This window comes from Paraburkholderia sp. WC7.3g, assembly GCF_050436345.1.
Classification (GTDB): domain Bacteria; phylum Pseudomonadota; class Gammaproteobacteria; order Burkholderiales; family Burkholderiaceae; genus Paraburkholderia; species Paraburkholderia podalyriae.
Window position 1 is genome coordinate 1,888,723 of record NZ_JBNDMA010000002.1, and the last position, 57,671, is coordinate 1,946,393.

Sequence of the window (57,671 nt, forward strand, 5' to 3'; positions counted from 1 at the left end):
GCCACTGCACCTGGCGCGGTTGCGTCACGTCCTGCGGATCGAACTCGCCCATGCCCGAGCGGATCGTGTCGGGCAGGCGCCAGCGCACCGCGGCTTCGGCGCCGATTTCATCGAACGTGACGCCGAGCACGAGCGCGCACGCATCGGCTTCGGGCGCGCCGCCGTCGATATGGCGGCGAATCTGGTCCCATTCCGCGTCGAGATAGAACACGACGAGCAGCTTGCCGATTTGCCGCATCAGCGTGCAGACCACCGCTTCCTCGCCGGCGCGCAGGTCGCCGCGCTCGGTCAGCTTGCGCGCGACGCAGCCCGACAGCAGCGTGCGGTTCAGTTCGAGTTTCGCGTCGATGCGGCGCGGCGCGCTGTGATGAAAGTGATCGACGATCTTCAGACCGACGACCAGGTGACCGACCGCATCCATGCCGAGCACCATCAGCGCGCGTGACACGGTCGTGATGTTGCCGCCGAACGCCATGTACATCGCCGAGTTCGCGAGCCGCAGCACTTTCTGCGTGAGCGCGAAGTCCGACAGCACCACCTGCACGAGGCCGGTGAAGTCGAGGTCGTCGTTGGTCACTGCCGCCATGGTGGTGCGCAGCGATTGCGACAGCATAGGGAAATCGCCGCGCTCGCTCATTCGCGACCAGAGCCGGTCGAGCACTGCCGCCTTTACCATGTGAGTCCCGCAAAAGCCATACGTGTTCCAGTGAATGCGATGCCGGTCGAGAGCCGGTTTGTTCCGCTGCCTGGGCGTCGCGTGTACATCGCCCGTTACGCGCTGTGCAGCTGAAGCTCGCGCGCTTCGAAGCGCTGCGCGAGTTCCTCGGACGGCAGCGCCTTGCAGACGAGCCAGCCCTGAATGTGATCGCAGCCCATCTCGGTGAGCAGCGCGCGTTGCGCTTCTGTTTCGACGCCCTCGGCAACCAGTTCGAGGTCGAGCGTCTGCGCCAGGCCAACGACAGCGCTAACGATTGCCTGATCGTTTCGCGAGGTTAGCAGATTCTCGACGAAACTCCGGTCGATCTTCAGCTTCGCGAGCGGAAAACGCTGCAGGTACGCGAGGCTCGAATAGCCGGTGCCGAAGTCGTCGACGGCGAAGCGGATGCCCATCGCGGTCAGGTCTTCGAGCAAGACCTTCGCATGCGCCGGATCGTGCATCAGCAGACTTTCGGTGATTTCGAAGACGACGCGGCGCGGATCGATGCCGGTCAGCTCGAGCGCTTCGCGCACCGAGTCCTTGAAGCGCGGATCGCGAAACTGCTGCGGCGATACGTTGACGGCCACGTATTGCAGCGGGATGCCCTTCGCGTCCCACTGGATCAGCTGCATGCACGCGACCTTCAGCACCCAGTTGCCGAGGAAGTTGATGAGCCCGATCGACTCGGCAAGCGGAATGAACATCGACGGCGGCACGAGGCCATGCACCGGATGCGCCCAGCGGATCAACGCCTCGACACCGACCACGCCTCGCGTGCGGCTGCTCGTGATCGGCTGGAAGTGCAGCGAAAACTCGCCGTTGCGTACGCCGTCGTAGAGGTCGGCCTCGAGCTTCAGGCGCTCGGCGTCGGCCGGGTTGTCGTCGGGCACGTAGAACGCGAGCGTGTTGCCGCCCGCGGCCTTCGCCTGCAACAGCGCGTGGTCGGCCCAGCGCAGCAGGTGCGTGTCGTGGCCGCCGGTGTCGTTGGCATGGCGCACGTCGGGGTAAAGCGCGATGCCGATGCTAGCCGACAGGTGCACCTGCTGACCCTTGAACACGTACGGCTGCTGGATCGCGGTCAGCAGACGCCGCGCCAGCGCTTCGGCGGCCGCCGCCGCGTCGGTGCGGCTCGCGGCCGGCTTCACGAGGATCGCGAACTCGTCGCTCGCGACGCGCGCGATCGTTTCGTTCGGGCTCGTCATGTTCAACAGGCGCCGCGACGTGTCGCGCAGCATCTCGTCGCCGGCGTCATAGCCGAGCGCGCGGTTCACGCGCTGATAGTCGTCGAGATCGAGCAACAGTAACGCGACCGGCGTGCCGTGCGCGTCGGCCTTCTGTTGCGCGTCGAGCAACGCGTGCAACAGACCCGACTGGTTCGGCAGGCTGGTCAGCCGGTCCAGATGCAACGCCTGGGTCAGGCGCTCTTCGGCGGCGCGCCACGACGACACGTCGAAGCCGGCGATCGCGTAGCCGTCGACGCCCTCGTGGCTGCTGCGCACGACGCGCAGCTCGACCGTGATCGGATAGGTCAGCGACTTGACGAGCCCGAGCGTCGCTTTCTCGACGTTGCCCGAGGCCGCCGCTTGCTTGAGCAGCGCGTCGAGGCGCGGCGCGTCGGCGGGCGCGACCAGATCGTGCAGCGTCGCGGTTTTCAGGTACTCGCGGTGATAGCCGATGAAGCGCAGGCTCGCGTCGGACACGTAGATGAAGCGCAACGCATCGTCGACGTGCGCGAGCAGGTCGACCGCGCCGACCACCTGTTCCAGTGGGAGCGGGCGGTTCGTGCTGCTCGGCTGGGCGTCGTCCTCGCGCCGGCCGAACGCTCGCAGCCGGTCGATGACCGTGCGCAAGGAGCCCCGGCGGGGCGCGGTGATCGTGTTCGCTTCCATGTTTGTCGCTGGCAACCTGGGTTCGTCCGCGGGCGCGGCTGCTGGTCCGCCGGTCCCTGGGGGGGCGGCAGATAGCAGGCCACCCTATCAGAACGAGATAACGACGCGTGCGGGGAAATCTTTAGCGGCGCGCGGAGAAAAACATCTGGTAAGGCGAAGCCCGCTGCCGTCGCCGGGACGATTCGGTTAAAGTGACGCCGCTTCGCGGCCGTTAATATGGCGAATCTCCCTTGGTCCGCGACCCATGACGTCGCGCAGCATAGACTTTCCGAACCTTGTACCGATGATCCATCTCCGAACGCCCTGTCGTCAGGTCCGCCAGACCCCCACGGCCCGTCCCGCGGGACGCCGAGGTGCGTAATGCATTCGCCGGCTCGTCGGCCGGCTATCCTGAGCACGGGTACCCGGACGCGGCCGCGCAGTATGTCTATGTCGGCCGCCAGCCGATTCTCGATCGCGACGGCGCGCTGCATGCGTACGAGCTACTGTTCCGTGCCGGCACGTACAACTACGCCGAGATCAACGACGACGCGCAGGCCACCGCGCAGGTGGTCGCGCGCACGATCGGCGGAATCGGCGTGCCGGCCGTGCTGGGCCAGCATCGCGGCTTCGTCAATATCGATCGTGCGCTGCTCTTTAGCGACATCGTCCATCTGATGCCGCCCGAGCGCTTCGTGCTCGAAATCCTCGAAACCGTGCGCTACGACGCGTCGCTCGCGCGTCGTCTGGGAGAGCTGCGCGGCGCCGGCTTCCAGGTCGCGCTCGACGACGTGCACGATCTGTCGGACGAGCTGAGCGCGATGCTGCCTTTCGCCGACATCGTCAAGATCGACTTCCTGCAGACGCCGCGCCGCACGGTCGCGAAGCTCGCGTCGACGCTGCGCGGCCACGGCAAGACGCTGCTCGCCGAGAAGGTCGAGACACGCGAGGACTTTGCGCTCGCCCACGACCTCGGCTTCGATCTGTTCCAGGGCTACTTCTTCGCGCGGCCGCAGGTGCTGGCCGCGCCGCGCAACCGCTCGTTGCGCCCGGGCCTGTTGCGGCTGCTCGCGCTGCTGTCGCGCGACGCCGGCATCGTCGAGCTGGAGGCGGAGCTGAAGTTGAATCCAGGCGTGGTCGTGCAACTGCTGCGGCTCGTCAATTCGAGCGCGTTCGGTCTTGGGCGCAACATCGCGTCGCTGCGCGAGGCGATCATCGCGACCGGCACGCGGCAGATCGCGCGCTGGGCGCAACTGCTGCTGTACGCGGATACGGGCGACCTGCCGTGGCGCGCCGATCCGCTCGTGCAATTGGCCGCGACGCGCTCGCGTTTCATGGAGCTGGCCGCGAACTGGCTGCGTCCTGCCGACGGCGAATTCGCCGACGCCGCGTTCATGACCGGGATTTTTTCGCTCGTGCATATCGTGCTCGACAGCACGCCGGATACGGTGCTCGAAAAGCTCGGCCTCGCGCCGCAGATCCGCGACGCGATCGTCGCGCGCAAGGGTGAACTGGGCGCTCTGCTGCTGATCGCCGAGGTCGCGGGCGAGGGCGGCGACGCCGCGCCGGTCGCGACGGCGGCGGGCCTCCCCGCGCTGACGCCCGACGTGGTGTCGGAGCTGAACCTGTCGGCGGCGGCGTGGTTCGGCGCGCACGTGGCCGAGTTGGGTCTTTGATGTGCTGAGCTCGCGCGCCGCATGCTTTCGATTCGCTTGTAGTCCTGGCGGTGACTGACGCCGCGTGCGCATCCGTGGTCCAATGGACAGTTCAGCGACGGCCCGTGACGGCGGCCGAAGCTGTCTTCGATTGACCGGATCAACCGCGTGCGCTCACGCATGGAGAAGCAGATGAAGAAACAACACCTACCGGCGGCACTGGCAGCCGTCATGGCGTTCGGATTCGCCATGCATGCGCCGCTCGCTTCGGCAACCCTGAAGCCCGGCGACACGGCGCCGACGTTTACCGCCGAGGCCTCGCTCGGCGGCAAGACCTACACGTATTCGCTTGCCGACGAACTGAAGAAGGGGCCGGTCGTGCTGTACTTCTATCCGGCCGCGTTCACGACGGGCTGCACGATCGAGGCGCACGAGTTCGCCGATGCGGTCGACGAGTACAAGCAATACGGCGCGTCGGTGATCGGCGTGTCGCACGACAACATCGATACGCTAACGAAGTTTTCGGTCAGCGAATGCCGCAGCAAATTCCCGGTCGCGGCCGACGCCGACGCGAAGGTGATCAGCGCATACGACGCGGGCATGCCGATGAAGGCCGGCATGGCGAATCGCGTGTCGTACGTGATCTCGCCCGACGGCAAGATCATCTACGAGTACACGAGCCTGTCGCCCGAGAAGCATGTCGAGAACACGCTGAACGCGCTCAAGGAGTGGGCGGCCGCGCATAAGGGTCAATGAAGGGCCGCGTGTGCCTCGTGTGGCATCGCGTATCGCCTGTGCCAGGCTAAAACCTTTTACCGGAAGAGCTTGCGATGCCGATTGTCGTTGCGTTGATTGCGCTGATCGCGCTGGGATACGGCGCGGTGCGCGCCTTTTATGCGCTGCAGGCCGCTTTCGGGCTGGTGGTGGCCGAGGGCGTCGCCGTGCTGGTTGCGTTGCTGATCGCCGGTGCGCTCGCGTACTGGCGGCAGCGGCGCCGCGAAGTCGCGCCGAACGTGCGCGACGGCGACTGGACGCACGAGCTGAAGGGCAGTTGGGGGTCGGTGCGGCTCGCGGCGGCCAAGCGGCTCTGCGAGATTCGCGTCGGCGATCAGCAGGGCGCGTATATCTTCGCCGACCTGCTCGGCGCCGAAGCACAGGGCCGCGACGCGCAGGCGCGACTCGCGCTGAAGGTCAAGGACTCACGGCATGGCGAGTGGCTCGTGCCGATGCCGAACGAACGGATGGCGCGCCGATGGCAGCGGATTTTCTCGCTGGCCATCGCGCAGAAGCTGTGAGCGCCACCGCTGTGCGCGCCACCGCCACTGCATCATGACGACGTCGGCGCCGCGCCACCCGCGCGGCGCGCCTTTCTCGCCTCCCAGCGCACGCGGATGCGATCCATATACAGATAGACGACCGGCGTCGTATAGAGCGTCAGCATCTGGCTGACGATCAGCCCGCCGACGATCGATATGCCGAGCGGCGCGCGCATCTCCGCGCCTTCGCCGCTGCCGAACGCGAGCGGCAATGCGCCGAGCAGCGCGGCGAAGGTCGTCATCATGATCGGCCGGAAGCGCAGCAGACAGGCCTGATAGATCGCGTCGCGCGACGACAGCCCCTGGCGCGACGCCTCGATCGCGAAGTCCACCATCATGATCGCGTTCTTCTTCACGATGCCGATCAGAAGGATCACGCCGATCAGCGCGATGATGCTGAACTCGGTCTTGAACAGCAGCAGCGCGAGCAGCGCGCCGACGCCCGCGGACGGCAGCGTCGACAGGATCGTCAGCGGGTGGATGTAGCTCTCGTAGAGGATGCCGAGCACGATATACACCGCCGCGAGCGCGGCGAGGATCAGGATCGGCTGATCGGACATCGACTGCTGGAACGCCTGCGCGGTGCCCTGGAAGCTGCCGTGAATCGTGGCGGGCATGCCGATCTCGGCCATCGTGTCGTAGATCGCCTGGGTGGCGGTGGACAACGACACGCCCGGCGGCAGGTTGAACGAGATCGTCGATGCGACGAACTGGCTCTGGTGATTGACCGACAGCGGCGTGGTGCCCGGCCCGAAGCTCGCGATCGCCGACAGCGGTACCATCGTTTCCTTCGCGGTCGATACCGCCGCGCCAGACGATGCGCTCGACTTGCCGCTCGCCGCGATCGAATTGATCGCCTGATTGCGCGCGGAGTCGGCCGCGATGCTGGCCGCGCTCGTCGCGGTGGTGGCCGCGGTGCCGCCGGTTGCTGCGCTCGTCGTGGTCGCCGTGCTGGTCGCTTTGGACGTCACGGTGCCGGCCGGCGCATTGGTGGTCTGCGCGCCGCTCGCGCTGCCGCCCGATGTGCTGACGAAAATCTGCGTCAGCATCTCCGGGCTCTGCCAGTAGCGCGGCGCGACTTCCATCACGACGTGATACTGGTTCAGCGGGTTGTAGATCGTCGACACCTGGCGCTGGCCGAACGCGTCGTACAGCGTGTTGTCGATCTGCGCGGGCTTGATGCCGAGGCGCGATGCCGTTGCGCGGTCGATCGTCACCATCGCTTCGAGGCCGCCTTGCTGCTGGTCGGAGTTCACGTCCGCGAGCTCCTTACGCGCCTGCAGCGCCTCGGTGAGCTTCGGCCCCCACTTGTACAGATCGGGCGTCGAGTCTGCGAGCAGCGTGAACTGATACTGCGCGTTCGATTGCCGTCCGCCGACGCGGATGTCCTGCACCGCCTGCAGGAACGTGCGCGCGCCGGCCACGTCGCCGAGCGGCACGCGCAGTTGCTGGATCACCTGGTCGGCGGAGAGCTTGCGTTCGCTTTTCGGCTTCAGCGACACGAACATGAAGCCCGAGTTGGTCTGCCGGCCGCCGGTGAAGCCGACCACGCTGTCGACCGCCGGGTTCTTGCTGACGATCGCCATCATCTCCGAGAACTTGCCCTTCATCGCCTGGAAAGACGTGCTCTGGTCGGCCTGGATGCCGCCGACGAGGCGCCCCGTGTCCTGCTGCGGGAAGAAGCCCTTCGGCACGATGATATAAAGCGCGACGTTCAGCGCGATGGTCAGCAGCAGAACCATGACGATCAGGAGCGGATGCAGCAGCGCCCAGCCGAGCGTGCTCTCGTAGCCGCGCTGCATCGACGTGAAGCCGCGTTCGAGCCAGCGGCCGAGGCGGGTTTCCTGCCGCTTTTCGTGCGGCTCGCGCAGCAGGCGCGAGCACATCATCGGCGTGAGCGTCAGCGATACGACAAGGGACACCGCGATCGCGAGCGACAGCGTCAGCGCGAACTCGCGGAACAGCCGCCCGACGATGCCGCCCATCAGCAGGATCGGCAGGAACACGGCGACCAGCGAGATGCTGATCGACATCACCGTGAAGCCGACCTCGCGTGCGCCGATGAACGCGGCCTTCATGCGCGGCACGCCGTCTTCGATGTGGCGCGAGATGTTTTCGAGCACGACGATCGCGTCGTCGACGACGAAGCCGGTCGCGATCGTCAACGCCATCAGCGACAGATTGTCGATCGAGAAGCCCATCAGGTACATCGCGCCGAAGGTGCCGATGATCGAGATCGGCACGGCCACGCTCGGAATCAGCGTCGCGCGCCAGTTGCGCAGGAACAGGAACACCACCATCACGACGAGCGTGACCGCGATCACGAGCGTGCGCTCGGTGTCGCGCAGCGACGCGCGGATAGTAATGGAACGGTCCGAGGTCGGTGAAATGTCGACGTCGGCGGGCAGCGACGCATGCAGTTGCGGCAGCATCGCCTTTACGCGGTCGACGGTCTCGATGATGTTCGCACCGGGCTGCCGGTAAAGGATCACCAGCACCGAGCGCTTGCCGTTGAAGAGGCCGAGATTGCGCAGATCCTCGACCGAATCGACGACTTCGCCCATGTCGGAGAGTTTGACCGGCGCGCCATTGCGATACGCGATCACGAGGTCCTTGTACTGCGACGCCTTGCTCGCCTGGTCGTTCGTGTACAACTGCACGCGGTTCTCGCCGAACTCGATCGAGCCCTTCGGGCTATTCGCGTTGGCCGCGGCGAGCGCCGCGCGCACGTCTTCGAGGCCGATGCCGTAATGCGACAGCGCATGCGGCAGCAGCTCGACGCGCACGGCCGGATTCGCCGAGCCGCTGACATCCACTTCGCCGACCCCTTGCACCTGCGACAGCGACTGCTGCAGCACGGTTGCGGCCGAATCGTAGAGCTGGCCCGCCGTCAGCGTGGTGGACGTCAGTGCGAGAATCAGAATCGGCGCGTCGGCCGGGTTGACCTTGTGGTAGGTCGGGTTGCTGCGCAGGCTCGCGGGCAGGTCGGCGCGCGACGCGTTGATCGCCGCCTGCACGTCGCGCGCGGCGCCGTCGATGTTGCGGTTCAGGCCGAACTGCAGCGTAATGCGCGTCGAGCCGACCGAGCTTTGCGACGTCATCTCGGTGACGTCGGCGATCGAGCCGAGATGCCGCTCGAGCGGACTCGCGACACTCGTCGCGACGGTCTCCGGGCTCGCGCCCGGCAGCGTTGCCTGCACCGAGATGGTCGGGAAGTCGACCTGCGGCAGCGGCGCGACCGGCAGCTTCGTGAACGCGAACACGCCCGACAGCGCGATGCCGATCGCCAGCAGCGTGGTGGCGACCGGTCGGGAGATAAACGGACGCGACAGGTTCATCGCTCAGTTCCCTGCATCGGTGGCGGGCGGCGCGGCGCTACCGGACGAATCGCCGCGGTGGAAGCGCTCGCGCAGCCGGCGGCCGAGCGAATCGAACGCGAGATAGATCACCGGCGTCGTGAACAGTGTCAGCAGCTGGCTCACGATCAGGCCGCCGGCGATCGCGATACCGAGCGGACGGCGCAGCTCCGAGCCCGCGCCGGTGCCGAGCATCAGCGGCAGCGCGCCGAGCAGCGCGGCGAGCGTGGTCATCAGGATCGGCCGGAAGCGCAGCAGGCACGCCTGGTAGATCGCCTCGCGCGGCGGCTTGCCTTCCTCGCGCTCGGCGTAGAGCGCGAAGTCGATCATCATGATCGCGTTCTTCTTCACGATACCGATCAGCAGCACGATGCCGATGATCCCAATGATGTCGAGATCGTGGCCGGTGATCAGTAGCGCGAGCAGCGCGCCGACGCCGGCCGACGGCAGCGTCGACAGAATCGTGATCGGATGGATGAAGCTCTCGTACAGCACGCCGAGCACGATGTACATCGTGACGATCGCCGCGAGGATCAGGAACAGCTCGTTGGCGAGCGACGCCTGGAACGCGAGCGCCGCGCCCTGGAAGCGCGTCTGGAACGACGCGGGCAGGCCGACGTCTTTTTCGGCCTGCTCGATCGCCTTCACGGCCGCGCCGAGCGACGAACCCGGCGCGAGGTTGAAGGACACGGTGGTGGCGGGGAACTGGCTCAGGTGCGTGACCAGCAGCGGCGCGGGCCGCTCGATGAACTTCGCGATCGACGACAGCGGCACCTGGCCGCCCGTCGACGTGGAAGACGGCAGATAGATCGAGTTCAGCGACGTGGTGTAGTGCTGCATCGTCGGCTGCGCTTCGAGAATCACGCGGTACTGGTTCGACTGCGTGAAGATCGTTGAAATGATGCGCTGGCCGAACGCGTCGTACAACGCGCTGTCGATGGTGGCCGGCGTGATGCCGAAGCGCGCGGCGGTCTCGCGGTCGATCTCGATGAACACCGAGCGGCCGTTGTCCTGCAGATTGGTTGCGACGTCCGCGAGTTCGGGCGACTGCTTGAGCCGGTCGACCAGCTTCGGCACCCACGTCGTGAATTCGCCGATGTTCGGATCGGTCAGCATGAACTGATACTGCGTCGGGCTCACGGTCGAGTCGATCGTCAGGTCCTGCACCGGCTGCATGTACAGCGACGCGCCCGGAATATGCGCGACGTCCTTCTGCAACTGGCGGATCACGTCGCTCGCGGTGTTGCTGCGGTCGTCGCGCGGCTTCAGGTTGATCAGCATGCGGCCGCTGTTCAGCGTGATGTTGCTGCCATCCACGCCGATGAACGAGGTCAGGCTTTCGACGTCTGGGTTCTTCAGGATCTGGTCGGCGAGCGCCTGCTGACGCTCGGCCATCGATGCGAACGACACCGACTGCGGCATCTGCGTGATCGCCTGGATCATGCCGGTGTCCTGCACCGGGAAGAAGCCTTTCGGCACGAACACGTACAGCAGGCCGGTCAGCACCAGCGTGAGCAGCGCGACGACCAGCGTGGAGCGTTGACGGTTCAGCACCCACGTGAGCGCGACCGCGTAGCGCGCGATCACCCAGTCGATCGCGCGGTGCGCCTTCGCCTCGAAGCGGTGACTGTCGTGCGGCGGCGTGTGGCGCAACAGCTTCGCGCACATCATCGGCACCAGCGTCAGCGACACGACCGCCGAAATGACGATCGTCACCGCCAGCGTGATCGCGAATTCATGGAACAGGCGCCCGACCACGTCGCCCATGAAGAGCAGCGGAATCAGCACCGCGATCAGCGAGACCGTCAGCGAAATGATCGTGAAGCCGATCTGCTTCGAGCCCTTCAGCGCGGCTTCGAGCGCCGTGTCGCCTTCCTCCACATATCGCGCGATGTTCTCGATCATCACGATCGCGTCGTCGACGACGAAGCCGGTGGCGATGGTCAGCGCCATCAGCGACAGGTTGTCGAGCGAGAAGCCGCACAGGTACATCACGGCGAGCGTGCCGATCAGCGACAGCGGCACCGACAGACTCGGAATGATCGTCGCGTAGACGTTGGCGAGGAACAGGTACATCACGAGCACGACCAGCACGACCGACATCGCCAGTTCGAACTGCACGTCGCGCACCGACGCGCGGATCGTCGTGGTGCGGTCGGTGACGACCTGCACGTCGAGCGAGGCGGGCAGCGACTGCTGTAGCCGCGGCAGCAGCGCCTTGATGCTGTCGACCACCTGGATCACGTTCGCGCCCGGCTGGCGCTGCACGTTCAGGATGATCGCGGGCGTTGTGTCGACCCACGCGCCGAGCTTCGTATTCTCCGGTCCCGCGACGATGCTCGCGACGTCGGTCAGCATCACCGGACGCCCGCTCTTGTATGCGACCACGGCGCTCTTGTACTGGTCGGCGTCGGTCAGCTGGTCGTTCGAATTGATCGTGTAGTTGCGCGTCGGGCCGTCGAAATTGCCCTTCGGGGTGTTGACGTTCAGGTTCGAGATCGTGGTGCGCAGGTCGTCGAGATTCAGGCCATACGCGGCGAGCGCGCGCGGGTTCGCCTGAATGCGGATCGCCGGGCGCTGGCCGCCCGAAAGGCTCACGAGACCCACCCCCGCGACCTGCGAAATCTTCTGCGCGAGACGCGTGTCGGCGAGATCCTGCACCTGCGTGAGCGGCAGCGTCTTCGACGTGATCGCGAGCGTGATGATCGGCGCGTCGGCCGGGTTGACCTTCGCGTAGATCGGCGGCGCGGGCAGGTCGGACGGCAGCAGGTTGCCCGCCGCGTTGATCGCCGCTTGGACCTCCTGCTCGGCAATGTCGAGCGGCAGGTCGAGGCTGAACTGCAGCGTGATGATCGACGAGCCGGCCGAGCTTTGCGACGACATCTGATTCAGCGACGGCATCTGCCCGAACTGCCGCTCGAGCGGCGCCGTCACCGAGGACGTCATCACGTCCGGGCTCGCGCCCGGATAGAAGGTCTGCACCTGGATCGTCGGATAGTCGACCTCGGGCAACGCGGAGAGCGGCAGAAAGCGCAGCGCGACGAGGCCGACCAGCATGATCGCCGCCATCAGCAGCGCGGTGCCGACGGGACGCAGAATAAAAGCGCGGGATGGATTCATGCGGTAAGTGTCGTGCCTTTACTTTATTGCGAGGCTTGCGACGCGTGCCGGCCGCGATGTGCGTGCGCGCCCGAGGCGCTCGCCGGAGCGCTCGCGCCGTGCGCGCCGGATGCGGCCGATGCGCCGGATGCGCCGGATGCGCCACGCGGCCGCTCGGCCGGGATCGTGATCTTCGAGCCTTCGCGCAGCCGGTCCGAACCGTCGATCACGACGCGCTCGCCGAGCGCGAGACCCGACTGGATGCTGGTGCGCTCGCCGTCGACCGGGCCGACCTTGACCGGGCGCACAGTGACCGTGTTGTCGGACTTCACGACGTACACGAAGGGACCCATCGAGCCGTTGAGCACCGCCGAGGTCGGCACGATCACCGCGTTCCGGATCGTATCGACGAGCAGGCGCGTGTTGACGAACTGATTCGGGAACAAGCCGTTGTCCTTGTTCTCGAAGATCGCGCGCAGCTTGATCGTGCCGGTGGTCGTGTCGATCTGGTTGTCCATCGTTTTCAGCGAGCCGACTTCGAGCGAGTGCGTGTTGCTACGGTCGTACGCGGTGGCCGACAGCTGCTCGCCGTTCTGCGTGTGCTGGATGATCTGCTGCAGGTTGTCCTCGGAGGTCGTGAAGACCACGCTGATCGGATCGAGCTGCGTGATCACGACGATGCCGTTCGTCAGGCCCGAGGTCACGTAGTTGCCCGGGTCGACCTGGCGCAGACCGACGCGCCCCGACACCGGCGCGGTGATGCGCGCGTAGACGAGGTCGAGCTTGAAGCTGTCGACGTTCGCCTGGTCGGACTTCACCGTGCCCTCGTATTGCCGCACCAGCGACGCCTGGGTGTCGACCTGCTGGCTCGCGATCGAGTCCTGCGCGAGCAGCGTCTGATAGCGCTTCAGATCGAGGCGCGCGGTGGCGAGCAGCGCCTGGTCGCGCACCAGCGTACCTTCGGCGTTGCGCAGCGAAATCTCATAGGGGCGCGGGTCGATCTGGGCCAGCACGTCGCCCTTCTTGACCATCTGGCCTTCCTTGAAATAGACGTCCTGCAGCACGCCGCTCAGCTGCGGCAGCACGGTGACGGTGGCGAGCGGCGTGACCGTGCCGAGCGCGGTCAGCACGACCGGCATCTCGCCCTGCGTCGCGGCGGCGACGTGCACCGGCTGCGGCATGTTGGCCATCGCGTTCGGACCGCCGCGGCCGAAGCGGCCGCCGCGCGCGCCGCTCGCGGCAGCCGGTGCGCTGGCGCCGCTGCCCGGGCCGCCCCACGGATGCCAGCGCCACAGCACGGCGCCGAGCACGACCAGCACCGCGACGATCAGCGCGATGGTGCGGCCACGGCGGCGTTTCACCGCGCCGGGCGCGCTCGCTTGCGCTCCGTTCGCGGATGGCTGGGAAGCGGCAGGGCGTTGGGTTTCCGGGTGCTTTGGTTGTTCGTCCATCGGTTCGGTCAGGTGGCTGGCTTTATGATGTGAGCCGCTCAGGCGGTCGCCGCCATTCGAAGGGCGGCGGGCCGGCACATGGGCGGCATATCAGGCGGTTGTAGCGGCGGGCGCCGCGCAATGTTCAGCGCGATGCTACTCGAGGCGCGGGACAGAGATGTTAACGCAATGCGAAATCATCACGGATGGGCGAAATCATCACGGATGGGCGAGGCCGTTTCGACGGCGCTCGCGGCTCGCCGAGGGCGTTCCCGCGACGGGATGCGTGATCGTACGTTGCGGCCTCCGTAACAGTCCAGCTGCGTATTTTTCGTTTGATTACGAAGGTTACAGGATGTTGGCGAAGCGTCGGGCGAAGGCGGGCTACCGTCGCCATTGCGCGGATCGAAGGCGGCTGGCGCCGCCCAGGCCGCCAGCGCGTGGCGCCATTTGGCGCCCGTTGCGGCCGACGGGCCTATTCGTCGAGCCGGCGCCCCGGGGCGCCGCCAATCTCGAGCACGATCTTGTCGATGCATTCGAGCAGCGCGGGCGCGGCGCGCGAAATCAGCCAGTCGCGCGGACACTGGTCGGCGGAGCCGCCGCAGTTGACCGCGTATCGCTCGCCTGACGGCCCGACAAAGCCAAGGGCGATCGCGTTCAAACCGTCGTGCCACTCGCCGGTGGCGATCGCGAAGCCGCGTTCCAGCGTGTCCCGGAGCGCGCTTTCGAGACGGCTGCCGATGTGGCCCCAGTCGTCACCTTCGGCCGTTTGCAGGCCGGCGAGCAGGCGGTCGCGGTCCGGCTGCGCGAGCGACGCGAGGTATGCCCGGCCGACTGCGGTGCGCGTCAGGCTCATGCGCGCGCCGACTTCGAGCCGCGACACGAGCACCGCCGAGCGCGGTCGGATGGTGTCGATCACGACCATGTCGTAGCGGTCGCGCACCGCGAGATGGACCGATAACGCGGTGCATTCCGCGAGTTCGATCAGGAATGGCCGCGCGCGAGAGCGGATGTCGAAATTGCGCAGAAAGCCGTTGCTTAGTTCCAGCACTGACGAGGTCAGCACGAAGCGCTCGCTGTCGGGCAGTCGCAGTAGAAAACCGGTGCCCACGAGGGTCGCGGTGATGCGCGACACCGTGGGCTTCGGAATGCCGGTCAACTCGGCGAGTTCGCGATTGCTAAGTGGAGCATGCGCGGCCGCGACGGCGCGCAATACGGTCAGGCCGCGCGCGAGCGCGGTGACTTCATCGCCCGGGCCGTCCCGGTCTTTGCCGGCGGGGACCTTGGCGGCGACGGTTTGGCTACGTGTGGAGCGGTTCATGCGTTTTTTGGAACAGTATTTCAAATTGTTCGTTCGACAACCTGGTGATGGCCGCTCGCAGCGGGCGCGGGCATCTCCAAACCGGGGCGTTCATTCGATTATTTTTAGGAAATTCATTGTATCGGAAGAAATTTCCGATTGGCGGGGGCGACTACATCTTTTTGCTTGACTTAGTCAGCATAACCATAAAAAATGGAACCTCATTTCGAAAGTCGCTCCGTCGGTTGCATCTGATGCATGCGAGCGCAAAATCCCGGAATCCAGGATCGATCACCCATTATATGGGCTTGCGGTTTTCGAATACCTTCTCTCAGGTTCTAGCACGGCCCTCGGAATGGCTAGAACTTTTAAGGCGTCGCGGCAACGTGACGCCTTTTTTTTATTGTCGGGGCATTAACGAAGTCCGCAGCAAAACGAATGCCCCAATGGCATCTGCACAGCGGGTTGACGACTCGGGAAGGTGACTTTAAAACCGCGTTTTTGAACTGATTTCGCGGGCGTTGCTTCAGCGCGCCAGCAAAGAAACCGTCGCGATGCCGAGAATCGTCATGATCAGCGACGTGCTCACGTGAATCGCCACTTCGCCGGCCGCCCAGCCGAGCCGGCCGTCCTGCAGGCGCTGTACGACCTCGGCGGAGAACGTCGAGAACGTCGACAGGCCACCCATCAGACCGGTGATGACGAACAGTCGCCATTCCGGCGCGAGTTGGGGCACGCGCGCGAAGCCCGCGACCGCCACGCCGATGATGTAGCCGGCGATCATGTTGGCGGCGAGCGTGCCAAGCGGCAGATCGCTAAAGACCGCGTTCAGTCGAAAGCCGAGAAACCAGCGAAACAGCGAGCCGAGAGCGCCGCCAATCGCGACAGCGAGAAAAGACCAATACATGGAAGAGGATCGAACCGGAATGTCGACAAACCGGTTGATGCGGGCGAGTTGATGCCGCGTCCGCATAACCGGGCGTAGCAGGCATCATCAGCCACAAGGGCGGTTAATGGAGAATGCCATCTCCAGGCGCGAAGTCTAACATCGGCGCGGGGCATTTGGGGACAGGCTCGTGGCCCGCGCCTGTCCCACTTCCCGCGAGCGCCGCCAGGTTCACTCCGGCGTCGCCGAAATCTTGTGAATCGACAGATCGGCGCCGTTGTACTCCTCTTCCTGGTCGAGCCGCAGACCGACCGTCATGCGGATCACGCCATACACGACCGTGCCGCCGAGCCCCGACACGACGATGCCGCCGAGCGTGCCGATGACCTGCGAGGCGAACGACACACCGCCCAGCCCGCCGAGCGCGTGGGTGCCGAAGATCCCCGCCGCGATGCCGCCCCATGCGCCGCACAAGCCGTGCAGCGGCCACACACCGAGCACGTCGTCGATGCGCCAGCGGTTCTGCACGCAGGTGAACATGTAGACGAACAGCATGCCGGCGATGCCGCCCGTGACCAGCGCGCCGAGCGGATGCATCAGATCCGAGCCCGCGCACACGGCCACGAGTCCCGCGAGCGGGCCGTTGTACGTGAAGCCCGGGTCGTTGCGGCCCGCGAACCACGCGGTCAGCGTGCCGCCGACCATGGCCATCAGCGAGTTGACGGCAACGAGGCCGCTGATCTTGTCGAGCGTCTGCGAGCTCATCACGTTGAAGCCGAACCAGCCGACCGTCAGCACCCATGCGCCGAGCGCGAGAAACGGAATGTTCGACGGCGGATGAGCGGCGATGCCGCCGTCGCGGTGATAGCGACCGTGGCGCGCGCCGAGCAGCAGCACGGCCGGCAGCGCGACCCAGCCGCCGAACGCGTGAACCACCACGGAGCCCGCGAAGTCATGGAACGGCGCGCCGAAAGCCCGGGTGAGCCAGCCCTGGATGCCGAAGCGGTCATTCCACGCGATGCCTTCGAAGAACGGATAAACGAAGCCGACCAGCACGAACGTCGCGAACAGCTGCGGGTTGAATTTGGAGCCCGTATTTCAGACTTTCCATCGATATGTCCCGCTTATGCCAAAAAAGTGCGCTATGCGAGCAAGAAGTGGGCCAAAATCGTGCGGATTGCTTCGATGCGGTGCAAACGGGCACCGGGATGGCAATCCGACCGTTTTGCGCAATCCGCTGCGGGGCGCGCCATGCACCTCTATAGATATAAAAAGCACCAATGAAGTGCGCGAGGCGACATCGATGGGCGGGGTGACCCAGACGGGGGCGAAATATTCGATTTAAATTACATCCTCATTCGGAATCCTGACGCGTCGCGTTGCTATGGTCGCCCGGTTCGTTTCCTCTTTGTCGTCGCGCGCAAACGCCGACATAATGTGCCGACTCCGTGTATGAGCCGCCGGCCAACCCGTCCAATGGGACCGCATGAGACTGACCACTAAAGGCCTGTTGCTGATCGCGATCCCGGCCGTCTTCGAACTCGCGCTGCTCTCCAGCCTGGTGAAGGCGCAGGCCGACGCGACCTTGGCCGAGCGCTGGGCAATGCATAGCGAGGAGGTGCTGCGCCAGACCACGGCGATTCTCGATCCGGTACTGTCCGAATCGGTCGCGCTGCGTGGGGCGGTGCTTGCCAGCGACGCGCACTTCACGACCCCGCTCGCGGTGTGGGTGGACGTCGACCGGCGCATCGACGAGCTCGCCGAACTCGTCGCCGACGATCCCGCCCAGGTCGAGCGCGTGGCCGAGGTGCGTCAGGCGGCGCAGGCCTATCGCCAGTGGTCGGACCGGATCCAGGACGTGCTGCACGCCGGACGGCGCGGCGAGATTCTCGAGCGCTTCCACGATCTGGCGCGGGCCGACGTGCTCGATCGTTTCCGTTTGCAGGTGACCGCGTTCCAGACCGAGGAGCGACGCCTCGATACCTCGCGCTCGAGTTCCGTCGCCGCGGTGCGCGAGCGGGAACAGACGTTGATCGTCGCGGCCGCGTTGGGTTCGCTGGTGTTCGTCGCGCTCGCCGTCTGGATGTTCACGCGCGGCGTGCGCGGCCGGCTCGCGCTGCTGTCCGACAACGCGGGCCGGCTCGCCGGCAATGAGCCGCTCGCGCCGGTCGGCGCGGGCAGCGATGAAATCGCGCGGCTCGATCTGACCTTGCACGAGACGAGCCGGCGTCTGCTCGAAGCCGAGCGCATCGAGGCGCGCTTTCACGCGGACCTCGAGCGCCGTGCCGCCGAACTCGCGCGCATCAACGAGACGCTGCGCCAGCAGACCCAGGACAACGAAATGTTCGTCTACAGCGTGTCGCACGATCTGCGCGCGCCGCTCGTGAACCTGCAGGGCTTTTCGAAGGAACTGATCCGCGCCTGCGACGAGTTGCGCGATGCGGTGCGCGGCTCGTCGCTGGCGATGAACACGCGCGAGCGTATCGAGTGGGTCATCGACGAAGACATCGGCGAGGCGTTGCATTATCTGCAGAGCGCCGTGCTGCGCGCGTCGCACATCATCGACGCGTTGTTGCGGCTGTCGCGCGTGGGGCGTGTCGAGTACCGGCGCCAGAAGGTCGACGTGCGCGACATCGTGCAACGCGTCGTCGACGCGATGCAGGGCTCGATTCGCGCGCGGCGCGCGCGCGTGACCGTCGGCAACCTGCCAACGGTATGGGGCGATCAGACCGCGCTCGAACAGATCTTCGCGAATCTGGTCGGCAATGCGGTCAACTATCTGGACCCCGCGCGCGAGGGCCGCATCGAAATCGGCACGACGCCCGCGCCGCCGGGCGTGCATTCGCTGCGGATCTTCTACGTGCGCGACAACGGCGTCGGCATTCCGGCGATCGCGCTGCCGCGCCTGTTCACCGCGTTTCAGCGTCTGCATGGCAATGCGGCGGCCGGCGAGGGCATTGGCCTCGCCCTCGTGCGACGGATGGTCGAGCGGCACGGCGGGCGCGTATGGGCGGAATCGAAGGAGGGGGTGGGCACGACGTTCTATCTGTCGCTGCCAGAGCCGGGTGCCGCAGGCGCCGAACCGGCGGGGGCGGCGGCTGGCGCGCCTGCGCTCGCGGCGGCGGGTCCGGCTCAGGCGGCGTGCGCTGCGCGCGACGGCGGGCAACGCGCTGCGGGGTCCGGCCTGGGCTCAGGCAGCGGGTTGCCCGCGCGCTCGATCGACGCGATGAGAGGAATCAGTACACGGTAGGCGATCGCTCGATCGTGCGGCGCGGGTTGCCTCTGCTCGCTCAGCAACCGGCGAAAATTTGCCGCGGCCTGAGCAGTCTGCTGTCGCGCACCGACCAGTAGCGGCTGCATGCGAGCAGCACGGCGATGCCGGCGAACGATTCGATCGGCGTCGGGCGAACGCCGGCAAGACACTCGACGGCTAGCAGGCCGTTCGTGACGATCAGCAGCGCCGCCACAGTGCGCACGCGGCCTGCATCAGCAGACGGGTGCCTGCGATGTGCCGGGCGCGGTGGTTGTGCGGCCAGGTTGGCGGCCGGCGCGCGCAGAAAAACACGATCGCCATCAGCAGGATGACGAGCGTGACGGTCCAGTCGATCAGTTTCATGGAAACAGCACTCCCCAAAGGGCCGCGACTATAGGGAGGCGTCCCGCCTGCAACTATCAGAGGATTCCGAATTGCCGGGCGCCGTTGAGCGGGGTTGCGGCGAGCGCCGTTGCATGTCCACGCTCGTCGGTGGCCGGCCGTCGCTGGCGCTGCTTCTTCTGAATCAAGCCGCCAGACAAGGAATCGCGTCACATTTGTCACTCCCACCATTCGCTGTCTGGCGACCTAAACTATCCCATCACCAGCAGCGAGCGATGGCCGGTGAGCGAATCGCGTTTCCACCCGAACACACAGGACATCGCTCTAACCCGGAGGTTGCAATGACGACGAATCAGTCACCTGAGAAGGACGGCAAAGACGGACAGCCTGCCATGAAAACACCACCGATTGTGTCGCGGCCAGAGTGGGAGGCTGCGCGCGAGCAGCTTCTCGTCAAGGAAAAAGCCTTGACGCGTGCCCGCGACGCGCTGGCCGCCGAGCGACGGCGGATGCCATGGCTTGCGGTGGAAAAAGCGTATGCGTTCGACGGGCCCGAGGGCAGAGTAAGCCTGCTCGACCTGTTCGAGGGCCGCCGCCAGCTGATCATCTATCGCGCCTTTTTCGAGCCTGGCGTGCACGGGTGGCCAGAGCACGCGTGCATTGGCTGTTCCCTGGGCGCCGACCAGGTTTCCCACCTCGCCCATTTGCATGCTCGCGACACCACCCTCGTGTACGCCTCGCGCGCGCCGCAAGCCGATATCGCGCGGCTGAAAACCCGGATGGGCTGGGAGATGATCCCCTGGTACACCATCACCGGCAGTTTCGACGCCGACTTCGACGTGGCCGAATGGCACGGCCACAACGCGTTCATCCGTGAAGGTGAGCGTGTGTTCCGCACGTACCTGATTAACGGGCGTGGTGACGAGGCGATGGGCACCCTCTGGAGCTACCTCGACATGACGGCGCTCGGGCGGCAGGAGAATTGGGAGGATTCGCCGGAGGGCTACCCGCAGAGCCGACCGTACAAGTGGTGGAACTGGAACGACACTTACGTCCCCGGCGCCGCTCCCGATCCGAAGTGGGTCGAGGTGTCAGATGCCGGAGAGGCCGCGTTTCGGAAACGCGACGGCTAGAGTGTGACGAATCATGCCGCCGCGTTTGCTTGCGGAAAAGGCCGCCGCAGGCAATATCGAGCATCTCACGCAGGACAGCGCGGCTCTTGCGGCTGCCGATCCGCACGGCGTGATCGTTCATGCGGCGCTCGTGCATGGCTTTGGCCTGGTGACGTTGTAGAACCGCGACCGCCTCGCCGGGGCGAGTTGAAGCGGCCGAGCGGCGCAACGGCGGTATCATGGGCACCTCTTCGCATGCGCGAGCCGCCTGGCGCGGCTCCTTCCTGATCCATGATTTCATCCCTTTCCTCATCGTTATTGCGCCGCGCGGCGGTCGTGGTCCTCGTGTTCGGCGCGCTGGCCGCGTGTCAGAAGAACGACGCGTCGGCCGGCCAGGTCGCGGGCAAGCTCAATGACGCCGCGCAGGTTGCCGGTCAGAAGCTCGATCAGGCCGCGAGCTACGTCGGCCAGCAGGTCGACGCGACCAAGGACGCCGCACAGCAGAACCTCGAATCGGCCTCCGCGCCGTCGATCAGGATCGATCCGGCCGCGCTCGCGTCGAGCGCGCAGGCCAACCTGCAGAACGCGGCGAGCGCGGCCGACGCGCAGCTCGGCAAGGCCGCGTCGATCACGGGCCAGGGCCTCGAAACGGCGGGGCGCAAGCTGCAGGCGTGGTCGGCGCAGAATGCGGGCTCGTCGGCTTCGTCGTCCGATTCCGCCGACGCGCAGAAGCAGATGGACAAATGAGCCACGCGCCGTTAGATCCGGTTTTCACGGTTTGACTTCAGGAATAAATGTAATTACGATGGTTACACATTGTCGTTGCGGGACGGATCTGCTGTGAACACGAGTAGCCGGTTTGCCTTTGCCGTGCATGTGCTCGCGCTGTTGTCGCTGCAGGGCGGCGTGCCGCTGTCGTCGGAGATGATTGCGGGCAGCGTGAACACGAATCCCGCGCTCATTCGCCGGCTTCTGGCCATGCTGTCCGACGCCGGCCTCACCACGTCGCAGATGGGCGCCGGTGGCGGCGCGCTGCTCGCGCGGCCGCCGGAACAGATCACGCTGCTCGACGTCTATCGCGCGGTGGAAGACGCGCAATTGCTCGCGTTGCATCGCGAGGAGCCGAATCCCGCCTGCATGGTGGGGCGCAATATCCAGAGCGTGCTGCGCGACATCATCGACGAAGCGCAGCAGGCGATGGAGGCGACGCTGGCCGCGCGCACGCTCGCCGATGCGACCGCCGACGTCGTGCGCTCCGAGAAGCAGCGCGAGCGCAAGCGCAAGCGTCGTGCTTGAGAGCGTGCGTTCGCGCGCCAGACGCGACGGTAGTGAACGATAGAAGCGCAGTGTCGCGGTGCGCGTGTCGCATGATCCCGGCACGCGTGCCTGACAAACCAACGGGGTGAACGCCCCGCTTTTTTTCTCGTTATATGTAACTGTTCGGGTTACATATAGGACAACCTGAGGAGTACGCTGATATGAGCAAGCAACTGAAGATCGCCTTGTTTGGCGCGACCGGCATGATCGGTTCGCGGATTGCCGCGGAAGCGGCGCGGCGCGGACATCAGGTGACGGCACTCGTGCGCGATCCGGCGCGCGTGCCGGCCGGTGTCGCGAACCTGCATGCGTCGCGGGCCGATCTGCTCGACGCCGCGAGTGTCGGCGCGGCGGTGCGCGGTCACGACGTCGTCGCAAGCGCGTATTCGCCGCCGCAAGGCGATCTCGCCCCGCTGACGCAAGCCACGCGCGCGCTGGTCGAAGGTGTGCGCGCGGCCGGGCTGAAGCGCGTCGTCGTGGTGGGCGGCGCAGGCTCGCTCGAAGTCGCGCCGGGCAAGCAACTGGTCGAAACCGACGGATTTCCGGACGCGTACAAGGGCATCGCGCTCGCGCACCGCGACGCGTTCGACTATTACCGCGGCGTGACCGATCTCGACTGGACGTTCTTTGCGCCGGCCGCGCTGATCGCGCCGGGCGAGCGCACCGGCAAGTTCCGCACGGGCGCGAACACGCTGATCGCGGACGCGGACGGCAATAGCCGCATTTCGGCCGAAGACTACGCGATCGCATTCGTCGACGAACTGGAGCAGGGCCGCTTCATCCGCCAGATCGCGACGGTCGCGTACTGACGGCTGGCGTACGAATTCGCCGGACGCGCAAGCGTACTAACATTCGGTTACGCATGTTCGGCGGCGCTGGGCAAAACTGCGGCTACACTGGCGTCTGCCGTTTTCTTACGGATTGCCATGCAGTCATGCCCGTCATGGTGTGAGTCCGAGGCTGCGCCGTCTGGCGGCGCGCAGCAGCCGGCGATTCTCACCGCCCCCCGTCTGTCCTCCGAACCCACCGCTCGCGACACTTCCAGCGGGGACGCCCGCCCACGCGCGAGCGCATGCGCCGGTGGCTGGTTCACCGCGCTGCTGTGCGCCGCGCTGATTCTTTGCCTCGGCGCGCTGCCGCGCATCGCGCAAGCAGCGGGTCCCGCGGTCGGCGGCGGCACGCCGGTGATCCCGGCGTTGCAGAGCCTGATCAACAGTGCGACGGTGAACACGACGCCCGCGTCCGCGGCATCGGGTGCCTCGGCGGCCGAGGCGGCGTCGGCGCCGTCGCCCGCAAGCCAGGCGGAACTCGCGCACTCGCTCGACAGCGTGATCGCCACGCTCGACAACGACCGCCAGCGCAGCGCGCTAGTCACCCAGCTGAAAAGGCTGCGCGACGTGTCGCGAAACGCCGCGCAAACCGTTGGCCCGGCCGCGCCCGCGCAGCCTAGCCCGGGCCTGCTCGGCGCAATCGCGTCGGGCATCGCGTCGTTCGAATCCGACGTGCATCAGGGGCGCACGCCGGTGCGCTACTGGAGCGGACGCGTGACCGCGGCCGGCAACGAGCTGTACACGATCGTCTCGGGCCAGGGACGCGAGGGCTTCGGCACGATTCTGTTGGCGATGCTGGCGATGCTAGCCGGCTGGGGCGCCTGTGCCGGCGCGCTGATCTACCTGCAGCAGCGGCTGTACCGGCGCTTCGGCATCGAGCTGGTGCTGCGGCCCAATCCCACCACGCTCGAGCTGGTGATCTTCGCGCTGCGCCGCGTCGGTCCGTGGATCATCGCGTTCATCGCGGCGCTGCTGTTCATGCGCGCGATGCCCGATGCGCTCGGCCGCACTCTCGGCATGGTGGTCGCGTATGCGATCGTCGCGGGCGCGGTGTTTTCCGCGATCTGTCTGATCATGTTTTCGCTGTTCGGCTCCGGCCACCGGCGCATCGCGGTGCGCCTGCTGATCGATCACGCGCGCCGCGTGCTGTTCGTGATCGGCGTGTGCGGCGCGCTCGGCGACGCGGCCGTCAATTACGACGTCGAGCATCAGCTTGGCACGAACCTCGCCGCGCTGCTTTCGACCGCGGCCAACATGACGGCCGCCGTGCTGACCGGTTATTTCGCGCTCGCGTTCCGCCGCCCGGTCGCGCACCTGATCCGCAACCGGCCATACGAGCAGCGCAACGACCACAAGGCCGCGACCGATGCGTTCGACGTGCTCGCCGCGCTGTGGCACGTGCCGGTGCTGGTGCTCGCGACCGCGTCGGTGGTCGCGACGTTCGGCGGCTCCGGCTCCAGCGAAAACGTGCTGCAGATCTCGATCGTCACCGCGTTGTTGCTGGTGCTGGCGTTCTTCCTGTCGGCGATCGTGCTACGCATGACGCGGCCGCGCAGCGCCCGCGCGCGGCGCCGCTCGCCGTACCTGACGCGGCTGCTGCGCTTTTGCGGCACGCTGCTGACGCTGTTCATCTGGCTGTTTTTCTTCGAATTCGCGGCGCGTCTGTGGGGCGTGTCGCTGGTCGCGGTGATCGAGGAGAACGTCGCCGCGCGCGGCATCGCGCATGCGATGACGGCCATCGTCGCGACCCTGTTTATCGCATGGCTGCTGTGGATTCTGGTCGACACCGCGATCACCGAGGCGCTCAATCCGGGCGGTCCGCGCAATAAGGGGCGCAGCCCGAGCATGCGCGCGCGTACGATGCTGCCGCTCGTGCGCAACGTGTTGCTGGTGACGATCATGACTATCGCGAGCATCGTCACCGCGGCGAACCTCGGCATCAACGTGACGCCGCTGCTGGCGGGCGCGGGCGTGATCGGTCTGGCGATCGGCTTCGGCGCGCAGTCGCTGGTGACCGACCTGATCACCGGGCTCTTCATCATCATCGAGGACACGATCTCGGTCGGAGACTGGATCGACGTCGATGGCGGGCATGCGGGCACGGTCGAGCATCTGTCGATTCGCACCGTGCGGCTGCGCGACGGGCAGGGCGCGATCCACGCGATTCCGTTCTCGCAGATCAAGATCGTGAAGAACCTGTCGCGCGATTTCGCGTATGCGGTGTTCGAGGTGCGCATGTCGTTCTCGACCGATGTCGACGAGATCACGCAGCTGATCCGCGAAGTCGGCGCGGAGCTGATGGCCGATTTCCGCTACCGGCGCGAGATGCTGGGGCCGATCGAAGTGTGGGGGCTCGACCGCTTCGATCCGAACTGGATGGTCGTCAAAGGACAGATCAAGACGCGGCCGCTGCAGCAATGGAGCGTCGCGCGCGCGTTCAACCTGCGGCTCAAGCGCAAGATGGACGAGGCGGGCATCGAGATTCCGGTCGCGCAGATGCGGGTGTACACGTCGTCGAAGGATAGCGAGGGCGAGCCGTTGCGCGACGATGAGATGACCGGCTTCGTCGCGCCTGTGGAGGCCGTTGCCGATGACAGCAGGCACGCGCATGGCGATGCGCATCAGCAGGCGCGGGACGGCGGCCACGCCAAAGCCCATCAAAGGGCGCATGAACCCACGCACGAAAGAGCCCGCGACGCGGCGCACGAGTATCGGCGCGAGGCTGAGTATGAAGTGGGCGTTGCTGGGCCGTCGGCGCGCGCATCGACACATGTGCCGCTTGCGCCTGCGCGCGACGTATCGCACGAACCGCGTCCGGCGCCACCCTCGACCGGACAGACCGCGTCGATTCCGCCGCAGATTCCTACGGCGGGTGACGTGAGTGGGAAGAGTTGACGCGGGCGTTTGTTGAGGGCCGTGCGACGACGGCCACGTGCCTGGTTGTTCGCGTGACTGCGTAATCGGGTAACGGCGTAATCGCGCGATCACGTCACGTCGTGACGTGCAAGCGTCAAACCAGCTCCGCCGCGTCGGTCACGCGCACGATGTCGTTCACGTGAGTGCCGATCCGCGCGCCTTCGACGCCATAGATATGTAGCGACACGGCCGGCGCATCGCTGCAGTTGCCGAGCCGATGAATCGCAGCACGGCCGCTGCGCACGAACGACACCGCGCCGTGTTTGCGCGCCAGGGCGCGCAGCGTGCTCGCGCATTGCCGCACATTGTCCCATTCGAAGATCGTTTCGCTCAGCTTGCCTTCGACCACCGCGTAGCCGCACCACGTGTGATGCGCGTGCACGGGGCTCGCCTGGCCGGGCTGCCAGACCAGCGCGGCAATCGCGTAGCGGCCTTGCGGATCGGCGACGAGCAGGTGGCGCCGATAGCTGCCGGCGGCACCTTCGCGTTGCATCGGTGCGAGCAGCGACGGGTCGGCGGCTGCCTCGGCGAGCGCGAGCCGCATGATGCGTGCGAAGAACGTCGAATGCGACGGTTCCGGGAATTTCGCGCAGCTTTCGAACATTGCGTCCAGCGTGTCGCACAGCCGCTCGAGCGGCGTGCGCCCGATCTCGCCCAGCGTGTGCGGCGGCAACGCGGCGGCTTCTGGTCGGGCCGGGGCCGGCCGCGACTTCAGGTAGTCGGGAAGATGCTCGAAAGCGGTGGCGCGAAGGTCGTCGCTCATGGTTTTGATGCAGCGTGTGCGCTGCTGGTCGGCAATTTTCGGTATCGATATTTATACCGGTATGGCCGGAGAAAGAGTTTCCATATAATTCCCCCGACTGTCAGAAAAGTAGAATAATTTCCTATAAAGGGGTGGTGGTATGGCTATGGATATCATCGATCGGAAGCTGCTCGAACTGCTGCAGGTAGACGCGACGATGCCGATCGCCGAACTCGCGCAGCGCGTGAACCTGTCACAGACGCCTTGCTGGAAGCGGCTGCAGCGCCTGAAGGAGGCGGGCGTGATTCGCGCGCAGGTGGCGCTGTGCGACGCCCGCAAGCTCGGCGTCGGTACCACGGTGTTCGTGGCGGTGCGTACCAATCAGCACACGGAGGCGTGGGCCGCCGCGTTCACGCAAGCGGTGCGCGACATTCCGGAAGTGGTCGAGGTCTACCGGATGAGCGGCGAAACCGATTATCTGCTGCGCGTGGTGGTCTCCGATATCGACGACTACGACCGGATCTACAAGCAGCTGATCACGGCCGTGCCGCTGTACGACGTCAGTTCGAGCTTTGCGATGGAGCAGATCAAGTATTCGACGGCGTTGCCGGTGCGCTCTTCGGCGGTGACCTGATAGTCGCGGACGATTGATGGACACCGCGGTGCGCTGCTTGCTGCCTCTAAAGCGGGCACGCCACCGTCAACCGTGTCACTCGCTCCGCTCGGCTGCAAGCCGCGTGCAAGCCCCGTGGGCGTAGAATGCCGCCTTCCCGACCCATCCGCGACTGCTTCGCGAACCGAGCCCGCTTCATGAACAAACCGCCGCGCAGGAAGAACCCGACCTTTGGCATCGCCGTCTTTATCGTGGTGGCGATACTGCTCGTGATTGCCACGTTGATCTACAACGCGATCCGCGAAAAGCACGAGTTCGACAGCCAGAGCGCGCAGGTGCCGTCGTTGGCTTCGGAGGCGGCCGCGGCGGCCAACGCGATCAAACCGGCGAGCGGCGTCGCGCAATAACCGCAGCGCACTTGCCGCTTCATTGCTCCGGCAGCCGGATCATGCTCGCGTCTTTGCGAATCTGCGCGGACGCCGCGAGCATCTGCTTGCATTGATGCGCGAGCAGCTTCGTGTCGTGCACGGCATCGGCCGTATAGTCCGGCGATTTCTCCGTTTTGACGACCATCGCATCGAGCTCGCGACTCATCAGCTTGATCTGCTCGCCTTGCTCGGCCGGCAACGCGGTGCCGGCTTCGGCGGCGCGCAGGTTGTCGCGCACGAGGCTCAACGCGCGTTGCAGCGGCTGTAGCGAGATGTCCTCGACCTGTTGCTGCTGTTGCGCGGAGGTGCGCAACAGCGGCGCGGCGACCGTGATCTGCGACGCGAGCACGTGGCTGCGCACCAGCAGACCGTTCAACTCCGGCACGAACTTTTGCGCGGACTTCGGTTCGAGCATCATCCGCTGGAACGCCTGGCCGAGATTCGCGAACGCCACGTGGACGTTCTTGCGCGCGAGGCGATAGCGGTAGTCGCGGTCGAGCGCGGTGGCCGCCACGGCGGCAGCGGCCGATGCACCGCTTGCCGGGCGCGCGGTCGCATTGCGGATCGTGGCGGTGTCATGGGTGGCGTTGCCTGGGTTCGCCTTGTCGCTAGCGTCGGCGAGCTGCTGTGCCAGGCTGGCGCGCCCAGCGCCGCGCGCACCGACGCCGCCATCCACTTCAGCTTCGACTCCAGCGACAGCAAACGCCGGCCCGCCAAAGCCGAGCGCCGGGTCTGCCATCGCCGCCGCCGGCGCACGCGCGCCCGCCTCGGTCACGGTCGCGACCACCGCCGCGGCGGGCTTGCCGCTCCACCACCAGCTCGCTTCGAGATACTGCCGCGTCGCGCTGATCATGTTGTTGACGAGCTTGCCCATCAAGCGGTACTCCCAGTACGGGAACAGATGACTCGCCGCGATCGCAATCGCGCAACCGACCACGGTGTCGATCGCGCGCTCGCCGATGATGCGCATGCTGCCCGGCGCGAGCAGATGGAACAGCAGCAGCACATACGACGACGTAAACACGACGCTCGCCGCGTAGTTGAACAGCAGCAGGCTGTAGCTCATCACCATCGACGCGAACATCACGACCATCAGGATGTGCGGCTCCTTCACGAAGATGATCAGCGCGATACTCGCCGCGCAGCCGATCAGCGTGCCGATGATCCGCTGCCCGTTGCGCTGCTTGGTCAGCGAGTAGCCGGGTTTCAGGATGATCACGGTGGTCATCACGATCCAGTACGCGTTCGTGAGCGGCAACAGACGGCCGAGCCAGAAGCCCACGGCGACCGCGATCGTCACGCGCAACGCGTGGCGAAAGCTCGGCGAGGACATCGTCAGATTCGAGAAGATTTGTCCGAACGGCACGCGCCGGCTCGACACGAAGCGGCTCAGCGCCTGGTCGATGCGCAGTTCGGTTTCGGTCGGGCTCGGTTCGGCGGCGAGGCTTCGGCGCATCTTGTCGATCAGCCGCGTGGCGCTCCAGATGCGGCGGAAATTCGACGACACCGCCGAATACGCCTCGGGGTTCTGCGTCGGCAGTTCCTGCTTGCGCATCAGCTCGATTTCATACTCGATCGCGCGCAATTCGGCTTTCACGTTCACGCGCTTGCGCGGCGCCTGGTTCTGCAGCACCGCGAGGCCGATCTCCTCGAGATCTTCCGCCGCCTTGCGGATCAGATCGCGATAGAACACCAGCAGATCCGAGCCGCCGAACGTGCTGCGCACGAGCGTGTAATCGGTTTGCGCGCCGACGAACGACTCGTGCAGATCGACGGTATTGATGAACAGGTTGTACAGCATCGCGCGGCGTGGTTCGAGCTTGCCGCGCTTGAACCTGGGGAGATTGCGCAGCACGATGTCGCGCGCGGCGTCCTGACGCTCGACCGTGGAGATCTGCTTGTCGACGAGGTTGCGATAACACTCGTCGAGATCGTTGTCGAGATCGTAGAACGCGGCGCGCGCGAGCAGATAGTCCGCGCACGCGAACACGCTTTCGGCGAGCGCCTGTTGCTCGATCCGATGCATCATCCAGCGGCTCACGAAGGTCGACCAGTACGTGTACCAGAGACCGCCGAGCAGAATCCACGACGCGTTGACGAGCGCCTGCAGCGGCGTGAAGTGCTCCTCCAGCGTCATGATCATCATGAACAGCGTCGCGAAGCTGATCTGCGGCCAGCGGTTGCCGTACACGACGATCAGCGACAGCACGAACGTGAGCGGCACGACCGTGCACCAGAGCGCGATCGGATTGACGGTGGCGAGGCCGGTGGCGAGCGCGGACAGAAAGCCGATCACCGAGCAGGCCAGCATCTCGTTGTGCTTGTACTTGAGCGGGCCCGGCATGTCGACGACGCAGGCGCCGAGCGCGCCGGTCGCAATCGTGAAGCCAAGCTCGCGATCGTGGAACACGAGCAGGCACAGGATGGCCGGTAACGACACGCCGACCGCGATGCGCAGGCCGCCATAAAAATACTGGCTATAAAGGAATTTTCTTATTTCGACCGAATAGCGCATCGACTACCTGAATCCATTCACCGAGAAAACCGCAGTTGAAAAGACAGCGCGAAACTGCCGTCGAGTCTAACTGATTTTGCGCGCGTTCTGACCTCATCCAATCGGCCAGGTTATGCCCTGGGGACGGGTTTGTTATGCTGTCGCTTCAATGTTCGCGGTGGCTTGCGCGCATCGCTCGCGGACCATCCGCGTGCCAAATGTCATCTGGAATCCATGCTTCAGCTCTTCTACTCGAACCGCTACGAAACGCTGGTCGGCGCGCTGCGCGGCGACCTCGCGCAAGCACCGTCCGACCCGTGGACCGCGCGGCCCGTGATCGTGCCGAGCGCGGCCGTGCGCCGGCGGCTCGAGCTCGATATCGCCGCGCGCCAAGGTATCTGCGCGAATGTTAACTTTTGTTATCTCGCGCAATGGCTGTGGGCGCAGATCGGCGGCGTGATCGAGGTGCCGAAGCATTCGCCGTTCGCGCCTGACCGGCTCGTGTGGCGCTGCTATCGGCTGCTGGAGAACGGGGATCAGGCGGACCGGGCGTTACCGTGGCACGCGTCGCCGCGTCTGCGCACCTATCTCGATGCCGCCGACGCGTCGATGCGCTACGAACTAGCGCGGCGGGTCGCGACGGTGCTCGATCACTATCTGACCTATCGCCCCGAATGGCTGCTGCAATGGCAGAAGGGCGGCTCGATCTTCGCGAGTGGCGCGGCGGACGACACCGGTCCGCGTCTCACCGGCGCGAATGAAGCGGCGCGCGAGGACGAGCGCTGGCAGGCGGCGCTGTGGCGTGCGGTGCTCGCGGAGCTCGCGCAAGCCGGCGCTCACGCGCAAACGTCCGCGGCCGCGCTGCCGCCCGCGTACCGGTTCCTCGATGAAATCGACGCGCTCGATCTCGAGGCAATCTCGAACGCGCAATGGCCCGAGGCGGTCAGCGTGTTCGCGCTGCCGACCATGCCGCCGCTGCATATTGCGTTGCTGCGCGCGCTGTCGCGCTGGATCGACGTGCGCCTGTATGTGATGAACCCATGCCGCGAGTTCTGGTTCGACGTCGTGAGCGAAGGGCGTGTGCAGGCACTCGACGCGGCGGGGCAGCTCGACTATCAGGAAGTCGGTCATCCGCTGCTCGCCGAATGGGGACGGCAGACTCAGGCGCAGTTGCATATGCTGCACGAGCTGACAGAAAGCGCCGCATCCGCCGAGACTGGCGATTTCACCGAAAACCCCGAGCCGAGCTGGCTCGCCGCCGTGCAGAACGGCATCCTCGATCTGCGCGATGAAGCCGATGCCGACGCGTTGCCCATCGAGCGCGGTATCGAGGTGCATGTCTGCCATAGCCTGTCGCGGCAGCTCGAAGTGCTGCACGACCGCCTGCTCGGCTGGTTCGACGAGTTCGACGATCTGCAGCCGTCCGACGTGCTGGTCGCCGTGTCCGATCTCGCGGCGGCCGGTCCGCTGATCGACGCGGTGTTCGGCACGACTCCCGCCGGCGACACGCGCCGCATTCCGTATCGGATCACCGGCTTGCCGCCGTCGCAGGCCAATCCGGTCGCGCGTCTGCTGCTCGACTGGCTCGCGCTGCCGGAGCGCAGCGTCGGCGCGCCGGATCTGGTCGAATGGCTGCGCGTCGATGCGGTCGCGGTGCGTTACGGCATCGATGCGAATTCGCTCGAAGCCGCGCAGGAATGGCTCGCGGCGGCCGGCGCGCGGCGTGGGCTGGCGCCGCTCGAACCGGTTGGCGAGCACGTGCCGGTCGCGCGTCATACGTTCGCCGATGCGCTGACGCGCCTCTACCTCGGCTATGCGATGCCGGCCGGTGGCGAGCCGGTCGATGCGTGGCTGCCGGTCGAGGGCGCGGACGGTTCGGGCGCCGAATTGCTCGGCCGTCTGTCGCGTTTCGTCGACGACATCGAGAGCTTCGCGGCGAGCTGCGCGATCGAGCGCACGCCGGCCGACTGGTCGCAGCTGCTGCTCGAAACGCTCGGACAGTGCTTCGACGGCGGCGTCGAGTTCGCCGATTCGCTCGCGGCCGTGCGCGACGCGCTCGACGCAATGAGCGCCGCGATGCAGGCCGGCGCGCAGCATGTATTGCTGCCGGCGTCGGTGGTGCGCACCGCGCTTACCGAAGCGCTCGACGACCCCGCGCGCGGCGGTGTGCCCTGGGGCAGCGTGACGTTTTCTTCGCTGACTAGCTTGCGTGGTTTGCCGTTCCGCGTCGTCTGCCTGCTCGGCATGGACGACGGCGTGCTGCCGTCGCTCGCGCGTGCCGACGAGTTCGATCTGATGGCCGTGTTCGGCAAGGCCGGCGATCGTCAGCGCCGCGACGACGAGCGCAATCTGTTCCTCGATCTGCTGCTCGCCGCGCGCGAGCGGCTCTTCATCGCCTACACCGGACGCAGCATTCGCGATAACGCGCCGCTGCCGCCGGCCGCTCTCGTCGACGAACTGCTCGATCATCTCGCGCAGGTGTCGGCGGGCAAGGACGCGAGTCCGGCCGAGGTCGACAGCGCGCGGCGCGAGTTCATCGTCGAGCATCCGTTGCAGGCGTTCGCGTCGGACTACTTCTCGGCGCAGCCCGACCTGTTCACCTACGACGCCGATCGCGCCGAGCTGGCCACGCTGCTCGCCGAACCCCACCATGCCGCCGCCGCGCCGTTCTTCGACCAGCCGCTGGCGCCGGAAGACGCGCACGAGATCGACCTCGACGACTTCGTGCGCTTCTGGCGTCATCCGGCGCGCGCGCTGCTGCGCGACCGGCTCGGTATCGCGTTGTCGGATGCGCAGGGCGAGTTGCTCGATACCGAGCCGTTCGATCTCGACTACGCGGGCCGCGACGCGCTCGCCGAACGCCTGCTGCCGGTGATGCTCGACGCCGACACCGCGGACGACGCGATGTTCAGCCGCGTGCAACGCGTCGCCGAGGCGAGCCCCGAGTTGCCCGGCGGCGCGACTGGCGCGGTGTGGCGCGCGCGCGAACTGTCCGCGCTACGGCAGTTGGCGCAAAGCGTGCGACGCGAAGTGGCCGCCGGCGTCGAGCGTTTGCCGTTCGTGCTCGACGTCGCGCCGCGCTGGCCGCGGGGCGGCGACGGCATCGATAGCACCGTCACCCTGTTCGGCGACTACGACGCGCTGCTGCGCGAGTCCGCCGAAACGCCGCTGCAATTGCGCGGCACGTTGAACCTGCTGACCGGAACGGGACAAGTGATTTTTCGTTATGCCAAAGCCAGCGCGCGCGACTATCTGTCCGCGTGGCTCGCCCATCTGGTCTATTGCGCGGCGCAGCCGGACGGTCCGCGCCGCACCGTATGGCATGGCAGCGGCGAGAGCTTCGAGCTCGCGCCCGTCGCGGCTCCGCTCGACGAACTCGCGCCGTTGGCTGCGCTCTTCAGTGCCGGCCGACGGCTGCCGCTGCGTTTCTTCCCGAAAAGCGCATGGGCGAGGGTCAGCGAAAGCGAATCGGCGGCGCAGGGCGTGTGGATCAACGACCGCGTGCGCGGCGAATCGGACGACCCCGCGTTGCGCATCGCGCTGCGCGGCACACCGCTTACGCTCGACGAACCGTTCGGCAGCCTCGCCGCGATCGTCTTCAAGCCACTGATCCAGCATTTGCGGAGCGCCTCATGAGCGACGCGCTGCGCCATCAAAGTCTGGTCGCCGACGAACTCGACGTGTTCGCATGCCCGCTCGGCGGTGTGAACCAGATCGAAGCGTCGGCGGGCACCGGCAAGACGTGGAACATCTGCGCGCTGTACGTGCGGCTGCTGCTCGAAAAGAACCTGAACGCGGATCAGATTCTCGTCGTTACGTTCACGAAGGCCGCGACCGCGGAGCTGCATGAGCGCATTCGCGGCCGTCTCGCGGAACTGCATCGCGCGATCGAGATGGACGACGACGGCAACGATCCGTTCATCCGCCGGCTATTCGAAACGACGCTCGCGCCCGAGAACGGCATCGAGCGCGAAGCCGCGTTGAAAGTCGTGCGCCGCGCGCTGCGCACGTTCGATCAGGCCGCGATTCACACAATCCACGCATTCTGTCAGCGCGCGTTGCAGGAAGCGCCGTTCGCCGCCGCGATGCCGTTTGCGTTCGAGATGGAAGCCGACGACGCGGCACTGCGTTTCGAACTCGCCGCCGATTTCTGGCGCGAGCAGGTCGAGCCGGTCGCGCATGCGCATCCGGCGTTCGCCGCGTGGCTGGTGGCGAGGCGGGCCGGTCCCGCATCGCTCGACGAGCAATTGGCGCGACGCCTGAAAAAACCGCTCGCGCAATTGCGCTGGGGCGGCGTCGACGCGGACGGCGCAAGCGCCGATCCGCAGGCCGGCTTCGATGTCGTGTGCGCGATCTGGCGGGCCGAACGCGACGCGATCGTCGCGCTACTGGCCGAGGCACAGGAGCGGCTGAGCAAGACCTCGCACAAGCCCGATCACGTGAGCGCGGCGATCGCCGCGTGGACCGACTACTTCGCGCACGGCGACTGCCATGCGCCGCCGCCGCGCGCCGCGCTGAAGCTGACGGCCTCCGCATTGAAGAAGGCGACCAGGGTCAAGTTCGACCCGCCCGTGCATCCGTTCTTCGAACATGCCGAAGCGCTGGCTGCGGCCATGGTCGCCGCCGAGGCCGCGCAGCGCGCGCGCTGGCTCGCGCTCGTGCAGACATGGCTCGACTACGCACCGGCCGAGTTGGTGGCGCGCAAGCGCACGCGCCGCGTCGTGTCGTTCGACGATCTGCTCGCGAATCTGTATCGCGCGCTGGCCGCGCATGCCTGGCTCGCCGATGCGTTGCGCAGCCGCTATCCGGCCGCGCTGATCGACGAGTTCCAGGACACCGATCCGCTGCAATTCGCGATCTTCAGCCGCATCTTCGCGCCGGCCGGCCCGCTGTTTCTCGTCGGCGATCCGAAGCAGGCGATCTACAGTTTCCGCGCGGCGGATCTGCACACGTATCTCGCGGCGCGCGAGTCGGCCTCCGCGCGCTATACGCTCGCGGTCAACCAGCGCTCGACCGCGCCGATCGTCGACGCATGCAACCGGATCTTCGAGGCGAACCGCCAGGCGTTCGTGCTCGACGGGCTCGACTATCAGCCGGTGCGTGCCGGCGAGCGGCGCCGCGCGCCGTTTGCCGATCCCGACGCGAGCGGCGGCGATTTCCGCATCTGGACGTTGCCGCAAGGCGAGGCCACGCTGAGCAAACGCGACGCGCAGCGCGCGGCGAGCGAAGCGTGCGCGGCCGAGATCGTGCGGTTGTTGCGTGGCGCGCGTGAAGGCGTGGTGACGATCGGCGACAAGCCGCTCGCACCGGGCGATATCGCCGTGCTCGTGCAGACGCACAAGCAGGGTAGCCTCGTCAAACGCGTGCTCGCGGCGTGGGGCGTAGGCAGCGTGGAGCTTGCGCAGGCGTCGGTGTTCGCGACGCTCGACGCCGAGCAGATCGAGCGCGTGCTGGCCGCCATCGACACGCCCGGCGATCTGCGCCGCCTGCGCGCCGCGCTCGCGACCGACTGGCTTGGGCTCGACGCCGCCGCGCTGTGGCGTCTCACGCAGGTCGCCGATGCGCCTGTGGCCGTCGATGAATCGACGCCAGCGCTCGATCCCGCCGACGCGATGGGCTGGGTCGAGCGTTTTTCGCGCTACCGGATGCTGTGGCACGAACGCGGCTTCGCGGTGATGTGGCGCACGCTGATGCGCGAGCTGCGCCTCGCGCAGCGGCTCGTCGCGGGTGTCGACGGCGAGCGTCGGCTGACCAACGTCGATCATCTCGCCGAACTCGTGCAGGCGCGCGCGGCCACCCAGCCCGGCATCGCGCCGACCTTGCGCTGGCTCGCCGCGCAGCGCGAGCAGGGCGGCGGTGAAGAAGCGCAACTGCGGCTCGAGTCGGATCGCAATCTCGTGCAGATCGTCACCGTCCATAAATCGAAGGGACTCGAATACGCAGTCGTGTTCTGTCCGTTTCTGAACGATGGCGGCTTGCGCGAGCCGCCATCGTCGGGCTTGCCCGACGCGCGCGAGTATCACGATGACAGCGGCGACGCGGTGCTGCACTACGGTTGCGATGAAGAGCAAGCCGAGCGCGCGTCGCGTTACGCGGTGCGCGAGCAGGCCGCGGAACGCGCGCGGCTCGTCTATGTGGCGCTCACGCGCGCGGTGTATCGCTGCTACCTGGTCGCGGGCACGTATCTGTCGTCACGCTCGACGAAGGAGTCGCGTCGCAGCGTGCTGAACTGGCTCGTCGGCGGCAGCGGCCACCGGTTCGACACATGGCTCGCCGAGCCGCCCGACGAAGCCGCGCTCGCGGCGAGCTGGCAGGCGCTCGCGGGTGGACCGGTTACGTTGCGGGCGCTGCCCCAAGTGACGCGCCGCGTGCCGCTGGAAAGTCTGCGGGATCAGGGCGCGCATCTGTACGCGCGCACGAATCGGCGGCTATTGCGCGATCAGTGGCGCATCGCGAGTTTCAGCGGCCTGATCGCGGCCGGCGGCAGGAGCGGGGAGGCGCACGCGCACACGCCGCAGGACGATGTGCGCCCCGATCACGATGAAATCGCCGATGCGCTCGAGTCCGCGCCGCCGCTCGCGCCGCCGGGCGTGGCGAACCTCCACGCGCATGCCGACGACGACATCCTCGCGTTTCCGCGCGGCGCGGCGGCCGGCGATTGCCTGCATCGGATGTTCGAACTCGCCGATTTCACCGACGCGCGCACGTGGCCCGAGGCGATCCGCGGCGCGCTGCGCGAGCGTCCGGCTCCGGCCGCGCCAGAACTCGCCGCGCGTTTGCCCGCAATGATGCATCGGCTGATCGCCGACGTCGTCTCAACCGAACTCGTGCCGGGCATGACCCTCGCGCGGCTCGATCCGCGTCGGCGCCTGAACGAGTTCGAGTTTCTGTTCGCGGCGCCGTCGCTCGATTTTCCGGCGTTGCGCGAGCTGCTGAGCGAATCCGGCTACCCCGACGTCGCGCTGGAGCCTGGCATGCTGCGCGGGTTCGTCAAAGGATTTATCGACATGATCGTCGAGCACGACGGCCGCTTCTGGATCGTCGACTGGAAATCGAACCATCTCGGCGACACTGCCGCCGACTACGCGGCCGCGCCGCTCGAAGCGGCGATGGCGAGTCACGCGTATCATCTGCAGGCGCTGCTTTATACCGTCGCGCTGCATCGCTACCTGAAGACGCGCGTGCGCGACTATGCGTACGACACGCATATCGGCGGCTATCTGTATCTGTTCGTGCGAGGCGTGCGGCCTGACTGGCGCGATGCCGACGCTGCCGCGGGCGTGCATAGGCGGCGCGCGCCGTTCGAACTCGTGGCGCTGCTCGACGCGGCGATGATCGGAGGTGGCGCATGAGCACGCCCGGCACGCTGGATCAGCGCGCGACCACGTCGCTCGCGCTTGAAGACCTCGGCGTCAATCTGCCCGCGCCGGCCGATTTCAGCATCGCGCTCGCTGAAGGGTTCGCGCGCCGCATCGGCATGCTCGCGCGGCGCGGTGGCGCATCGACCGAGGTGGTGAAGTGGGCCGCGCGGGCCGCGTTCGCGGCGAGTCGCGCGACCGCCGAAGGGCACGTGTGCGTGCCGCTCGCGACGCTCGCGCGCCGCTTCGATGCGTCGAGCGCCGAAGTGCGCGCGGCGCTCTTCGCGAGCGGCATGGCAAGCGACGGCGCGGCAAACGCGGCGGGCGCGGCGGCCGCGGTGGCCGCGGCGGCATTGAGGCCGCTCGTGATCGACGCGCAGGGGCGTCTCTACCTCGCGCGCTACTACGACTACGAGCGGCGTCTGGCGCATGCACTGGTCGCGCATGCGACGGGTGAGGCGAGCACCGCGAAGGCCGACGTCGACACCGCCCCCGCCGCTTTGCGCGAACGCCTGCTGCGCTACTTCGGGCCGCCGGGAGACGACGACGTCGACTGGCAACGCGTCGCGGCCGTGATGGCACTGTCGGGGCGGCTCACGATCGTGAGCGGCGGGCCGGGCACCGGCAAGACCACGACCGTGGTCGGCGTGCTCGCGTGCCTGCTCGATGCGCGCGCCGATCTGCGCATCGCGCTCGCGGCACCGACCGGCAAGGCGGCGCAACGGATGCAGGAAGCGTTGCTTGCGCGCGCGGGCGATCTGCCGCCCGAACTCGCCGCGCGTTTGCCGCAGACGTCGTACACGCTGCATCGCTTGCTGGGATCGGGGCCGGGCGGGCGCTTCCGGCATCATCGCGACAATCCGTTGCCGTATGACGTGGTCGTGATCGACGAGGCGTCGATGATCGACGTCGCGATGGCGACCCGTCTGCTCGACGCGATCGCGCCGCAGACGCGGCTCGTGATGCTCGGCGACAAGGATCAGCTCGCCGCGGTCGAGGCCGGCGCGGTGTTTGCCGAGCTCAGCGCGCGGCCGGCGCTGAGCGCGAGCGGATTGCGGCGGATCGCGCAGGCGCTCGACATCGACGAGGCGCGGCTCGCGTGCGCTTTGCCGCGCGCGTCGGGTGATGTCGAACAAGCGCCGTCGGACGATTTTTTTGTGCCGTCCGACGCGCTGCAGACATTCGAGCCACCTCCCTCTCCATCAGGCGATCTGTTCGACAGCGGCGCGACAGCGGCCACCGGCGAGCGGGCGCATCGCGATGTGCGATCGGCAAACGAACGCAACCCGCTCGCGGACTGCGTCGTCTGGCTCGAGCGCAACTACCGTTTCGGCCTCGAGTCGCCGATCGGCCGTTTGTCGGTCGCGATTCGCAACGGCTCACCGAGCGCGGCGCTCGACGTATTGCGGATCGACCCGACCGAAGTCTGTCCCGCGTCGCTGCACGAGGACGCGCACACGACGCTGGCCGAGCGAACCATCGCAAGACTTGCCGCTGGCTTCGCGTCGTACGCCGACGCGCTTGCCGCGACGCTCGCCGTCGATACGCCCGATCCATTGCCGCTTTTCGACGCGCTCAATCGCTTTCGCATCCTGTGTGCGACGCGGCTCGGACCTCGCGGCGTCGATCAGGTGAACGCCGCGATGGCGGCTCAGGTGCGCCGCGCCGCGGGCGTCACGCTCGCGGTCGGCGCGCAGTGGTTTGCCGGACGTCCGGTGATGGTCACGCGCAACGATTACGCGCTGGGTTTGTTCAACGGCGACATCGGCATTGCGTTGCCGGGCGCGGGCGGCGCGCTGCGCGTCTACTTCCGCACCGGCGACGGCGGTGTGCGCGCGGTGTCGCCGGCCGCGCTGCCGCCGCACGACACGGCGTTCGCGCTGACGGTCCACAAGTCGCAAGGTTCGGAATTCGAGCACGCAGTGCTGGTGCTGCCGTCGGCGTTTAGCCGGGTCTTGTCGCGTGAACTCGTATACACGGCGATTACTCGCGCGCGCGAACGCGTCGAGGTGATCGGCGCGCGGGCCGTGCTCGCGCAGGCGATAGCGACGCCGTCGCAGCGTGATTCGGGACTGGCCGCGCGGATTGCGGATGCGTCGTGTTGATCGCGCGACAGCGGGCAGCATAGCCGGAGTGGAGGCTCGTTGCGCGAGCGGCGCTCAACCGGCGATGCCGCTCGCCCGCTCGACGGCGTCGACGCGGCTGCGCATCGTCTTGCGATACCACAGCGTCCACAGCGCGAGTCCCGCGTAAATGCCGTAGCCGATAAAGGGCGATACGACGAGGAAGCGTTCGATCGGCCACGTCAGCGCCATCCATGCGCGCAGCGCGGTTTCGGCGCTCAGGCCGACGCCCCACACGAGCGTCATCTTTCGCATCGCGGTGGGCAGACCCGGGCGTTCGCGCCACAGCGCCTCGAAATGCGCGGCGCCGCCTTCCATTTCGCGCGCGACCGTTGCGCGGGCGAGGTAGAAGATCAGCGGACGACGCATCGGCAGCGACAGCAGGAACACCACGCCGACCGCGCCGGACACGAGCGACTCGCGCAACAGCAGCATGCGCGGACTGCCGCCGAGCGCCATGGCCGCGACCGACAGCACGATGCCCACTACCACCATGACGCTGAGCGCATCGACGCGCCGGAAGCGGGCGAGCTCGATTGCGCTCCACACCACCGGCGGCACGGCGGACGCGATCAGCGCGCCGGTTTCGCCGACACGCGGTAACGCGAGCCGGTAGGCAAGCCACGGCAGCAGAAAGTTGACGGCCAGTTCGAGCACGAAACCGGGACGGATTTTCATATGAATTTACGCCGTAAGCGAAAGAGCCAGTATCGATGAACCGGTGGCGCCGACGCAAATGGTTTTTCCCGTAGCGTTCGCGAAGCGGCGGCGCCGAGCGTTGCCGGGCGCGGCGCAGCGTGCCGACCCAGCGGGCATCTCGCGCTGAGCGCTTGTACACTGACGCATCTTCCTCGCCTTCCACCCATGACATCCCGCTACCCGATCCCGCTCAACGAAATCGAATTGACTGCAGTGCGTGCGCAGGGGGCGGGTGGTCAGAACGTCAACAAGGTGTCGAGCGCGATTCATCTGCGTTTCGACGTGCGCGCTTCGTCGCTGCCGGAAGTGCTGAAGATGCGTCTGCTCGCGCTGTCCGACCACCGGCTCACGCGCGACGGCGTCGTGATCATCAAGGCGCAGGAGCATCGGACCCAGGAGATGAACCGAGCGGCGGCGCTCGCGCGGCTCGATGAGCTGATCGAAAGCGTCAGCGTGACCCGCAAGCCGCGGGTCGCGACGCGGCCGACACGCGCGTCGAACCTGCGGCGGCTCGACAGCAAGGCGAAGCGCGGCGAAGTCAAGTCGGGGCGCGGCCGCGTGCACGACTAGCGGCGCGGGCCGCTATCGCTTGGCGCCGCGTCTGCCGGTGCGCGCATCCGGCGGCGAGGCCTCCGGCACGAAGTCGACGCACAACACGTGCGTGCCGTCGCGCTCGAACGCGATCGCGGCGGTGTAGCAGTCCTGGCCATCGGCGAGCGAGTAGTGCGGTCCCATCATCGCGACGCGGCCCGGCGCCGCGAGCGCGTGCCGGAAATACGCACGACGCGACCAGTTGCTGCGCGTCTCCGTATAGAGCGGCGCGAGCCGCTTCGGTGGAGGGGGCACGGTTGCCGCCGTCACCGAGGGCTGGGTCTGCTCGCCCTGATCGTCCGTCAGAAACACGCGGCGCGCTTCGGGCAGGTGCCAGACCTTTTGCGCAGCCTGTTCGAGGTCGCCGGTCGCCTTGCAGATGTCGGCGGCGGCGAGCACCGCTTCAGCGAAGCCCTCCAAACCGAGCCGCTGGTGGCCGGCGTGCGCGCGCTGGTAGTCGGCGAACTTGTCCCAGATCGACCCGACGAGGCCCGGCACATTCGTGCAGGCGGCTTGCACGCTGCTCTCCGGCTGACCGAACCAGAAGCCCTGCACGAAATCGACGTCGGCCTCCATCAGCATCATCAGCTCTTCATCGGTTTCGACGCCTTCGGCGAGCACGAGCGTGCCCGACTGATGCAGCATCGCGATCAGATGGCCGATCATCGATTCGTCGCCCTCGCGCTTGCTCGCGCGCGCGACGAGCGAGCGGTCGAGCTTGACGATGTCGGGGCGGAAGCGCCACACGCGGTCGAAGTTCGAGAAGCCGGTGCCGAAGTCGTCGATCGCGATCAGGAAGTCGCGCGGCTGTGACGCGGCGAGCATGCTCGCGACGGCGGATTCATCGTCGGCGGGCTGCTCGAGCACTTCGATCACGATGCGCTCCTGCGGCAGCCCGAAATGCGCGGACAGTTCGTCGATGAACGCACGCTGCGGCCAGCCGGTTTCGAACACTTGCGGGCGCGTGTTGAGAAACAGCCACCCGGTGCTGATGCCTTGCTCCATGAAATTCGCGACATGCAGGCAACGGGCGATGCGGTCGAGCTCGCGCGCTTCGGCGGCCGAGCGCGTGCCGGAGAACAGCACTTCGGGCGACACGGGCAGGCCGACCGGATCGAACGCGCGCAACAGCCCCTCGTAGCCGACTACGCACTGATGCGTGACCGACAGCACCGGCTGGAACGCGCTGTGCAACGTCAACGCGCGCCAGGTCGCGGTCCAGCCCGATTCGCCGCGGACCAGGTGCGGGAGCAGGCCGCTCACGGTCAATTCGCTGACGGATGGTATGGAAGCGGGCATGAGAGCTGACATGGGATTCTTGCGGCAAGGGGGTGAAGGGGCACGCACACCCATTCGGCGCGCAGCGCTCGCACACCCGAAGTGTCGAGGGGACGCAACGAATGCGTCCCGCGAACACGGAGGGCGGTACCCGCCACGCTGGACTCCGGCGAATCGGTCAAAATCAGTCTAGCAGTTTGCAGCGCGCCACAATGTGCGGGTTATCACAAACACAATGGTCCGCAAACCGGCTCGCTGCAACCGTGCGGCAACGCGTTGCGGAAATGCGCCGGAGCGTTTCGCGCGCTTGCCACGCGCGAAACCGATTCTCAATCGCAATGAGTCGCCGTACCAAGCCGAGCGTAGCAGGGCGCCCAGCGGTCGCCCGCCAAACTCCAGGCGCCGATGCGGCATGGCGGGCGCAGGCGGGATTCGTGCGTCGCGATGCTGGCCGGCGGGCTCGCCGGCAGGTCCAGCGATCCGCGGGTATGCTGCTGATTTTCGCAAAAACAGGAGATCAGGCATGGCGGAAATCGCGGTGGTCGCAATTTCGGTGGCGAAGCCGGGACATGAGGAGTTGTTGCGCGAGGCGCTCGAAGGCATCGTCGGACCGACGCGCAACGAACAAGGTGTGCTGCAGTACGACCTGCACCGCGACGTGCAGGAGCCGCGCCGGTTCGTGTTCGTCGAGCGTTGGGAAAGCCAGGATGCGCTCGCGGCGCATGCGAAATCCGAGCATATCCAGGCTTATAAGAAGGCCGCCGCGGACTGGATCGAGCACGCGGAGATTCGCGTGGTGTCGAAGATCGCCTGAGTTCGGGCGCGGGCGCCAGGAGCGCGCGGACACGCTGACGAGGTGCGGCGGCCCGCGGGTTGCCGGCGCGCCGTCAGCGATCAGTGGGTCGCTTGCGGGACATCGAGAATCAGGATGATGGTCCAGTCGGCGTCGCCGTCATGGTGATACTGGCGCTCCGCGACGATGAACGGCTGCTGCTTGTCAGCCGGGCCGAGAAACAGCACGTCGCCTTCCATCGGCAGGCATTCGACGGGCGGCAACGCGAGGTACGCTTCCTGACCACCACGCGGCATCAGTTTTTCGATCTTGCGTGATGCTGCTTCGGTCCATTCGATATCAAGCTGGATGTTGCTCATGCTGTCCTCCGCACCAGGTGCGCACGGGTTAGGGGATGCCGGCGGCTTGCCGGTCGGTGCGCGACTGTAGCATACAGAAAGCAGAGCGCAGGCGGCTTTAGCAAGTCGGTGCGGGTTCGAACTGGTCAGTCGACATCGAGCGGATCACGCAATAAAAAAGCCGAAACCGGCGCTGCCAGCTTCGGCTTTTTCACCTTCACGACGGGGCCGCGAGGCGAGATCCGCGAAGTCGCTCAGGTGCCCGAAGTGTCGGCACCCTTCTTGTGATGATGGGGAGCCATCTTGTGATGCTTGGCCGGCGCGGCGGGGGCGCTTCCCATCGATTGCTCGCGGCTTTGCAAATCTTGCGCACGCTGTTCGATGTCCGCGGCCTTAGCCGGATCGGTGCTCGTCGTGATGCCGTTGTCCTGGGCGTAGGCCGCGCCGGCTGCGGCACACAGGGAAACCAGGATCGCCAGGGACACTTTCTTCATCGTTACCTCCGTAGAGTGGTGGTGGACCCGAGTATTGCCTGTCCAGTGGGAGAGACAATGCATTCTATCGAGCAAATTCTGCTCCAGCCGATGGCTTTGTAACCGCGCAACATTTGTTACGTTTTGTATCAATCCGCGCGGTTAGATAAATCGCGACGTCCTCAACGCGCGGAGCATGGATCGGCCTACGTCGTTTGTCAGAACCATCCGATCGCGCGATACAGGTGAAATTGCGCGAGGCCGGCCAGTTCATGCAGCGCGATCTCAGCGGCCACGAGGTTATCGAAGCGCGGCAGCACGCCGAGCCGCACGCGCCGCGCGCTGGAAATCTGCGGCTGCGGCTCGATGCCGAAGCACTGAAAGTCGAGCAGCGCACGCGGCATGTGATACGCGGACGTGACGAGTATCAACGTGTCGTAATGTGATTGGCCCACAATGGCCGACACGTTGCGCGCGTTCTCGTAGGTCGTGCGGCTGTTTTTCTCGAGCACGATGTCCGAGCGCGCCACCTGCAGGCGCAGCAGATAGGGCAGGTAGGTGTCGGCTTCCGTCGCGCTATGTCGCTGTGGATTGCCGCCGCTGACGATAACCCGGCACGTGCTCGCCGTGCGCTTGCAGGCCGCATAGTTCCGCGCGCTGAGCTCGATGCGCGAAAGCACGTCGCGCGGTGGCACCAGCACGTGGTCGTCGTCGTAGATCGTGCCGCCGCCGAGCAGGATGATCGCGGTGCGTGGCGCGAAAGTAGCGGACGCGGCGCTCTGTCGTTGCGGCTGCGCGAGGTCGAGCAGTGGCGCGCTCAGCCAGCCGGCCGCGAGCAGCCAGAACAGCGCGATCATGCAGACGATGAGCGGACGGCGGGCACGTTTCCATAGCACGATTGCTGCAAAAAAAAGCGCTAATAAAGTGAATAGAATCAATTTAAATGGGGTAACGTATGTCTTTCGGGACAAATCCACGGGCTTGCCATCGCGCCGCGGCGGTCGCATCGCCGGTTCATGGAGAGAACGCTAACATGCCGTTCTGACGGGGGTTCCGAAATCCAGACCAGGCAGCTCCTGGCAGAAATCCGCTGTCCGACGGGCGGCGAGTTTCTGACCAGGGGCGGGTGCTACACGCGTCGCCGGTGGCGCAGTGACGCGTGGGCACGAATGTGTCATAGCTGCACTTTAAGAAAGAAGTGAGATGATCACGTATTCCAACGAAGCGGTACTTGAAGCGCTGCGGCGAGCGCAATATCGTCAGGTTCCCTGGGCCAGAAGGCCAAGTGTCTTCCAATATCTTCGCGCGCTGGGGCTGATGGACACCGTTCGGCAGCGAACCGTCGCACCGGCGCCTGGCTTTCATGCCCCCGTCGACATCGCCGTACTCACCGAGCGCGGCAAAGCAGAGTTCGCGCGGCTCGAGCACGACGAGCGTCTGCTCACATGGACAGCGCAACGCATGAACGATTATGTTCTCGGCGCGGCCGAACCGCGGTCCGCCGCGACAGCTGAAGTCAGGTCTTAGCTCAAGGTTCATCGCTTATCTGAATCACTGTCCGCTCGGGCCTGTCACCGCCCTCGGCGGGCCGTCTGTTCCGCTGACGGTCGCTGTGCGCGTCCGGGGCGAATCTCGGCTTCCTCATTGACGAAACGTCGACGCGATTCGCACGCCGGCCGATGTCGTTGCGCGCCTTCCACGCATCAACGCCTTGGACGAAAAAAAAGGCCCGTATCACGAAGATACGGGCATACCGGAATTACTACTGCCACGCTGTGCTAATGGCGTTGAGTCAGACCGGTGTCGGGTCCGGTGGTTCCCCGATCGTGCATGCTCAATGCGACAGACCGAACACCGCCTCGCACGACATGCCATTCGAGCGACAACCCACGACCTCAACGCCGCCGCTGAACCTCGCGCGTCGCATCGGGCCGTGCGCGCACATTGCTGGCGATGTCGCCGCGCAGGTCGCCACGCGGCGTCGGCGGCGTGAAGTCGCGATTGTGCGCTTCGCTTTGCTGCCACGCCTCCAGCGTGGCTTGACGGTCCGGGCGCCAGTTCCACCCTTGCGGGCGTTGTTGCGCAAATGCCGGCGCGGCCATCGATGAAATCACAATGCCGCACAACAGCAGTGACATTGGTTTCATTCCGAAATCCCCCTCAACCTCAAGCCCGTCGACTCAAGGCCTGTTTGCATAAGTATTAAGGTATGTCGGGGGACGAAAGCGCGCTGTAATTAATAGTAAATGGTTGTTTCACCCGGAGCTATCGGGCGGTTTGGGAGTCTGAGGCAGCGGGACCGACCGCTGTGGCGGTCATGCGCAAGGAAGAGCGCCGAAACGGGCGCGCTGGACAGAGAAGGGGCAGCGTCTCGCGGCGACCGTCAAACGCTGGCCGGGCGCGAGCATGCACAAAATTGCGAATGAATCGCATCGATAAAAAACCGGGCGCCGTAGGCGCCCGGTGACAACGTAATTTCGCGTCAGGCCATCTTGGCCGGCGCGCGCCACGATTCCGGATTGGTCCAGAACGCGCCGCGCAGACGGTCGCGGCTCGGCGGTGCCGGCGGTTTCGCAGCCGTAGCGCCGATCCTGCCGCGCAGCGAAATCTCGCGGCCGCTGGTGCCAAGCCGCTTCACAATTTCAGCGAGCGTGCCATCGGTCTGCCACTCGTCGAAGCGCCGACGGCACGTCGGCGGGGACGGATAGCGGCCCGGCAGCTTGGACCAGCCCTCGCCCGTCGACAACACCCAAAGCACTGCGTTGACTACCGCCCGAGCTTCCACGCGTGGCCGACCGCGCCGTTCGCTGCGCGCCGGCTCGGCACAGAACAAAGCCTCGACCAGCGCCCACTCGTTGTCTTTCAAATCGTCGAACAGCATCATGTTTCACCTCAGCGAAGCTAACTCCGGTGCGCTGCCCCGCGCCGCGCACTCTTCATACACTCGATAGGCGAGTGCCAAAGGGGACGGGCTGGCCACGGGTAGCCTTTCAGTCGGAAATCATGGCGCCCGCCCTGTGCGTCTCATAACGCACGAACTGTGCCAATGTGATACCGATTGCCTGAAAGCCCCGTGGCGGCGGGCCAACGCGGGCGCCAACCAGGGCCGTATGAGAATCCAAAAAACCCATCTCGCAAATCGGGACAATCACCAATCCTGTGCAGAGAGGCCCATCGGGCGTGCGCTCGCGCCTTTTTGCTGCATTGCAGCGACCGGCTGCGAAGCGCGATGCCGCATGGGATCGGCCGTACAATGCGCATCAAAATGCACTATTGATGAGGTTCGTAAATGAATGTGACGCTGCGGCAGCTCAGGGTTTTCATCGAGGTGGCGCGCCTGCAAAGCTTCAGCCGCGCCGGCGATCAAATCGGCCTGACGCAGTCGGCAGTCAGTCGCTGCGTGCGCGAGCTCGAAAGCGAAATCGGGCTGAAGCTCATCGATCGCACGACGCGCGAAGTGCAATTGACTGACGTCGGCGGCAACCTCGTCTCGAGCGTGTCGCGGCTGCTGTCGGATCTGGACGATGCGTTGCGCGAGATCCGCGAAATCGGTGAGCAACGCCGCGGACGCGTGGTGGTCGCGGCGAGCCCGACCGTCGCGTGCCGGCTGATGCCGCGTGTCGTCGCGTCGTGCGTGCAGCAGTTTCCTTATGTGACGCTTGGCCTGCGCGACGACGTGCAAAGCGACGTGGTGCGCAAGGTGAAGTCGGGTGAGGTGGACTTCGGCGTGATCATCGGCCCGTTCTCCGACGACGATCTGCTCAGCGAAACGCTGATGACCGACTCGTTCTGCATCGTGTCGCGTGACGATCACCGGCTCGCCGCGCGCAAGCAGGTCACGTGGAAGGACCTCGACGGTGAGCAGCTCGTGATGCTCGATTATGCGTCCGGCAGCCGCCCGCTCATCGACGCTGTGATGCAGGCGCAGGGCGTGAACGCCACCGTGGTTCAGGAACTCGGCCATTCGGCGACCGTGTTCGGGCTCGTCGAGGCGGGCGTCGGAATCAGCGTGCTGCCGTGGCTCGCGCTGCCGCTGCCGTCGGGGGCGTCGCTGGTCGCCCGTCCGCTGGTGCCGCGCGCGGAACGGCGCGTCGAGCTGGTGCGGCGGCGCGACCGGTCGCTTTCGCCCGCGGCCGAGGCGGTGTGGAATCTGATCCGGCAGTTGCCGGGGCGGGCCGAGGAGCTGAGTTAACGGGGCGCGATCGGTGGGTTCGCGCGCGGCCGGTGCGTCCGTTGGATTGACGGCAGGCGCGACCCGCCTCGCGCTCGCCGTTCGTCGCTCGCTTCACCGCTGTCCTGTCGCCCGGCGCGCTACACTACCGGCTTCATCGCGCATGCCTTCGCGGTTGCGCCCCGAGCTTCTTACCCTTCACCCACCCAAAAGGTCGATGAGCGAATTGGACCTGCCCGTGCCCTCCATCCCGAATGCGCGCGATGCCGTGCGCGCGCTGCGTCCATCGCAAATCCGTGAAGTCGCGAACGCCGGTTTCGGTGTCGAAGACGTGCTGCCGTTCTGGTTCGGCGAGTCCGACCGCGTGACACCCGCATTCATCCGCGACGCCGCGAGCGCCGCGCTCGCCGCCGGCGCGACGTTTTACACGCACAATCTCGGCATCGCGCCGTTGCGCGCGGCACTCGCCGGCTACGTCAGCGAGTTGCACGGCGCGACGTCGCCGGAGCACATCGCGGTAACTAGCGCGGGCGTCAACGCGCTGATGCTCGCCGCGCAGCTGGTGGTCGACGCCGGCGACCGGGTCGTCGCGGTGACGCCGCTATGGCCTAATCTGGTCGAGATTCCGAAGATTCTTGGCGCGCACGTCGAAACGGTCGCGCTTGGCTACGGCGAACGCGGCTGGCAGCTCGACGTCGGGAAATTGCTGGCTGCGCTGACACCCGACACCAGGATGCTGATGATCAACTCGCCCAACAATCCGACCGGCTGGGTGATGGATCGCGACGACCAGCGTACCGTGCTGGAACACTGCCGGCGTCACGGCATCTGGATCGTCGCGGATGAGGTCTACGAGCGGCTCTACTATCCCGACGATGGGGCCGCCGGGGCGGCCAGCGCGCAGACTGCGCCGTCGTTTCTCGACCTCGCGACGCGCGACGAACGCGTGATCTGCGTGAATTCGTTTTCGAAAGCCTGGCTGATGACCGGGTGGCGGCTCGGCTGGATCGTCGCGCCGACCGCGTTGATGGATGACCTCGCAAAGCTGGTCGAGTACAACACGTCGTGCGCGCCGTCGTTCGTGCAGCAGGCGGGCATGGCGGCGCTGGAGCAGGGCGAGCGTTTTACGCAGGAGCTGGTGCGCGACCTGAGGACGTCGCGCGATCATCTGGTGTGCGCGCTGTCGGCGGTGCCCGGTGTCGATGTGAAGGCTCCGCTGGGGGCGATGTATCTGTTCTTCTCGATGCCGGACTCGACGCGCAGTCTCGATTTGTGCAAGGCGATGGTGCGCGAGGTCGGGCTCGGCGTGGCGCCGGGCAGCGCGTTCGGGCCGCAAGGCGAGGGGTTCGTGCGCTGGTGCTATGCGTGCGATTCGGCGCGACTCGATGCCGGCGTCGAGCGCTTGACGCGCTTTCTGGCGCGCCAAGCCGGCGCCTGAATACACGGTCTGACGTACCGGCCGCAGTGCGCGTTACGCGCCTCGAGGGGCAAAAAGCCGCGAATCGTTGGAAATCTTCTTTCTGGCGATTCGGCCCGGGCGGGCGCGGGCACACCCGTCGACGCCGCGGCAGACGATGCGCGGGGGATCGCGGCTTTACGCCCCGATCGTTTTTGCGTAATATGGCGCTCAGTCACGCGATTCCTTTTCAGGAATATCGCCGCTCCGTCCGGCTGGGTCTGGCTCGATAAATAAGTCTGTTCGCCGCCCCCCGGTGCGTGCTCCCATCAATATGACCGATCAGAATCGGGCGAGCGCGTCTTCAGTTCCACATCGTCTGTTTGATCCGGTTCTTTGACCACAGGGTCTGACCTAGCTGCATGAATACCCAAGAGGCGAAGATCGTCCTCGAGACTGCCTTGATCTGCGCGCAGGAGCCGTTAAAGCTCGGCGAACTGCGCAAGCTCTTTGCCGACGGCGTGTCGGCAGACACTGTTCGGACCTTGCTCGAAGACCTGAGGCGGGACTGGTCTGGGCGCGGTGTGGAGCTGGTCGGGCTGGCGTCGGGCTGGCGGTTTCAAAGCAAGCCCGCGATGCGTTCGTATCTGGATCGGCTGCATCCGGAAAAACCGCCGAAATACTCTCGCGCGGTGCTCGAAACGCTCGCGATCATTGCCTACCGGCAACCGGTGACACGAGGCGATATCGAAGAAATTCGCGGTGTGACGGTGAATACGCAGATCGTCAAGCAGCTCGAGGATCGCGGCTGGATCGAGGTGATCGGTCATCGCGACGTGCCTGGGCGTCCGGCGCTGTATGCGACTACGCGCCAGTTTCTCGACGACCTCGGCCTGACTGCGCTCGACGAGCTGCCGCCGCTTGCCGATCCGTCCGCGCAGCTGAACGCGGACCTGCTGGGTCAGCACGCGATCGAGTTTGCCGAGGGCGACGCGCAAAACGTGCAGCAGGCGGGGCAGGAAGTTGGGCAGGACGCGGCGGGTGAGGCTGCCGAGCCAGCTTCACCGGAAGCGGTGCAGCACGCCGCGTCGGAATTCGAAGCAGAGCCGAACGAGACGGTAGCCGAGTCGACGTTCGAGCCGGAGCGCCACGCGGAAGCGGCCGGGCAGGCCGGCACGGCGAATGCGTCGAATGTGTCAGACGGGTCGGGCGCGCCGCACGACACGCAACAACAGGCCGAAGCGGCATCCACGGCAGCGCAGTCCAGCGTCACCGGCTCAGCACAGCATCACGATCCGGCCGCACAGACCGATCCGGCAACACCCGCGCACGACTCGGGCGTATCTCGCAATACGGAGCACGCCGCCGAGCCGAACCCGGTCGAGGCGGCGCACGACGATCCCGAGGATCGACGCGATGCCGCGCAGGACGCAGGTTTTCTGACCGACGACGAAACCGAGTCGCGCAGCGCCTGACGTAACCGAACTTTTCTTGCCGCGCCCGCAACGGGCGCGTGCGATCTGACATTTTGAGGTTGTTTTGACACATACCCACGACACCGATTCGTCCGAATCCGAGCGCCCCGAGCCGTCGGCGCGGACCGACGAACGCACTACGCAAGCGTCGGCAGGCGAGGGCGAGCGCCCGGCTCACGGCGCGGAAGCAGACGGCGAAGAGCGTCCGCGCCGCGGTCTGCGTCGCGGGCCGCGCAGCCTGATCGCACGACGCCGCGCCGGCGCGAAGACGAAGGCAGCCGAGGGTGCACCCGCGCAAGGCGCGCCGGTCGCCGCCGAAACACCGCCGGACGGCGAGATCGTTGCGCAGGTGCGCACGCCGCGCAAGGACGCGGGCGCGAAGCAGGGCGGGCGTCGTAATGCCAGCGGTGCAAAGCGTGAAGGTGCGTCACGTGAAGGCCAGCGTGAAGGTCAGTCGCGCGAAGGCCAGCGTGAAGGCCAACGCGAGGGCCAGCGCCAGAACCGTCGCGGCGCCGTTGCGGCCGCGGCCGCTGAGCCAACTCAGGACGATCTGTTCTCGTACGTGACGTCGCCCGCGTTCGATGCCGACAACAGCGCGACTGGCGGCGTGCGCGCGCCGATGCTGCGCCGTGGCAAGGCAGCGGGCCCGAAGCGCGTGCTGTCGCCCGACGACGACGCGCCGAAGCTGCACAAGGTGCTCGCCGAGGCGGGCATGGGCTCGCGCCGCGACATGGAAGAGCTGATCATCGCCGGCCGCGTGTCGGTGAACGGCGAACCGGCGCACATCGGCCAGCGCATCATGCCGACCGACCAGGTCCGCATCAACGGCAAGCCGGTCAAACGCAAGCTCGCCGGCAAGCCGCCGCGCGTGCTGCTGTACCACAAACCGACCGGCGAAATCGTCAGCCACGCGGACCCCGAAGGCCGTCCGTCGGTGTTCGACAAGCTGCCGCCGATGAAAACCGCCAAGTGGGTCGCGGTTGGCCGTCTCGACTTCAACACCGAAGGTCTGCTGATGTTGACCACCTCGGGTGATCTCGCGAACCGCTTCATGCACCCGCGTTATAGCGTAGAGCGCGAATACGCGGTGCGCGTCGTCGGCGAACTCGCCGAGGGCATGCGCCAGAAGCTGCTGCACGGCGTCGAACTCGAAGACGGTCCGGCAAATTTCCTGCGCATCCGCGACGGCGGCGGCGAAGGCACTAATCACTGGTACCACGTCGCTCTCGCCGAAGGGCGGAATCGCGAAGTGCGCCGTATGTTCGAAGCGGCGGGCCTGATGGTCAGCCGGTTGATCCGCACACGCCACGGCTCGATCTCGCTGCCGCGTGGTCTGAAGCGCGGCCGCTGGGAAGAGCTCGAGGACAATGAGGTGCGCGCGCTGATGGCCTCGGTCGGGCTGAAGGCGCCGGCCGAAGAGCGCGGCAGCCGCAATGCGGCGCCGGAGCGTCGTCAGCCGGATCCGATGCAGACGTCGATGGGCTTCATCAACCGCGAGCCGGTGCTGATGTCGCACAGCCGCTTCGAGCAGCAGCCGCGCGGACAGGGCCGTCGTGGCGCGGCGGGCGGCGGCTTTGGCGCGGGCATGGGGAGCGGCAGCGGTTTCGGCGGCGGCGCGGGCAATCGCGGCACCGGGGGGCAGCGCGACCGCGACGTCGACGGCAATCGCGCGCCCTCGCCCACCGGCAACCGTGCTCGCACTGGCGGCAAGCGCGCCGGCGCGGCCGGCAACAGCGGCGGCAATCGCGGGCCAGGTGGCAATCGTGGCGGCAACGCCAATCGCGCCGGCGGCAACGCGGGTCAGGGCGGCGCGAATCGTGGCGGCGGCACAGCGCGCGGTCGCTCGCGCGGCCGTTAAGCGGGGTGCACGGCGTTTAAGGGGGCGTTGAACGGCCATACCCTTTCGTGTAGTGCGCATGACCTGTCAGGCTAGCGGCCGCTTCAGACGGCTCGTTCAGCAATCGCGAGGCATCAATGCCGAACGCCTGCTGGGCGAGCCGTTTATCGTGCCAGAAAGGGGTGGCGTAGCCCGGCCGGCTCCCTTTCCGGACAGCTCGGGCGACCTTGCATAATCCCGGATTTGCCGCCATCTGGTCGAAAGATTCCTGTCAAATCAAGTGGAAATGCGCGTCGCCCGGCGTTCTGTGAATTGCGTTTGGGCCGAAAAATGGCTACAATCGCGAAGTCGCTGGGCGTACGATTTCATGTGCGGCTCAGGTGCGACCACCGGCAATAAGATGATGGGCGTTCAGCCCATTTTTTTTTGCCGCTCAGTTCATCGTGGTTCGGCATCTCGGGTTCGCAACAACGTGCGCCGGCTTGGCGCGCGGCCCGCATTGGTTGTTTGCAGAAGAGGCGAGGCTCGCTGCGCGAACATCTAAGAGGGCACTGTGCAACTGACGGAACTGATTGAAACCACGGTCGTGGGACTCGGCTACGAGCTCGTCGATCTCGAGCGCACCGGGCGCGGCATGCTGTGTATCTATATCGACCAGCCGGCCGGCATCGCAATCGAAGACTGCGAGAAAGTCACGCGTCAGCTCCAGCACGTTCTGACGGTCGAAAATATCGATTACGAGCGGCTCGAAGTATCGTCGCCCGGTCTCGATCGCCCGCTGAAAAAACTGGCGGATTTTGAACGTTTCGCGGGCAGCGAAGCGGTTATCACACTGAAAAAGCCATTGGACGGTCGGAAATCGTACCGGGGCATTTTGCATGCTCCGCAGGGCGAGACGATCGGTCTGGAATTTGAAGGAAAAGAAGGGGCCGCGATGCTCGATTTCACGCTCGCGGACATGGACAAGGCGCGCCTTGTTCCGAAAGTTGACTTTAGGAGCCGCAAACAATGAGTCGCGAAGTGTTGATGCTGGTGGATGCGCTGGCACGCGAGAAGAACGTCGACAAGGACGTCGTATTTGCCGCGCTCGAAGCGGCTCTCGCTTCGGCCTCCAAGAAACTCTTCGAAGAAGATGCGGATATCCGCGTCCACATCGACCGTGAAAGCGGCGAACACGAAACGTTTCGCCGCTGGAAGGTCGTGCCGGACGAAGCCGGTCTGCAGGAGCCGGATCAGGAAATTCTGTTGTTCGAGGCACGCGAGCAGCAATCCAGTATCGAGCTCGACGAGTACATCGAGGAGCCGGTGCCGTCGATCGAATTCGGCCGTATCGGTGCGCAGGCCGCCAAGCAGGTGATCTTGCAGAAGGTGCGCGACGCCGAGCGCGAGCAGATCCTGAACGACTTCCTCGAGCGCGGCGAACACATCATGACCGGCTCGGTGAAGCGCCTCGACAAGGGCAACTTCATCGTCGAATCGGGCCGTGTCGAAGCGCTTCTGCGCCGCGACCAGTTGATCCCGAAGGAAAACCTGCGCGTGGGCGACCGCGTGCGCGCCTATATCGCCAAGGTCGACCGCACCGCGCGTGGTCCGCAGATCGAGCTTTCACGTACGGCGCCGGAATTCCTGATGAAGCTGTTCGAGATGGAAGTGCCGGAAATCGAGCAGGGCCTGCTCGAGATCAAGGCGGCGGCTCGCGATCCGGGCGTGCGCGCGAAGATCGGAGTGGTCGCTTATGACAAGCGCATCGATCCGATCGGCACCTGCGTCGGTATCCGCGGGTCGCGCGTGCAGGCCGTGCGCAACGAGCTTGGTGGCGAAAACGTCGACATCGTGCTATGGTCGGAAGACCCCGCCCAGTTCGTGATCGGCGCGCTCGCGCCGGCAGCCGTGCAGTCGATCGTCGTCGATGAAGAAAAGCATTCGATGGACGTCGTCGTCGACGAAAGCGAACTCGCGGTCGCGATCGGTCGCAGCGGCCAGAACGTGCGGCTTGCCAGCGAGCTCACCGGCTGGCAGATCAACATCATGACGCCGGACGAATCTGCGCAGAAGCAGAATCAGGAGCGCGGCGTCCTGCGCGACCTGTTCATGGCGCGTCTCGATGTCGACGAGGAAGTCGCCGACATCCTGATCGACGAAGGCTTCACGAGCCTCGAAGAGATCGCCTACGTGCCGCTCAACGAAATGCTCGAAATCGAGGCATTCGACGAAGATACCGTTCACGAACTGCGCAACCGCTCGCGCGACGCGCTGTTGACGATGGCGATCGCGAACGAAGAAAAGGTCGAAAACGTGGCGCTCGACCTGAAGAGCCTGGACGGCATGGACGCTGACCTGCTCGCGAAACTGGCCGAACATCAGATCCAGACGCGCGACGAACTCGCCGAGCTGGCCGTGGATGAACTGGTCGAGATGACTGGGATGGGAGAGGATGCCGCTAAGGCGTTGATCATGAAAGCACGTGAACACTGGTTCCAGTGAGAAATGACCATGGCGCACTGAATTGAACGCGGCCGCGAGGCCGCATGACCCGATGCTAACCGCAAGGAATCGGTCCTTGCATTAAGAGGAATGAATGGCGAGTAACAACGTAGCCCAATTTGCCGCGGAACTGAAAATGCCTGCTGGCGTGCTGCTCGAGCAGCTGCAGGCAGCGGGCGTCCAGAAAGCGAGCGAAGACGACAACCTGTCCGAGGCGGACAAGGCGCGTCTGCTCGATCACTTGCGCAAGTCGCATGGCTCGGACGATGCCGACAAGCGCAAGATCACGCTGACGCGCCGGCATACGTCGGAGATCAAGCAGTCCGATGCGACGGGCAAAGCTCGCACCATTCAGGTCGAGGTGCGCAAGAAGCGCACGTTCGTCCGCCGCGACGAGACCGTCGCGGAAGGCGGGGATGCATCGAATCATGTGGCCGAAAACGCGGATGCAGAAGATCTCGAACTGCAGCGTCGTGAGGAAGAAGCACGTCACGAAGCCGAACTGCTCGAAAAGCAGGCGCAGGAGCTGAAGGCACGTCAGGAACAGCTCGAGCGCGAAGAGGCCGAGCGTCAGGCGCGCGAGCAGGCTGCGGAAGCCGGGCGTCAGCGAGCGGAAGAAGAAGCGAAGAAGCGCGTAGCGGCCGAGGCGGCGGCTCGCGAGAAGGCCCAGCAGGCGGCGCAAGCTGCTGCACCGGTTGCCGCGAAGGCAAGCGAGCAGGACGATGAGCGCGCGGCAGCGGAACGCGCCGCGCAACGCGAAGCCGCGAAGAAGGCGGAAGACGCGGCGCGTCTGGCCGCCGAAAAGGCGCGTGCCGAACAGGAACAAATCGCGAAGCGCCGCGCCGCGGCCGAAGCCGAAGCGCGCGCGATTCGCGAAATGATGAACACGCCGCGCAAGGCGCAGGTGAAGGCTCCGGAACCGGCACCAAAGCCTGCCGAGCCGGCCAAGGCGGCCGAAGCGAAGGGCACGCTGCACAAGCCGGCGCGTCCGGCTGGCGAAGCGCCGGCGCGCCCGGCAGCCAGGAAGCCGGCAGCCGCGGCTCCGGCGCCCGCGAGCGCACCGTCCGCCGGCGACAAGAAGAAGCCGGGCGCTGGCAAGGGTGGCGGCAACTGGCAGGACGACGCAGCAAAGCGCCGCGGCATCAAGACGCGCGGTGACTCTAGCGGCGGCGTCGATCGTGGCTGGCGCGGCGGTCCGAAGGGGCGTGGCAAGCATCAGGAGCAGAGCACCACGTTCCAGGCGCCGACCGAGCCGATCGTTCGTGAAGTGCATGTGCCGGAAACCATCACGGTCGCGGATCTCGCGCACAAGATGGCGGTGAAGGCTTCGGAAGTCATCAAGGTGATGATGAAGCTTGGCCAGATGGTTACGATCAACCAGATGCTGGACCAGGAAACGGCGATGATCATCGTCGAGGAACTGGGCCACCGCGCGCTCGCGGCGAAGCTGGACGATCCGGAAGCGATGCTGGTCGAAGGCGAAGCGACCGACGCGGAAGCGCTGCCGCGTCCGCCGGTCGTCACGGTGATGGGCCACGTCGACCATGGCAAGACCTCGCTGCTCGACTACATTCGTCGCGCGAAAGTTGCGGCAGGCGAAGCGGGCGGTATTACGCAGCACATCGGCGCTTACCACGTCGAAACGCCGCGCGGCGTAATCACGTTCCTCGACACGCCGGGTCACGAAGCCTTCACGGCAATGCGTGCCCGCGGTGCGAAGGCAACCGACATCGTGATTCTGGTGGTGGCCGCCGACGACGGCGTGATGCCGCAGACGAAGGAAGCGATCTCCCACGCGAAGGCCGGCGGCGTGCCGCTCGTCGTCGCGATCAATAAGATCGACAAGCCGGAAGCGAATCCGGAGCGCGTGAAGCAGGAACTCGTCACGGAAGGCGTCGTGCCGGAAGAGTACGGCGGCGACTCGCCATTCGTACCGGTGTCGGCGAAGACCGGTGCGGGCATCGACGATCTGCTCGAAAACGTGCTGCTGCAGGCCGAAGTGCTGGAGCTGAAGGCGCCGGTCGAATCGCCGGCCAAGGGTCTCGTGATCGAAGCCAAGCTCGACAAGGGTAAGGGGCCGGTCGCAACGATCCTCGTTCAGTCGGGTACGCTGAATCGCGGCGACGTCGTGCTGGCAGGCAGCGCCTACGGTCGCGTGCGTGCCATGCTCGACGAAACCGGCAAGCCGACCAAGTCCGCTGGCCCGTCGATCCCGGTCGAAATCCAGGGTCTGTCGGAAGTGCCGCAGGCTGGCGAAGAAGTGATTGTGATGCCTGACGAGCGCAAGGCGCGTGAAGTGGCACTGTTCCGTCAGGGCAAGTTCCGCGACGTCAAGCTCGCGAAGCAGCAGGCCGCGAAGCTCGAGAACATGCTCGAGCAGATGGGCGAAGGCGAAGTGCAGTACATGCCGCTCATCGTCAAGGCCGACATGCAGGGTTCGCAGGAAGCGCTGGTGCAGTCGCTGCAGAAGCTCTCCACCGACGAAGTCCGCGTGCAGATCGTGCACGGCGCGGTCGGCGGCATCAGCGAGTCGGACGTCAATCTCGCGACGGCGTCGAAGGCGGTCATCATCGGCTTCAACACCCGCGCGGATGCGCAGGCTCGCAAGCTCGCGGAAGCCAATGGCGTCGATATCCGCTACTACAACATCATCTACGACGCCGTGGATGAAGTGAAGGCAGCGATGTCGGGCATGCTGGCGCCGGAGAAGCGCGAAGTCGTGACGGGCACGGTCGAAGTTCGCCAGGTCTTCAAGGTGCCGAAGGTCGGCACGGTGGCCGGCTGTATGGTCACGGACGGTTTCGTCAAGCGCTCTTCGTCGGTGCGCGTGCTGCGCAACCACGTCGTCGTCTTCACGGGCGAGCTCGATTCGCTCAAGCGCTTCAAGGACGACGTGAAGGAAGTCCGTCAGGGCTTCGAGTGCGGTATGTCGATCAAGAACTTCAACGATATCGTCGAAGGCGATCAGTTCGAAGTCTTCGAAGTCACCGAAGTCGCGCGT

At 66.1% G+C, this 57,671-nt stretch carries 41 protein-coding genes, 2 pseudogenes and 1 riboswitch (2 of these 44 only partly in view); of the genes and pseudogenes, 25 read left to right on the top strand and 18 right to left on the bottom strand.

Going from position 1 to position 57,671, the window contains the following annotated elements; all coding sequences use genetic code 11:
• Positions 1-676: the 5' portion of an HDOD domain-containing protein gene (locus tag OKW43_RS20205; RefSeq protein ID WP_187632847.1), read on the bottom strand. Its footprint begins 782 nt before the window's first position; only the first 676 of its 1,458 coding nucleotides appear in the window; its start codon is at positions 674-676; its stop codon lies beyond the left edge, outside the window.
• A 95-nt stretch (positions 677-771) separates the two neighbouring features.
• A complete protein-coding gene (locus OKW43_RS20210) occupies positions 772-2,586 on the bottom strand; it encodes a putative bifunctional diguanylate cyclase/phosphodiesterase (RefSeq protein WP_187632846.1) in 1,815 nt (604 codons plus the stop codon).
• Between the two features lie 353 nt (positions 2,587-2,939).
• On the opposite strand from OKW43_RS20210, the gene OKW43_RS20215 reads away from it, so the two are divergent.
• From OKW43_RS20215 to OKW43_RS20225, 3 genes are all read left to right on the top strand, one after another.
• A complete protein-coding gene (locus OKW43_RS20215) occupies positions 2,940-4,241 on the top strand; it encodes an EAL and HDOD domain-containing protein (protein ID WP_187632845.1) in 1,302 nt (433 codons plus the stop codon).
• A gap of 171 nt (positions 4,242-4,412) precedes the next feature.
• On the top strand, positions 4,413-4,976 hold the full coding sequence (locus OKW43_RS20220; protein WP_187632844.1) for a peroxiredoxin: 564 nt from the start codon (positions 4,413-4,415) through the stop codon (positions 4,974-4,976).
• Between the two features lie 74 nt (positions 4,977-5,050).
• Entirely contained in the window at positions 5,051-5,515 is a 465-nt protein-coding gene (locus OKW43_RS20225) for a hypothetical protein (RefSeq protein WP_187632843.1), read from the top strand.
• A 32-nt stretch (positions 5,516-5,547) separates the two neighbouring features.
• On the opposite strand, the gene OKW43_RS20230 is transcribed toward OKW43_RS20225, so the two are convergent.
• The 6 genes and pseudogenes from OKW43_RS20230 to OKW43_RS20255 form a co-directional block, all read right to left on the bottom strand.
• On the bottom strand, positions 5,548-8,874 hold the full coding sequence (locus OKW43_RS20230) for an efflux RND transporter permease subunit (protein WP_429449376.1): 3,327 nt from the start codon (positions 8,872-8,874) through the stop codon (positions 5,548-5,550).
• 3 nt (positions 8,875-8,877) lie between these two features.
• Positions 8,878-12,012: an MdtB/MuxB family multidrug efflux RND transporter permease subunit gene (locus OKW43_RS20235; RefSeq protein ID WP_429449378.1), complete on the bottom strand. Its 3,135-nt coding sequence runs from the start codon at positions 12,010-12,012 to the stop codon at positions 8,878-8,880.
• Between the two features lie 23 nt (positions 12,013-12,035).
• A complete protein-coding gene (locus OKW43_RS20240) occupies positions 12,036-13,442 on the bottom strand; it encodes an MdtA/MuxA family multidrug efflux RND transporter periplasmic adaptor subunit (protein WP_429449380.1) in 1,407 nt (468 codons plus the stop codon).
• Between the two features lie 454 nt (positions 13,443-13,896).
• Positions 13,897-14,742, bottom strand: a complete 846-nt coding sequence (locus OKW43_RS20245) for an IclR family transcriptional regulator (RefSeq protein ID WP_187632839.1) — start codon at positions 14,740-14,742, stop codon at positions 13,897-13,899.
• Positions 14,743-15,247: 505 nt separating this feature from the next.
• A complete protein-coding gene (gene crcB, locus OKW43_RS20250) occupies positions 15,248-15,628 on the bottom strand; it encodes a fluoride efflux transporter CrcB (RefSeq protein ID WP_187632838.1) in 381 nt (126 codons plus the stop codon).
• 71 nt (positions 15,629-15,699) lie between these two features.
• Positions 15,700-15,761: riboswitch (Fluoride riboswitch) on the bottom strand.
• Positions 15,762-15,838: 77 nt separating this feature from the next.
• Positions 15,839-16,696 (bottom strand): annotated as a pseudogene (locus OKW43_RS20255) (ammonium transporter); the annotation flags it as partial.
• Positions 16,697-17,093: 397 nt separating this feature from the next.
• Between OKW43_RS20255 and OKW43_RS20260 the strand changes: the two are divergent.
• Positions 17,094-18,857: a sensor histidine kinase gene (locus OKW43_RS20260; protein WP_429449383.1), complete on the top strand. Its 1,764-nt coding sequence runs from the start codon at positions 17,094-17,096 to the stop codon at positions 18,855-18,857.
• Between the two features lie 40 nt (positions 18,858-18,897).
• Here the strand turns inward: OKW43_RS20260 and OKW43_RS20265 are convergent.
• A pseudogene (locus OKW43_RS20265) lies at positions 18,898-19,223 on the bottom strand (hypothetical protein).
• 320 nt (positions 19,224-19,543) lie between these two features.
• On the opposite strand from OKW43_RS20265, the gene OKW43_RS20270 reads away from it, so the two are divergent.
• The 6 genes from OKW43_RS20270 (at position 19,544) to OKW43_RS20295 (ending at position 25,356) form a co-directional block, all read left to right on the top strand.
• A complete protein-coding gene (locus OKW43_RS20270) occupies positions 19,544-20,335 on the top strand; it encodes a DUF899 domain-containing protein (protein ID WP_429449385.1) in 792 nt (263 codons plus the stop codon).
• Positions 20,336-20,348: 13 nt separating this feature from the next.
• Positions 20,349-20,495: a hypothetical protein gene (locus tag OKW43_RS20275; protein WP_187632955.1), complete on the top strand. Its 147-nt coding sequence runs from the start codon at positions 20,349-20,351 to the stop codon at positions 20,493-20,495.
• Positions 20,496-20,605: 110 nt separating this feature from the next.
• Positions 20,606-21,061: a hypothetical protein gene (locus tag OKW43_RS20280; RefSeq protein ID WP_429449388.1), complete on the top strand. Its 456-nt coding sequence runs from the start codon at positions 20,606-20,608 to the stop codon at positions 21,059-21,061.
• 93 nt (positions 21,062-21,154) lie between these two features.
• On the top strand, positions 21,155-21,610 hold the full coding sequence (locus OKW43_RS20285) for an Rrf2 family transcriptional regulator (protein ID WP_429449390.1): 456 nt from the start codon (positions 21,155-21,157) through the stop codon (positions 21,608-21,610).
• A gap of 182 nt (positions 21,611-21,792) precedes the next feature.
• Positions 21,793-22,440: an NAD(P)-dependent oxidoreductase gene (locus OKW43_RS20290; protein ID WP_429449392.1), complete on the top strand. Its 648-nt coding sequence runs from the start codon at positions 21,793-21,795 to the stop codon at positions 22,438-22,440.
• Positions 22,441-22,557: 117 nt separating this feature from the next.
• Entirely contained in the window at positions 22,558-25,356 is a 2,799-nt protein-coding gene (locus tag OKW43_RS20295; protein WP_429449394.1) for a mechanosensitive ion channel family protein, read from the top strand.
• A gap of 115 nt (positions 25,357-25,471) precedes the next feature.
• On the opposite strand, the gene OKW43_RS20300 is transcribed toward OKW43_RS20295, so the two are convergent.
• The gene (locus tag OKW43_RS20300) at positions 25,472-26,140 is read right to left on the bottom strand and encodes a cysteine dioxygenase (protein WP_429449396.1); all 669 of its coding nucleotides are present in this window, start codon (positions 26,138-26,140) and stop codon (positions 25,472-25,474) included.
• Positions 26,141-26,279: 139 nt separating this feature from the next.
• Here OKW43_RS20300 and OKW43_RS20305 point away from each other — a divergent pair, with 139 nt between their 5' ends.
• A complete protein-coding gene (locus OKW43_RS20305) occupies positions 26,280-26,753 on the top strand; it encodes an Lrp/AsnC family transcriptional regulator (protein ID WP_187632829.1) in 474 nt (157 codons plus the stop codon).
• Positions 26,754-26,929: 176 nt separating this feature from the next.
• Positions 26,930-27,139 (top strand): hypothetical protein, encoded by a 210-nt coding sequence (locus tag OKW43_RS20310; protein WP_429449399.1) that lies wholly within the window; start codon positions 26,930-26,932, stop codon positions 27,137-27,139.
• Between the two features lie 19 nt (positions 27,140-27,158).
• Here the strand turns inward: OKW43_RS20310 and OKW43_RS20315 are convergent, their stop codons facing one another.
• Positions 27,159-29,675, bottom strand: coding sequence for an FUSC family protein (locus OKW43_RS20315; RefSeq protein WP_429449401.1), 2,517 nt, complete (start codon positions 29,673-29,675; stop codon positions 27,159-27,161).
• A gap of 213 nt (positions 29,676-29,888) precedes the next feature.
• Here OKW43_RS20315 and recC point away from each other — a divergent pair, with 213 nt between their 5' ends.
• Genes recC through OKW43_RS20330 form a run of 3 tightly spaced genes read left to right on the top strand, consistent with a single transcriptional unit; the run spans position 29,889 to position 39,117 of the window.
• Positions 29,889-33,290 (top strand): exodeoxyribonuclease V subunit gamma, encoded by a 3,402-nt coding sequence (gene recC / locus OKW43_RS20320; RefSeq protein ID WP_429449403.1) that lies wholly within the window; start codon positions 29,889-29,891, stop codon positions 33,288-33,290.
• Entirely contained in the window at positions 33,287-37,006 is a 3,720-nt protein-coding gene (gene recB / locus OKW43_RS20325; RefSeq protein WP_429449405.1) for an exodeoxyribonuclease V subunit beta, read from the top strand. The genes recC and recB overlap by 4 nt, the downstream gene beginning before the upstream one ends.
• Positions 37,003-39,117: an AAA family ATPase gene (locus OKW43_RS20330; protein WP_429449407.1), complete on the top strand. Its 2,115-nt coding sequence runs from the start codon at positions 37,003-37,005 to the stop codon at positions 39,115-39,117. The genes recB and OKW43_RS20330 overlap by 4 nt, the downstream gene beginning before the upstream one ends.
• A gap of 54 nt (positions 39,118-39,171) precedes the next feature.
• Here OKW43_RS20330 and OKW43_RS20335 read toward each other — a convergent pair whose 3' ends face one another.
• Entirely contained in the window at positions 39,172-39,813 is a 642-nt protein-coding gene (locus tag OKW43_RS20335; RefSeq protein ID WP_429449409.1) for a VC0807 family protein, read from the bottom strand.
• A gap of 186 nt (positions 39,814-39,999) precedes the next feature.
• Here OKW43_RS20335 and arfB point away from each other — a divergent pair, with 186 nt between their 5' ends.
• Positions 40,000-40,404 carry an alternative ribosome rescue aminoacyl-tRNA hydrolase ArfB gene (arfB, locus tag OKW43_RS20340; RefSeq protein ID WP_429449411.1) on the top strand — a complete coding sequence of 135 codons (405 nt, stop codon included), beginning with the start codon at positions 40,000-40,002 and terminating at the stop codon, positions 40,402-40,404.
• Positions 40,405-40,416: 12 nt separating this feature from the next.
• Here the strand turns inward: arfB and OKW43_RS20345 are convergent, their stop codons facing one another.
• The gene (locus OKW43_RS20345; protein ID WP_429449413.1) at positions 40,417-41,736 is read right to left on the bottom strand and encodes a sensor domain-containing phosphodiesterase; all 1,320 of its coding nucleotides are present in this window, start codon (positions 41,734-41,736) and stop codon (positions 40,417-40,419) included.
• Between the two features lie 490 nt (positions 41,737-42,226).
• Between OKW43_RS20345 and OKW43_RS20350 the strand changes: the two genes are divergently transcribed.
• Positions 42,227-42,517, top strand: a complete 291-nt coding sequence (locus tag OKW43_RS20350) for a putative quinol monooxygenase (RefSeq protein WP_187632821.1) — start codon at positions 42,227-42,229, stop codon at positions 42,515-42,517.
• An 80-nt stretch (positions 42,518-42,597) separates the two neighbouring features.
• Here OKW43_RS20350 and OKW43_RS20355 read toward each other — a convergent pair whose 3' ends face one another.
• From OKW43_RS20355 to OKW43_RS20365, 3 genes are all read right to left on the bottom strand, one after another.
• Complete coding sequence (locus OKW43_RS20355; RefSeq protein WP_187610404.1) at positions 42,598-42,855, bottom strand: DNA-binding protein; 258 nt, start codon at positions 42,853-42,855, stop codon at positions 42,598-42,600.
• A 233-nt stretch (positions 42,856-43,088) separates the two neighbouring features.
• Positions 43,089-43,328, bottom strand: coding sequence for a hypothetical protein (locus OKW43_RS20360; protein ID WP_187632820.1), 240 nt, complete (start codon positions 43,326-43,328; stop codon positions 43,089-43,091).
• 197 nt (positions 43,329-43,525) lie between these two features.
• The gene (locus tag OKW43_RS20365; protein ID WP_376776308.1) at positions 43,526-44,245 is read right to left on the bottom strand and encodes a YdcF family protein; all 720 of its coding nucleotides are present in this window, start codon (positions 44,243-44,245) and stop codon (positions 43,526-43,528) included.
• A 265-nt stretch (positions 44,246-44,510) separates the two neighbouring features.
• On the opposite strand from OKW43_RS20365, the gene OKW43_RS20370 reads away from it, so the two are divergent.
• Positions 44,511-44,834, top strand: coding sequence for a hypothetical protein (locus tag OKW43_RS20370; protein WP_187632819.1), 324 nt, complete (start codon positions 44,511-44,513; stop codon positions 44,832-44,834).
• A gap of 368 nt (positions 44,835-45,202) precedes the next feature.
• On the opposite strand, the gene OKW43_RS20375 is transcribed toward OKW43_RS20370, so the two are convergent.
• Both OKW43_RS20375 and OKW43_RS20380 read right to left on the bottom strand, forming a co-directional pair.
• Positions 45,203-45,454 carry a hypothetical protein gene (locus tag OKW43_RS20375; RefSeq protein WP_187632818.1) on the bottom strand — a complete coding sequence of 84 codons (252 nt, stop codon included), beginning with the start codon at positions 45,452-45,454 and terminating at the stop codon, positions 45,203-45,205.
• Between the two features lie 335 nt (positions 45,455-45,789).
• On the bottom strand, positions 45,790-46,191 hold the full coding sequence (locus OKW43_RS20380) for a transposase (RefSeq protein WP_187632817.1): 402 nt from the start codon (positions 46,189-46,191) through the stop codon (positions 45,790-45,792).
• Positions 46,192-46,596: 405 nt separating this feature from the next.
• Here OKW43_RS20380 and OKW43_RS20385 point away from each other — a divergent pair, with 405 nt between their 5' ends.
• From OKW43_RS20385 to infB, 7 genes are all read left to right on the top strand, one after another.
• Positions 46,597-47,499 (top strand): LysR substrate-binding domain-containing protein, encoded by a 903-nt coding sequence (locus tag OKW43_RS20385; RefSeq protein ID WP_429449418.1) that lies wholly within the window; start codon positions 46,597-46,599, stop codon positions 47,497-47,499.
• A gap of 196 nt (positions 47,500-47,695) precedes the next feature.
• Positions 47,696-48,916, top strand: a complete 1,221-nt coding sequence (locus OKW43_RS20390) for a pyridoxal phosphate-dependent aminotransferase (protein WP_429449420.1) — start codon at positions 47,696-47,698, stop codon at positions 48,914-48,916.
• Between the two features lie 380 nt (positions 48,917-49,296).
• On the top strand, positions 49,297-50,349 hold the full coding sequence (gene scpB / locus OKW43_RS20395; RefSeq protein WP_187632814.1) for an SMC-Scp complex subunit ScpB: 1,053 nt from the start codon (positions 49,297-49,299) through the stop codon (positions 50,347-50,349).
• A 64-nt stretch (positions 50,350-50,413) separates the two neighbouring features.
• The gene (gene rluB, locus OKW43_RS20400; protein WP_429449422.1) at positions 50,414-52,207 is read left to right on the top strand and encodes a 23S rRNA pseudouridine(2605) synthase RluB; all 1,794 of its coding nucleotides are present in this window, start codon (positions 50,414-50,416) and stop codon (positions 52,205-52,207) included.
• A 532-nt stretch (positions 52,208-52,739) separates the two neighbouring features.
• Positions 52,740-53,198, top strand: a complete 459-nt coding sequence (rimP, locus tag OKW43_RS20405) for a ribosome maturation factor RimP (protein ID WP_006052964.1) — start codon at positions 52,740-52,742, stop codon at positions 53,196-53,198.
• On the top strand, positions 53,195-54,670 hold the full coding sequence (gene nusA / locus OKW43_RS20410) for a transcription termination factor NusA (RefSeq protein ID WP_187632812.1): 1,476 nt from the start codon (positions 53,195-53,197) through the stop codon (positions 54,668-54,670). Before rimP ends, nusA begins: the two co-directional genes overlap by 4 nt.
• Positions 54,671-54,764: 94 nt before the next feature.
• Positions 54,765-57,671, top strand: the 5' portion of a protein-coding gene (gene infB, locus OKW43_RS20415) for a translation initiation factor IF-2 (RefSeq protein ID WP_429449425.1). It continues 9 nt past the right edge of the window; 2,907 of the gene's 2,916 nt are visible here — the first part of the coding sequence; it begins with the start codon at positions 54,765-54,767; its stop codon lies beyond the right edge, outside the window.

What these genes read in the sequence shown, in the direction of transcription:
- OKW43_RS20335 (WP_429449409.1), bottom strand. Translation starts at nt 39,813, where the DNA reads ATGAAAATCCGTCCCGGTTTCGTGCTCGAACTGGCCGTCAACTTTCTG.
- OKW43_RS20295 (WP_429449394.1), top strand. Translation starts at nt 22,558, where the DNA reads ATGCAGTCATGCCCGTCATGGTGTGAGTCCGAGGCTGCGCCGTCTGGC.
- OKW43_RS20225 (WP_187632843.1), top strand. Translation starts at nt 5,051, where the DNA reads ATGCCGATTGTCGTTGCGTTGATTGCGCTGATCGCGCTGGGATACGGC.
- OKW43_RS20330 (WP_429449407.1), top strand. Translation starts at nt 37,003, where the DNA reads ATGAGCACGCCCGGCACGCTGGATCAGCGCGCGACCACGTCGCTCGCG.
- OKW43_RS20230 (WP_429449376.1), bottom strand. Translation starts at nt 8,874, where the DNA reads ATGAACCTGTCGCGTCCGTTTATCTCCCGACCGGTCGCCACCACGCTG.
- OKW43_RS20260 (WP_429449383.1), top strand. Translation starts at nt 17,094, where the DNA reads ATGAGACTGACCACTAAAGGCCTGTTGCTGATCGCGATCCCGGCCGTC.
- OKW43_RS20375 (WP_187632818.1), bottom strand. Translation starts at nt 45,454, where the DNA reads ATGAAACCAATGTCACTGCTGTTGTGCGGCATTGTGATTTCATCGATG.
- OKW43_RS20305 (WP_187632829.1), top strand. Translation starts at nt 26,280, where the DNA reads ATGGCTATGGATATCATCGATCGGAAGCTGCTCGAACTGCTGCAGGTA.
- OKW43_RS20345 (WP_429449413.1), bottom strand. Translation starts at nt 41,736, where the DNA reads ATGTCAGCTCTCATGCCCGCTTCCATACCATCCGTCAGCGAATTGACC.
- OKW43_RS20355 (WP_187610404.1), bottom strand. Translation starts at nt 42,855, where the DNA reads ATGAGCAACATCCAGCTTGATATCGAATGGACCGAAGCAGCATCACGC.
- arfB (WP_429449411.1), top strand. Translation starts at nt 40,000, where the DNA reads ATGACATCCCGCTACCCGATCCCGCTCAACGAAATCGAATTGACTGCA.
- recB (WP_429449405.1), top strand. Translation starts at nt 33,287, where the DNA reads ATGAGCGACGCGCTGCGCCATCAAAGTCTGGTCGCCGACGAACTCGAC.
- OKW43_RS20290 (WP_429449392.1), top strand. Translation starts at nt 21,793, where the DNA reads ATGAGCAAGCAACTGAAGATCGCCTTGTTTGGCGCGACCGGCATGATC.
- recC (WP_429449403.1), top strand. Translation starts at nt 29,889, where the DNA reads ATGCTTCAGCTCTTCTACTCGAACCGCTACGAAACGCTGGTCGGCGCG.
- OKW43_RS20275 (WP_187632955.1), top strand. Translation starts at nt 20,349, where the DNA reads ATGCCGCCGCGTTTGCTTGCGGAAAAGGCCGCCGCAGGCAATATCGAG.
- OKW43_RS20210 (WP_187632846.1), bottom strand. Translation starts at nt 2,586, where the DNA reads ATGGAAGCGAACACGATCACCGCGCCCCGCCGGGGCTCCTTGCGCACG.
- OKW43_RS20240 (WP_429449380.1), bottom strand. Translation starts at nt 13,442, where the DNA reads ATGGACGAACAACCAAAGCACCCGGAAACCCAACGCCCTGCCGCTTCC.
- OKW43_RS20370 (WP_187632819.1), top strand. Translation starts at nt 44,511, where the DNA reads ATGATCACGTATTCCAACGAAGCGGTACTTGAAGCGCTGCGGCGAGCG.
- OKW43_RS20300 (WP_429449396.1), bottom strand. Translation starts at nt 26,140, where the DNA reads ATGAGCGACGACCTTCGCGCCACCGCTTTCGAGCATCTTCCCGACTAC.
- OKW43_RS20385 (WP_429449418.1), top strand. Translation starts at nt 46,597, where the DNA reads ATGAATGTGACGCTGCGGCAGCTCAGGGTTTTCATCGAGGTGGCGCGC.
- OKW43_RS20220 (WP_187632844.1), top strand. Translation starts at nt 4,413, where the DNA reads ATGAAGAAACAACACCTACCGGCGGCACTGGCAGCCGTCATGGCGTTC.
- nusA (WP_187632812.1), top strand. Translation starts at nt 53,195, where the DNA reads ATGAGTCGCGAAGTGTTGATGCTGGTGGATGCGCTGGCACGCGAGAAG.
- scpB (WP_187632814.1), top strand. Translation starts at nt 49,297, where the DNA reads ATGAATACCCAAGAGGCGAAGATCGTCCTCGAGACTGCCTTGATCTGC.
- OKW43_RS20245 (WP_187632839.1), bottom strand. Translation starts at nt 14,742, where the DNA reads ATGAACCGCTCCACACGTAGCCAAACCGTCGCCGCCAAGGTCCCCGCC.
- OKW43_RS20235 (WP_429449378.1), bottom strand. Translation starts at nt 12,012, where the DNA reads ATGAATCCATCCCGCGCTTTTATTCTGCGTCCCGTCGGCACCGCGCTG.
- OKW43_RS20360 (WP_187632820.1), bottom strand. Translation starts at nt 43,328, where the DNA reads ATGAAGAAAGTGTCCCTGGCGATCCTGGTTTCCCTGTGTGCCGCAGCC.
- OKW43_RS20390 (WP_429449420.1), top strand. Translation starts at nt 47,696, where the DNA reads ATGAGCGAATTGGACCTGCCCGTGCCCTCCATCCCGAATGCGCGCGAT.
- crcB (WP_187632838.1), bottom strand. Translation starts at nt 15,628, where the DNA reads ATGTATTGGTCTTTTCTCGCTGTCGCGATTGGCGGCGCTCTCGGCTCG.
- OKW43_RS20310 (WP_429449399.1), top strand. Translation starts at nt 26,930, where the DNA reads ATGAACAAACCGCCGCGCAGGAAGAACCCGACCTTTGGCATCGCCGTC.
- OKW43_RS20280 (WP_429449388.1), top strand. Translation starts at nt 20,606, where the DNA reads ATGATTTCATCCCTTTCCTCATCGTTATTGCGCCGCGCGGCGGTCGTG.
- OKW43_RS20350 (WP_187632821.1), top strand. Translation starts at nt 42,227, where the DNA reads ATGGCGGAAATCGCGGTGGTCGCAATTTCGGTGGCGAAGCCGGGACAT.
- OKW43_RS20270 (WP_429449385.1), top strand. Translation starts at nt 19,544, where the DNA reads ATGACGACGAATCAGTCACCTGAGAAGGACGGCAAAGACGGACAGCCT.
- OKW43_RS20380 (WP_187632817.1), bottom strand. Translation starts at nt 46,191, where the DNA reads ATGATGCTGTTCGACGATTTGAAAGACAACGAGTGGGCGCTGGTCGAG.
- OKW43_RS20315 (WP_429449401.1), bottom strand. Translation starts at nt 29,675, where the DNA reads ATGCGCTATTCGGTCGAAATAAGAAAATTCCTTTATAGCCAGTATTTT.